Origin of the sequence: Variovorax sp. KBW07 (assembly GCF_003852515.1) — a bacterium.
Lineage (GTDB): Bacteria > Pseudomonadota > Gammaproteobacteria > Burkholderiales > Burkholderiaceae_C > Variovorax.
The window spans coordinates 1-57671 of the sequence record NZ_QAJK01000034.1; the positions used below are offsets into that span (position 1 = coordinate 1).

At 63.2% G+C, this 57671-nt stretch carries 45 protein-coding genes and 5 pseudogenes (1 of these 50 running past the window's edge); 25 read left to right on the plus strand and 25 right to left on the minus strand.

Annotated elements, in window-relative coordinates; translation table 11 throughout:
* Positions 1-14: 14 nt before the first annotated feature.
* From DBV14_RS07200 to DBV14_RS07230, 7 genes are read left to right on the plus strand one after another with little or no spacing between them, the layout of a single operon-like run.
* Positions 15-920 (plus strand): ABC transporter permease, encoded by a 906-nt coding sequence (locus DBV14_RS07200; protein ID WP_124458515.1) that lies wholly within the window; start codon positions 15-17, stop codon positions 918-920.
* Between the two features lie 5 nt (positions 921-925).
* A complete protein-coding gene (locus tag DBV14_RS07205; protein ID WP_124458516.1) occupies positions 926-1921 on the plus strand; it encodes an ABC transporter ATP-binding protein in 996 nt (331 codons plus the stop codon).
* Positions 1918-2751, plus strand: coding sequence for an ATP-binding cassette domain-containing protein (locus DBV14_RS07210; protein WP_124458517.1), 834 nt, complete (start codon positions 1918-1920; stop codon positions 2749-2751). Before DBV14_RS07205 ends, DBV14_RS07210 begins: the two co-directional genes overlap by 4 nt.
* A gap of 44 nt (positions 2752-2795) precedes the next feature.
* Entirely contained in the window at positions 2796-4289 is a 1494-nt protein-coding gene (locus DBV14_RS07215) for an ABC transporter substrate-binding protein (RefSeq protein WP_124458518.1), read from the plus strand.
* Positions 4290-4293: 4 nt separating this feature from the next.
* A complete protein-coding gene (locus DBV14_RS07220; RefSeq protein ID WP_124458519.1) occupies positions 4294-5697 on the plus strand; it encodes an amidase in 1404 nt (467 codons plus the stop codon).
* Between the two features lie 53 nt (positions 5698-5750).
* Entirely contained in the window at positions 5751-7211 is a 1461-nt protein-coding gene (locus tag DBV14_RS07225; protein WP_260396858.1) for an aldehyde dehydrogenase family protein, read from the plus strand.
* 12 nt (positions 7212-7223) lie between these two features.
* Positions 7224-8114: an NAD(P)-dependent oxidoreductase gene (locus tag DBV14_RS07230; protein WP_124458520.1), complete on the plus strand. Its 891-nt coding sequence runs from the start codon at positions 7224-7226 to the stop codon at positions 8112-8114.
* A gap of 330 nt (positions 8115-8444) precedes the next feature.
* On the opposite strand, the gene DBV14_RS07235 is transcribed toward DBV14_RS07230, so the two are convergent.
* The 5 genes from DBV14_RS07235 to DBV14_RS07255 form a co-directional block, all read right to left on the minus strand.
* The gene (locus DBV14_RS07235) at positions 8445-8930 is read right to left on the minus strand and encodes a hypothetical protein (RefSeq protein ID WP_124458521.1); all 486 of its coding nucleotides are present in this window, start codon (positions 8928-8930) and stop codon (positions 8445-8447) included.
* A gap of 320 nt (positions 8931-9250) precedes the next feature.
* Positions 9251-9760, minus strand: coding sequence for a DUF1993 family protein (locus DBV14_RS07240; RefSeq protein ID WP_124458522.1), 510 nt, complete (start codon positions 9758-9760; stop codon positions 9251-9253).
* Positions 9761-10187: 427 nt separating this feature from the next.
* Positions 10188-10514 carry an NIPSNAP family protein gene (locus DBV14_RS07245; protein WP_124458523.1) on the minus strand — a complete coding sequence of 109 codons (327 nt, stop codon included), beginning with the start codon at positions 10512-10514 and terminating at the stop codon, positions 10188-10190.
* 163 nt (positions 10515-10677) lie between these two features.
* The gene (locus DBV14_RS07250; protein ID WP_124458524.1) at positions 10678-10950 is read right to left on the minus strand and encodes a hypothetical protein; all 273 of its coding nucleotides are present in this window, start codon (positions 10948-10950) and stop codon (positions 10678-10680) included.
* A 509-nt stretch (positions 10951-11459) separates the two neighbouring features.
* Positions 11460-12347, minus strand: coding sequence for a LysR family transcriptional regulator (locus DBV14_RS07255; RefSeq protein WP_124458525.1), 888 nt, complete (start codon positions 12345-12347; stop codon positions 11460-11462).
* Positions 12348-12637: 290 nt separating this feature from the next.
* On the opposite strand from DBV14_RS07255, the gene DBV14_RS07260 reads away from it, so the two are divergent.
* Positions 12638-16171 carry an indolepyruvate ferredoxin oxidoreductase family protein gene (locus tag DBV14_RS07260; protein WP_124458526.1) on the plus strand — a complete coding sequence of 1178 codons (3534 nt, stop codon included), beginning with the start codon at positions 12638-12640 and terminating at the stop codon, positions 16169-16171.
* An 848-nt stretch (positions 16172-17019) separates the two neighbouring features.
* Here the strand turns inward: DBV14_RS07260 and DBV14_RS07265 are convergent.
* From DBV14_RS07265 to DBV14_RS07280, 4 genes and pseudogenes are all read right to left on the minus strand, one after another.
* Entirely contained in the window at positions 17020-17382 is a 363-nt protein-coding gene (locus tag DBV14_RS07265) for an Hsp20/alpha crystallin family protein (RefSeq protein ID WP_070059545.1), read from the minus strand.
* A 63-nt stretch (positions 17383-17445) separates the two neighbouring features.
* Positions 17446-17883, minus strand: coding sequence for an Hsp20/alpha crystallin family protein (locus tag DBV14_RS07270; RefSeq protein WP_124458528.1), 438 nt, complete (start codon positions 17881-17883; stop codon positions 17446-17448).
* Between the two features lie 49 nt (positions 17884-17932).
* Complete coding sequence (locus DBV14_RS07275) at positions 17933-18268, minus strand: hypothetical protein (protein ID WP_124458529.1); 336 nt, start codon at positions 18266-18268, stop codon at positions 17933-17935.
* A 260-nt stretch (positions 18269-18528) separates the two neighbouring features.
* Positions 18529-18735 (minus strand): annotated as a pseudogene (locus DBV14_RS07280) (hypothetical protein); the annotation flags it as partial.
* Positions 18736-19441: 706 nt separating this feature from the next.
* Here DBV14_RS07280 and DBV14_RS07285 point away from each other — a divergent pair.
* Positions 19442-20278, plus strand: coding sequence for an alpha/beta fold hydrolase (locus tag DBV14_RS07285; protein ID WP_124458530.1), 837 nt, complete (start codon positions 19442-19444; stop codon positions 20276-20278).
* Positions 20279-20377: 99 nt separating this feature from the next.
* Here DBV14_RS07285 and DBV14_RS07290 read toward each other — a convergent pair whose 3' ends face one another.
* The 3 genes from DBV14_RS07290 to DBV14_RS07300 are packed head-to-tail and all read right to left on the minus strand — an operon-like array spanning position 20378 to position 22902.
* Entirely contained in the window at positions 20378-21061 is a 684-nt protein-coding gene (locus DBV14_RS07290) for a type 1 glutamine amidotransferase domain-containing protein (RefSeq protein WP_124458569.1), read from the minus strand.
* A gap of 16 nt (positions 21062-21077) precedes the next feature.
* Positions 21078-22016 (minus strand): NAD-dependent epimerase/dehydratase family protein, encoded by a 939-nt coding sequence (locus tag DBV14_RS07295; protein WP_124458531.1) that lies wholly within the window; start codon positions 22014-22016, stop codon positions 21078-21080.
* 37 nt (positions 22017-22053) lie between these two features.
* Positions 22054-22902: an acetoacetate decarboxylase (ADC) gene (locus tag DBV14_RS07300; RefSeq protein ID WP_124458532.1), complete on the minus strand. Its 849-nt coding sequence runs from the start codon at positions 22900-22902 to the stop codon at positions 22054-22056.
* 222 nt (positions 22903-23124) lie between these two features.
* On the opposite strand from DBV14_RS07300, the gene DBV14_RS07305 reads away from it, so the two are divergent.
* Together DBV14_RS07305 and DBV14_RS34200 are read left to right on the plus strand one after the other, a co-directional pair.
* Positions 23125-23643 (plus strand): MerR family transcriptional regulator, encoded by a 519-nt coding sequence (locus DBV14_RS07305; RefSeq protein ID WP_124458533.1) that lies wholly within the window; start codon positions 23125-23127, stop codon positions 23641-23643.
* Between the two features lie 311 nt (positions 23644-23954).
* Positions 23955-24047, plus strand: a pseudogene (locus tag DBV14_RS34200) (transposase domain-containing protein); the annotation flags it as partial.
* A gap of 74 nt (positions 24048-24121) precedes the next feature.
* Here DBV14_RS34200 and DBV14_RS07310 read toward each other — a convergent pair.
* Positions 24122-24886, minus strand: coding sequence for an SDR family oxidoreductase (locus DBV14_RS07310; protein ID WP_124458534.1), 765 nt, complete (start codon positions 24884-24886; stop codon positions 24122-24124).
* Between the two features lie 284 nt (positions 24887-25170).
* On the opposite strand from DBV14_RS07310, the gene DBV14_RS07315 reads away from it, so the two are divergent.
* The 4 genes from DBV14_RS07315 (at position 25171) to DBV14_RS07330 (ending at position 30544) form a co-directional block, all read left to right on the plus strand.
* Entirely contained in the window at positions 25171-27351 is a 2181-nt protein-coding gene (locus DBV14_RS07315) for a PAS domain S-box protein (RefSeq protein ID WP_124458535.1), read from the plus strand.
* Complete coding sequence (locus tag DBV14_RS07320) at positions 27348-27962, plus strand: response regulator transcription factor (protein ID WP_124458536.1); 615 nt, start codon at positions 27348-27350, stop codon at positions 27960-27962. Before DBV14_RS07315 ends, DBV14_RS07320 begins: the two co-directional genes overlap by 4 nt.
* Before the next feature lie 151 nt (positions 27963-28113).
* Complete coding sequence (locus tag DBV14_RS07325; RefSeq protein WP_124458537.1) at positions 28114-29448, plus strand: MFS family transporter; 1335 nt, start codon at positions 28114-28116, stop codon at positions 29446-29448.
* 97 nt (positions 29449-29545) lie between these two features.
* Positions 29546-30544, plus strand: coding sequence for a DUF3616 domain-containing protein (locus DBV14_RS07330; protein WP_124458538.1), 999 nt, complete (start codon positions 29546-29548; stop codon positions 30542-30544).
* A gap of 43 nt (positions 30545-30587) precedes the next feature.
* On the opposite strand, the gene DBV14_RS33785 is transcribed toward DBV14_RS07330, so the two are convergent.
* From DBV14_RS33785 to DBV14_RS07340, 3 genes are all read right to left on the minus strand, one after another.
* On the minus strand, positions 30588-30713 hold the full coding sequence (locus DBV14_RS33785) for a hypothetical protein (RefSeq protein WP_260396859.1): 126 nt from the start codon (positions 30711-30713) through the stop codon (positions 30588-30590).
* A 15-nt stretch (positions 30714-30728) separates the two neighbouring features.
* Entirely contained in the window at positions 30729-31202 is a 474-nt protein-coding gene (locus tag DBV14_RS07335) for a LysE/ArgO family amino acid transporter (protein ID WP_260396860.1), read from the minus strand.
* A 119-nt stretch (positions 31203-31321) separates the two neighbouring features.
* Positions 31322-32209 (minus strand): LysR family transcriptional regulator, encoded by an 888-nt coding sequence (locus DBV14_RS07340; RefSeq protein ID WP_124458539.1) that lies wholly within the window; start codon positions 32207-32209, stop codon positions 31322-31324.
* 73 nt (positions 32210-32282) lie between these two features.
* Between DBV14_RS07340 and DBV14_RS07345 the strand changes: the two genes are divergently transcribed.
* Positions 32283-32588, plus strand: coding sequence for a hypothetical protein (locus tag DBV14_RS07345; RefSeq protein ID WP_124458540.1), 306 nt, complete (start codon positions 32283-32285; stop codon positions 32586-32588).
* Positions 32589-32784: 196 nt separating this feature from the next.
* Here DBV14_RS07345 and DBV14_RS07350 read toward each other — a convergent pair whose 3' ends face one another.
* The 5 genes and pseudogenes from DBV14_RS07350 to DBV14_RS07370 all read right to left on the minus strand — a co-directional run.
* Positions 32785-33915 (minus strand): hypothetical protein, encoded by a 1131-nt coding sequence (locus DBV14_RS07350; RefSeq protein WP_148092432.1) that lies wholly within the window; start codon positions 33913-33915, stop codon positions 32785-32787.
* Positions 33912-38828 carry a hypothetical protein gene (locus tag DBV14_RS07355; RefSeq protein WP_124458542.1) on the minus strand — a complete coding sequence of 1639 codons (4917 nt, stop codon included), beginning with the start codon at positions 38826-38828 and terminating at the stop codon, positions 33912-33914. Before DBV14_RS07355 ends, DBV14_RS07350 begins: the two co-directional genes overlap by 4 nt.
* Positions 38825-39625 (minus strand): hypothetical protein, encoded by an 801-nt coding sequence (locus DBV14_RS07360; RefSeq protein ID WP_124458543.1) that lies wholly within the window; start codon positions 39623-39625, stop codon positions 38825-38827. The genes DBV14_RS07355 and DBV14_RS07360 overlap by 4 nt, the downstream gene beginning before the upstream one ends.
* Positions 39622-40956, minus strand: coding sequence for a hypothetical protein (locus DBV14_RS07365; protein WP_124458544.1), 1335 nt, complete (start codon positions 40954-40956; stop codon positions 39622-39624). The genes DBV14_RS07360 and DBV14_RS07365 overlap by 4 nt, the downstream gene beginning before the upstream one ends.
* Before the next feature lie 148 nt (positions 40957-41104).
* Positions 41105-41320: pseudogene (locus DBV14_RS07370) on the minus strand (IS3 family transposase); the annotation flags it as partial.
* Between the two features lie 408 nt (positions 41321-41728).
* Here DBV14_RS07370 and DBV14_RS33790 point away from each other — a divergent pair.
* The 5 genes and pseudogenes from DBV14_RS33790 to DBV14_RS07395 all read left to right on the plus strand — a co-directional run.
* Positions 41729-41872, plus strand: a pseudogene (locus DBV14_RS33790) (transposase); the annotation flags it as partial.
* A 1276-nt stretch (positions 41873-43148) separates the two neighbouring features.
* Positions 43149-44453: an Eco57I restriction-modification methylase domain-containing protein gene (locus DBV14_RS07380; RefSeq protein WP_124458545.1), complete on the plus strand. Its 1305-nt coding sequence runs from the start codon at positions 43149-43151 to the stop codon at positions 44451-44453.
* A 23-nt stretch (positions 44454-44476) separates the two neighbouring features.
* The gene (locus DBV14_RS07385; RefSeq protein ID WP_124458546.1) at positions 44477-46876 is read left to right on the plus strand and encodes a sensor histidine kinase; all 2400 of its coding nucleotides are present in this window, start codon (positions 44477-44479) and stop codon (positions 46874-46876) included.
* A gap of 5 nt (positions 46877-46881) precedes the next feature.
* Complete coding sequence (locus DBV14_RS07390; protein ID WP_124458547.1) at positions 46882-47991, plus strand: hypothetical protein; 1110 nt, start codon at positions 46882-46884, stop codon at positions 47989-47991.
* Between the two features lie 5 nt (positions 47992-47996).
* On the plus strand, positions 47997-48851 hold the full coding sequence (locus DBV14_RS07395; RefSeq protein WP_124458548.1) for a hypothetical protein: 855 nt from the start codon (positions 47997-47999) through the stop codon (positions 48849-48851).
* A gap of 154 nt (positions 48852-49005) precedes the next feature.
* Here DBV14_RS07395 and DBV14_RS07400 read toward each other — a convergent pair.
* A pseudogene (locus tag DBV14_RS07400) lies at positions 49006-49164 on the minus strand (transposase domain-containing protein); the annotation flags it as partial.
* Positions 49165-49226: 62 nt separating this feature from the next.
* Here DBV14_RS07400 and DBV14_RS07405 point away from each other — a divergent pair.
* Positions 49227-52391 (plus strand): glycosyltransferase, encoded by a 3165-nt coding sequence (locus tag DBV14_RS07405; protein WP_124458549.1) that lies wholly within the window; start codon positions 49227-49229, stop codon positions 52389-52391.
* Positions 52392-52415: 24 nt separating this feature from the next.
* On the opposite strand, the gene DBV14_RS07410 is transcribed toward DBV14_RS07405, so the two are convergent.
* The 3 genes from DBV14_RS07410 to DBV14_RS07420 all read right to left on the minus strand — a co-directional run bounded on the left by DBV14_RS07410 (position 52416) and on the right by DBV14_RS07420 (position 55405).
* A complete protein-coding gene (locus DBV14_RS07410; RefSeq protein WP_124458550.1) occupies positions 52416-52769 on the minus strand; it encodes a transposase in 354 nt (117 codons plus the stop codon).
* Positions 52770-53048: 279 nt separating this feature from the next.
* Complete coding sequence (locus DBV14_RS07415) at positions 53049-53807, minus strand: hypothetical protein (RefSeq protein ID WP_124458551.1); 759 nt, start codon at positions 53805-53807, stop codon at positions 53049-53051.
* The gene (locus DBV14_RS07420; protein ID WP_124458552.1) at positions 53804-55405 is read right to left on the minus strand and encodes an RNA-directed DNA polymerase; all 1602 of its coding nucleotides are present in this window, start codon (positions 55403-55405) and stop codon (positions 53804-53806) included. The genes DBV14_RS07415 and DBV14_RS07420 overlap by 4 nt, the downstream gene beginning before the upstream one ends.
* Before the next feature lie 590 nt (positions 55406-55995).
* Between DBV14_RS07420 and DBV14_RS07425 the strand changes: the two genes are divergently transcribed.
* The 3 genes from DBV14_RS07425 to DBV14_RS07435 form a co-directional block, all read left to right on the plus strand.
* The gene (locus tag DBV14_RS07425; RefSeq protein WP_124458553.1) at positions 55996-56922 is read left to right on the plus strand and encodes a metallophosphoesterase; all 927 of its coding nucleotides are present in this window, start codon (positions 55996-55998) and stop codon (positions 56920-56922) included.
* 91 nt (positions 56923-57013) lie between these two features.
* Positions 57014-57466: an HAD domain-containing protein gene (locus DBV14_RS07430; RefSeq protein WP_124458554.1), complete on the plus strand. Its 453-nt coding sequence runs from the start codon at positions 57014-57016 to the stop codon at positions 57464-57466.
* Positions 57463-57671, plus strand: partial view of a metallophosphoesterase gene (locus tag DBV14_RS07435; protein WP_124458555.1) — the beginning only. It continues 637 nt past the right edge of the window; the window shows 209 of its 846 coding nt (coding positions 1-209); its start codon is at positions 57463-57465; the stop codon falls past the right edge of the window. Before DBV14_RS07430 ends, DBV14_RS07435 begins: the two co-directional genes overlap by 4 nt.

Here is a 57671-nt window from a genome sequence, read left to right on the forward strand (position 1 = left end):
AAGGCCAGCGACATATGAGCAGCGTCAGCAGCAGCAGCAGCAGTAGCAGCACCCTTCCGGCGCCGGGCGCCGCCGCGCTCAAGGTGCCGGGCTTCTGGCGCCGTGCCTCGCAGCACCGCAGCTTCGTCATCGGCGGCGTGCTCGCCGCCCTCCTGCTGCTCGCGGCGCTGGTGTCCTTCGTGTGGACGCCGTGGTCGCCCTATGCGATGGACATGGCCAACAAGATGCAGGCGCCCTCGGCCTCGCACTGGCTGGGCACCGATGCGTTCGGACGCGACGTGGCTTCGCTGCTGCTGGTCGGCGCGCGCGCCTCCATCCTCGTGGGCGTGATTGCAGTGGGCATCGGCCTGGTGGTCGGCACGGCGCTGGGCCTGCTGGCCGCGGCAAGACGCGGCTGGGTCGAAGAAGCGGTCATGCGCCTGTCGGACTTCACGCTGGCCTTCCCCGCAATTCTCTCGGCCATCATGATGACGGCCGTGTTCGGTGCGGGCATCGTGAACGCCATCGTGGCCATCGGCATCTACAACATCCCGACCTTCGCACGCATCACGCGCGCCTCGGCCAACGCCATCTGGTCGCGCGAATACGTGGCTGCCGCGCGTGCCTGTGGCAAGGGCCCGTTCGCGATCACCATGCAGCACGTGCTGCCGAATATCTCGGCCGTGCTGATCGTGCAGATCACCATTCGCTTCGCCATCGCCATCCTGGCTGAAGCCGCCCTCTCGTACCTCGGCCTGGGCACGCAACCACCTCAGCCTTCGTGGGGCCGCATGCTCAGCGAGGCGCAGACCCTCATGTTCCAGCAGCCGTTGCTGGCGGTGTTCCCCGGCATGGCCATCGCGTTGGCCGTGCTCGGCCTGAACCTGCTGGGCGACGGCCTGCGCGACCTGCTCGATCCACGACTGGCGAGAGCCCGCTGAAAGCCATGCCACTCCTCGAAGTCAACAACCTCCAGATCGGCCTGCAGACGCAGCGCGGCCCGGCACAGGCCGTGCGCGGCATTTCGTTTTCGCTGGAGCGCGGCGAAACGCTGGGCATCGTCGGCGAATCGGGCTGCGGCAAGTCGATCACCGTGATGTCGCTGATGGGCCTGCTGCCCTCCACCGCGAACGTGACTGGCAGCATCAAGCTCGACGGCCAGGAACTGGTCGGCCTGCCTGAAAAGCAGATGTGCCAGATCCGCGGCAACCGCATCGGCATGATTTTCCAGGAGCCGATGACGGCGCTGAACCCTGTGCACACCATCGCGCGCCAGGTCGGCGAGCCGCTGCAGCTGCACCGTGGCCTGACCAAGGCGCAGGCCCGCAAGGAGGCGCTGGGCCTGCTCGACCGCGTCGGTATTCCCGATGCGGCCTCGCGGCTCGATGCCTACCCGCACCAGTTCTCGGGCGGGCAGCGCCAGCGCATCGGCATTGCGATGGCGCTTGCCTGCGGCCCCGACCTGCTGATTGCCGACGAGCCGACCACCGCGCTCGACGTGACCATCCAGAAACAGGTGCTCGACCTCATCCAGGGCCTGGTGAAAGAGATGGGCATGGCGATGATCCTGATCTCGCACGACCTCGGCGTGATCGCCAACAGCGTGAAGCGCATGCTCGTGATGTACGGCGGCAGCGCCGTCGAGAGCGGCCCGACCGACGTGGTATTCGCCGGCCGCGCGCACCCCTACACGCGCGGCCTTTTCGCGGCCCGCCCCGCCATCGGCGCGCAGCGCGCCGGCCGGCTGCCGACGATTCGCGGCAGCGTGCCCGAGCTGGTCGACCTGCCGCGCGGCTGCGGCTTCGCGGGCCGCTGCGCCCACACCATCGACCTGTGCCAGAGCACGCGCCCGCCGGCCACCCTGCTGCCGAACGGTCACGCCGTGCGCTGCCTGCGGCTCGCCGAAATTGCATCGCTGAACGCCAAGGCGGCCATCGCATGAGCCAGCCCGCGCACACCACCATCGCCACCCCACCCGGCCAGCCGTTGCTGTCCGTGAACAACCTGTATCGTCACTACGCGCTGCCGCGCGAAAAGCTCTTCGGCCCGCCGCCGACCGTGAAGGCGCTCAACGGCGTGAGCTTCGACGTGCAGGCGGGCAAGAGCGTCGGCATCGTCGGCGAATCGGGCTCCGGCAAGTCGACCATCGCGCGCCTGGTGATGGCGCTCGACACGCCGACCTCGGGCACCGTCTCGCTCGAAGGCCGCAACCTGCATTCGCTGTCGAAGGCCGAGCTGCGCACCGCGCGGCGCGACTTCCAGATGGTATTCCAGGACCCGTACGGCTCGCTCGATCCGCGCCAGACCGTGGCCCGCATCGTTGCCGAACCGCTCGAGGCGCTGGCGGAAACCAGCCGCGCGGTTCAACGCGAGCGCGCCGCCGAGACGCTCGCCGCCGTGGGCCTGCGCACCACCGACATGGACAAGTACCCGCACGAATTTTCGGGCGGGCAGCGCCAGCGCATCGCCATTGCGCGCGCCCTGATCACGCGGCCCAAGCTGATCGTGGCCGACGAACCGGTCAGCGCGCTCGACGTGTCGGTGCAGGCCCAGGTGCTCAACCTCATGCAGGACCTGCAGCAGCAGTTCGGCATCAGCTACCTGCTCATCAGCCACGACCTGGCGGTGGTCAACCACCTGTGCGACGAAGTCTGCGTGGTCTTCAAGGGCCGCATTGTGGAGCGCGGCAAGCCCGCCGACCTGTTCGCGCACGCCCAGCACCCCTACACGCGCACGCTGTTGTCGGCCGTGCTGCACACACCGTCGCGCTGAGGCGCGGCGGCTGTCTTTCCCCCTTACTTTCCAGGAGCTATCGAATGTTGAAGCGACGCACCGTCATGACTTCCGCCATGGCCGCGGCCATCCCGGGAGTTTTCCTGCCGCAGGCCCGCGCACAGGCCGGCAAGAACACGCTGACGATCGGCATGCCGCTCGAACCGCCGGGCATGGACCCGACCACGGGCGCCGCGTCGGCCATTGCGGAAATCACGCAATACAACATCTTCGAGACGCTCACCAAGGTCAATGCCGACGGCTCGGTCACGCCGATGCTGGCCGAGAGCTGGTCGTCGTCGCCCGACATGAAGACCTTCGTCTTCAAGCTGCGCAAGGGCGTGCGCTTCGAGAACGGACAGCCCTTCAACGCGGCCGTGGTGAAGTTCTCGTTCGACCGCGCAGGCGGCGCCAAGAGCACCAACAAGGACAAGCGCTTCTTCAGCGAGATCGGCACCGTGGTGCTCGACGAATACACGGTGGGCGTCAACAGCACGCTGCCCAACCCCGACCTGCCTTTCATGCTGGGCCAGTCGACCGCCTGCCTGGTCGAGCCCAAGAGCGCCGACACCAACGCCACCGCGCCTGTGGGCACGGGCCCGTACAAGCTCAGCGCCTGGCAGCGCGGCGCCTCGTGCACGCTGGTCAAGTCGCCGACCTACCGCGACCCGAACTTCGCGAAGACGCAGCGCTTCGTGTTCCGCTTCATGTCGGACACGGCCGCGCAGACCGCCTCGCTGATGGCGAACGACATCGACATCTTCCCGCGCGCGGGCACGCGCTCGGTGGCGCAGTTCAAGGGCAACCCGCGCTTCCAGGTGATCGAGGTCGGCACGCGCGGCAAGGTGATCCTGACGATCAACAACCGCAAGAAGCCGCTGGACGACGTGCGCGTGCGCCGCGCCATCCTGGCGGCCATCGACCGCAACGCGATCATCCAGGGCGCGGCCGATGGCTTCGGCAAGCCCATCGGCAGCCACTACGCCATGGGCGCGCCGGGCTTCATCGACACCACGGCCGTGAACCCCTTCGACATCGAGAAGGCGAAGAAGCTGCTGGCCGAAGCCGGTGTGAAGACGCCGCTCGAGCTGCGCCTGCAACTGCCCCCGCCTTCGTACGCACGCCAGGGCGGCGAAATGATCGCCGCGCAGCTGGCGCAGATCGGCATCAACGTGAAGATCCAGAACGTCGAGTGGGCGCAATGGCTCAGCGGCACCTTCGGCGGCGCGCACGATTTCGACCTGACCATGGTGGCGCACGTGGAGCCCTTCGACCTGGTGAAGTACACCGAGCCCGACTACTACTGGGGCTACGACTCGAAGAAATTCCGCGACCTGTTCGTCACCATCCAGAACGAAGAAAACAAGAAGCGCCGCGCCGACCTGCTGGCCGAAGCGCAACGGCAGATCGCGACCGACGCGGTGAACGGCTTCCTGTACCAGGCGGTGTTCCCGACCATCGCGCGCAAGGAAGTGAAGGGCCTGTGGGCCAGCATGCCGATCGTGGTGAACGACCTGGCCGCGATCTCGTGGGGTTGATGCGATGACGACGAAGCCCCTTTACTCGCTGAGCGTGCAGGAGCTGCACGCGGCTTACGCGGCCAAGGAACTTTCGCCGGTCGAGGTGGCGCGCTCGGTGAACGAACGCATCGCGACGTACGAGCCCGAACTGCACGCCACCTGGTTGTTCCGCCCCGAGCTCGCGCTGGAACAGGCACGCGCCTCCGAAGCGCGCTGGCTGGCCGGCAAGCCGCGCGGCGCGCTCGACGGCGTGCCCGTAACCATCAAGGACAACCTGGCGACCGAAGGCGACCCGATGCCGCTGGGCACTGCCGCCTACGACCTGGTGCCGATGGCGCAAGACTCGCCGCCCGCCGCGCGCCTGAAGGAAGACGGCACCGTGCTGGTGGCCAAGACCACCATGCCCGACCTGGGCATGCTGTCGTCGGGCCTGTCGAGTTTTCATGAACTCTCGCGCAACCCCTGGGACCTGTCGCGCACGCCGGGCGGCTCCAGCGCGGGCGCCGGTGCGGCCGCCGCAGCAGGCTACGGCCCGCTGCACGTGGGCACCGACATCGGCGGCTCGCTGCGCCTGCCGGCCAGCTGGTGCGGCATCTACACGCTCAAGCCCAGCTTTGGCCGCATTCCACTGAGCACGCCCTACATGGGCCGCTGCGCCGGCCCGATGACGCGCACCGTGGCCGACTCGGCGCTGATGATGGCGTCGGTCGCGCAGCCTGACGACCGCGACTATTCGGAGCTGCCCGCACCCACCATCGACTGGAACGCCTTCGAGGTCGATCCGTCGTTCCTGAAGGGCAAGCGCGTGGCGCTGCACATGGACGCAGGCTGCGGCCTGCCGCTCGATCCGCAGATCGCCGAAGCCATTCGCCGCGCCGCCAGGCGCATCGAGGCCGCCGGCGCGCGCATCGAAGAAATTCCGGCCTTCATGACGCCGAAGATGCTGCAGGGCATGGACCACTTCTGGCGCATGCGCTCGTGCATCGACATCCAGGCCATGCCGGCCGAGAAACGCGCGAAGATCCTGCCGTACATCCGCGAGTGGGCCGAGAGCGCGGCCGGTTTTGCGGGCGCGCACATCTTCGACGCCTACAGCCAGTTCATCGCCACGCGCGCGGCCACGGTGGCGGCCACCAAGGCCTACGACTTCGTGATCTCGCCGGTGTCGCCGAACATGCCCGCGCCCGCGGACCATGCCTCGCCCACCAACGACCCGATGCTGCCGCTGGAGCACATCGGCTTTACCGTGCCCTACAACATGTCGGAGCAGCCTGCGGCATCGATCAACTGCGGCTACTCGGCCGAAGGCCTGCCCATCGGCCTGCAGATTGCCGGCCGCCGCTTCGACGACCTGGGCGTGCTGCAGTTCAGCCGCGCCTTCGAGCAGATCCGCGACGCACAGCGCGCCTGGCCCGAACCCCGATGACGAATGACATCGCGGCGCAACGATACGGCGCCGCGCGCAAGGAGACAGACTCAATGAGCAACGACAACGCAGCCACCCACTACATCGACGGACGCCGCGTGCCGTCCGAAGGCAACGCCACCATCGATGTGATCGACCCGAGCGATGGCCGTAAGTTCGGCGAGATCGCGCGCGGCACCGCCGCCGACATCGACACCGCCGTGCGCGCCGCGCGCCAGGCCATGGGCGAGAACTTCGACGGCCCCTGGGGCGCGATCACGGCACTGGAACGCGGACGCCTGCTCGCCAAGCTGGGCGCCGCCGTGATGCAGCACCACGAAGAACTGGCGCAGCTCGAAGCCCGCGACACCGGCAAGGCGCTGCGCGTGGCACGCAACGACGCCACCGCGCTGGCCCGCTACATGGAGTACTACGCCGGCGCCTGCGACAAGCTGCACGGCGACACCCTGCCCTACGAGCGCGGCTACACCGTGCTTACCGTGCGCATGCCGCACGGCGTCACGGGCCACATCATTCCGTGGAACTACCCGATGCAGATCGCGGGCCGCAGCGTCGGCGCCTCGCTCGCGGCGGGCAACGCCTGCGTGGTCAAGCCGGCGGAAGACGCCAGCTTGTCGCTGCTGCGCCTCGCCGAAATCGCGACCGAGGTGGGCTTTCCGGCCGGCGCGCTGAACGTGGTCACGGGCTACGGCAAGGAAGCCGGCGCCGCGCTGTGCGCGCACAAGGGCATCGACCACATCTCTTTCACCGGCTCGACCATGACCGGCCGCAGCGTCGGCGTGGCCGCGGCCGAGCGCCACTGCCCGGTGACGCTGGAGCTGGGCGGCAAGTCGCCGCAGATCGTGTTCGCCGACGCCGACCTCGACGCGGCCGAACCCGTGCTGCTGAACGCCATCATCCAGAACGCCGGCCAGACCTGTTCGGCCGGCAGCCGCGTGCTGGTCGAGCAGTCGGTGTATGAAGAAGTGGTGCAGCGCCTGGCCAAGCGTTTTTCGGCCGTGCGCGCCGGCCCGCCCGCCGACGACCTCGACATGGGCCCGCTGATCAACGAAAAGCAGTTCCGCCAGGTGCGCGACATGGTCACAGCCGCCGAAGCGCGCGGCCTGAAGGTGGCGGCTCGCGGCACGGTGTCGTCCAGCGCATCGACCAGCGGCTACTACCAGGAAGCCGTGCTGTTCCGCGACGTGCCGCACGACAGCGAGCTGGCGCAGCGCGAGGTTTTCGGGCCGGTGCTGGCCGTGATGCCCTTCGCCGACGAAGCCGAGGCCGTGCGCCTGGCCAACGGCACCGACTTCGGCCTGGTGGCCGGCGTGTGGACCCGCGACGGCGCCCGGCAACTGCGAATGGCCCACAAACTGCACTGCGGCCAGGTCTTCATCAACAATTACGGTGCGGCGGGTGGTGTAGAACTGCCGTTCGGCGGCGTGAAATCCAGCGGCTTCGGCCGCGAGAAGGGCTTCGAGGCCCTGCTCGGATTCACCACCCTGAAGACCATCGCAATCAAGCACGGATGAAGAAGACCACACATGACAACCACTGAACAACAAGCGCCGCGCAAAGTCGGCCTCGTCGGCGTCGGCCTGATGGGCCACGGCATCGCCAGTAACATCGTCAAGCACGGCCATCACCTGACCGTGCTGGAGCACGCGGGCAACCAGCCGCTCGACGCGCTGCTGAAGGCCGGTGCCACGTCGGTGGCCGACGTGGCCGCGCTGGCCGCGCAGGTCGATGTGCTGATTCTTTGCGTGACCGGCACGCCCCAGGTCGAAGCGGTGATGCTGGGCGACAAGGGTGCGTTGAGCGCGCTGCGCCCCGGCACGGTGGTGATCGACTGCTCAACGGCCGTGCCCGCATCGACCGCCAAGGTGGCCGAAGCGGTGAGCGCCAAGGGCGGCAAGTTTCTCGATGCGCCGATGACACGTACGGCCAAGGAAGCTGCAGAAGGCCGGTTGAACCTGCTCGTGGGTGGTGACGCGGAAGTGCTGGCGTCGTGCCTGCCGCTGCTGCGTTGCTTTGCCGAGAACGTCACGCACGTGGGCGGCATCGGTGCGGGCCATGCGATGAAGCTGCTGCACAACTTCGTGTCGCTGGGTACTGTCGCGTTGCTGTGCGAGGCCGCCGCATGTGCGGAGCGCGCCGGCGTGAAGCCAGAGGTGTTCGTCGATGTGCTCGCCAAGGGTGGCGGCAACGGCGTGGCGCTGGAACGCGTCAAGCCGAAGCTGCTGACGGGCAGCACCGATTCGCTGAAGTTCTCGATGGCGAATGCCAAGAAGGACCTGGGGTACTACAACGACATGGCGGAGCAATCGTCGTCGAGCCATGGCATTGCGCAGGCTGTCGATGCGCTGCTGACGCATGGGGTCGAGAAGTTCGGTGGCGACCGGATGGTTCTCGATCTGGTCGAAGCGCTGCGCTGATTTTCTTGTTGGGTTCTGTGCGCCGCTGTTGTTCGGGGCGCGTGCACNNCCCTCCGCGAATGTCCCCCGCTTCGCTCCTCCTTTATTTCGCTGCGGGGAGCACCCGATGCCCTGCGCACGATGAGCGCGGCTGTGGCGTTGACGGTTCGACCGCTGGGGCGGATTCGCGAGCGACGGTCGGCATTGGCATGACTGCATTCAACGCCCCCTTCGGACGGCAAAGCAGACATCCGTGACGGCTGGGCTTGTGGCGGCACAGGGCTCGTTGCAGTCCTTCAACCGCTCGACCTCAGCGGCACAAAGCTGTCTTTCACCCGTCGCCCCAGCTAATCATGCGTACTTGCGCAGCACTCGGATCAGCCGTCGTGCGTGCTTCTCAATCGCCGGCCAATCCCACAGGTCGGGTTCGCCCAAGCGGGGGTAGGTTTTGGCCCAGGCACGCGCGCGTTCAGCGCTGTTAACCGCGATGCGGCAGCCGACCAAGCCGGGCTGGCGGAATTCGAGTTGCAGTTGTATGAGGCCCCATCCGCCGAGGGTGTAGCGCCAGGTAGCGCCATTGGCGGCGGGATTGTTCAGATCGATGCGTTCCTGCACTGCAAGGCCGCCCGTCTCGGGATAGTGCAGCGCCAGATTGGCTGTGGGGCGGCCGGCTGCCAGTTCGGAGGCGATGAACTGCTCGAGCGCCGGCTGGTCGTCGAATTGCATCAGTTCGCAGCCGGGCACGGCATAGGCCTCCATCACCACGGGTGAGCCTTGGTAAACCGCGCCCAATACCTGGGTCAATGCCTCTCGTGGAATGCTGTCTTTGCGTTGCATGGGTTTGAGTGGTGGCCGAGCAGTCGCTGGCCTGCGCGCAAGCCGAAGTTGGTGACTGGCTGGTGGTGGCCGATAGTACCCATTCGCGCGAGCCCGGGGGATGTCGGCACTACGCTGCATCGCCGCCATCAGCAGACCAACGTCGAACGCTCGCAACGGGTCGACTGTGTAATTCACAGACTAACGCAGCAGACATTTGGTCAGCGTTGACCAGGCGCCAAAGCCTCCATCCGCAGTTAGCTGAAGTCGCGCAGCGACGGAGGCTCTGGTTGCTATCGAGCGGCAGTGGCCAGAGTGGCTGAACTCCCCTCCGTCTTGGGTTAGTAGGCACCCATGTAGTCGCGCTTACCGATCTCAACACCGTTGTGGCGCAAGATGGCATAGGTCGTGGTCACGTGGAAGAAAAACTGCGGCAGTCCATAGTGCAGAAGATATGCGCCTGCGGTCAGCTTCTTTTCCTTGGGGGTGCCGGGGCGCAATACGATCTCGCGGCTCTCGCTTGAATCAAATTGCTCGGACTTGAAGGAGCCGATATGGGCCAAAGCTTTGGCGATCAACGCTTGCAGGTCGGCGAAGCTGACCTCCGTGTCGGGCCAGGACGGCACCTCGGCACCAGCCAGGCGGGATGCAATGCCCTTGGAGAAGTCTGCGGCGATCTGTACCTGACGTACCAGCGGAAACATGTCAGGGAACAGCTGCGCCTGCAGCAGCGAATTTGGATCGATATCTTTTTGCGTCGCGTGGTCTTCGGCCTTCTTGAGCACGTCGGACAGGGCGCGCAGCATCTGCTGCATGACGGGAACGGAGGCGTTGTACAGCGGGCTGGTCATAGTGAGTTCACTTCTAAAATTGGGCGCGATGGCCGGAGTTGGCGTGGCAGAGACCCTGCCGACCATGTAAGGCTAACAGCACAGGGTGAACCGAATCGCCCCGGCTTTTGTGGCCAGCTTTTCCTTCCCGCTGGTAGTCGGAACAGCCGCGTTGAAGGGCAGTTCACTGGCAAGAAGCGGACGTCAATTGCAGACGCGCGACAGACCGCGATCGCTGCGTAGCCGTCCTCCGTATCCGCCTGCTTCAGGCTGCAAGTCGCTGATCGCGCTCCGATCCCTCGGAGACCGGTGTCCCGGTAAGCGGTCGTTGACTGGCTGTCTCTCTCAGCACGACCAAGACGGGCGAGGCTACTGGATCGGCGGCGACCACACCTTCGGATTCAACACTCTGCGCGATGGGTGGGTGCAGGCCAAGCCGCGAAAGAGACTATTTCGCGGGCGAGAAAGAGGTTGGCGCCAGGAACGAGCTGTCCATGTTCGCAACAATCGGTCCGGCTGCCTCGCTCGCCTTTCTGACCTCGACCCATTCGGGATCGACGACAAACTTGCCCCACTTGACCTCTCGATCGGCCAGGCTTTCCCAGACAAGCATGTAGGTCAGCGCGTTGCTGTCAGGTCCGATTGCAGTCGTCCAATATCCGAGTTGACGAATTCCCATCCGGTTCCAGATGCCCACGGTGTGATCGCGAAACCTGGCCAGAACATCGGGTAGCCGGCCAGGCATTGCGGTATAGACGCGCAGTTCGTAGATCATCGACATCAGTCCTGAAAAAAAGTTTCGAGTTGACGGGGTGGTGGCGTAACCGCCAGGCTCACATTGTGCTGCCAGAGGTCCGTCGCGAAGGCCTCAGCTGTCGCACCCAAAAGAACCCGTTCAACAGAGCGGGCCGCGAAACACGCAGCCCGCAGACCAGCCACTAGCTGCCGGCCTCAGGCGCTCCACGCCGCGCCTTCTCACTCAACTGAAACAACTCCCCAGCCTTGCGCGCCAGTTCCGCCGCAAGCCAAAGCAGGTTGTCCAGTTGCCGAGGCCCTTCGCCGCTGCACCAGTCGATGTCTTCCCCGTGGCAGACCCACAGCAGGGCTTCGAGTTGGGCGAGTGTGTTTTCGAGGAGATTCGCCGGGTCTTGGGCGGCGTTTCCGTCGGGGGATACCGGCGTGCGTGGCCGGGCTATAGTCTTGGTAGCCATTTTTGTGCGGTTCCTTCCAAGGTGGTTGCACGAACTTGGTTAGACGGCTGGGGTGTTGATACCACCCCGGCCGTCGCCTTTTGATACCTCGCATTTGCATCGCTGCTTTCGCACCGACAAACTGCCGCGAGGCAAGCAGCTTTTCAAACATTCAATGGCTCTGCGTGTGCAGCGCCTTCCGTGTCCTCTTGTTGGGGTTTTGATTGGCAGGGGCAACCACTGTAGGGAAGAGCGCAGTGCAGTGGCGGTTTCGCGCGGCACGAAATCTCGACGAGCGCCAACAAATGCAGCTTCCGCAATGCGCCGCGCACGAGCCTCATGCGCGCCGTGTCGGTCCGCGACTGCGACTGCGCATAGCGCTCACGTCGATGGTGTGCTNNTCCCCGCAGCGAAATAAAGGAGGAGCGAAGCGGGGGACATTCGCGGAGGGGAGCACGCCGTCGGCGTGAGCGTCGCCCTGAATGACCCCCAACAGCAGCGCAAAAATCCAGACGCTGCAACGACCAGAGCTAAGCCATCCCCCGCGCCAGCAAATGATCCACAAGCCGACGCTGCGGAAAACTCAACGCCTCCTGCCGCGTACACAAGTACATGCGCCGTGAAGCCCATGCATCGGTGAGGTTGATGAACCGCAACTTCATCTCCTTGCGATAAGTCGCCGCCGCCCCTTCGGGCAAGATGCCCACGCCCATTCCCGCTTCGATCATCCGGCACACCGCCTCGAAGCTCTTCACGCGCACCCGCAGGCGCAGCACCTTGCGCGCGCTCATCGCCGCGTCTTCCATCGTGCGCGAAATGGCCGAGTCGTCTTCGAGCCCCACGAAATCGAAGTCGAGCATTTCCTCGAACGACACCTCGCGGCCGCGCAACGGATGCTTCTGCGGCGCGATGGCCACCAGCCTGTCGGTGCGGTAAGGAATGAAGTGCAGCGCCGGGTCGGCGGCCTCGCTGGTGATCACGCCCACATCGGCCTGGCGGTCGCGAATGGCCTGCACGATGTACACGCTTCGGTGCTCTTCCACGCTCACGCGAATCTCGGGGTAGCGCTGCCGAAAGCTCGCCACGTCGTCGGGCAAGAACTGCCCCATGGCCGATGCGTTGGCATGCAGCCGCACGCGGCCGGTGGCGCCCTGCGCGTAGTCCGACAGGTCGGCGCGCATGCGGTCGACGTCGCGCAATATCTGGCGCGCATGCATGGCCAGCGACTCGCCGGCACCGGTGGGCGTTACGCCGCGCGAGCTTCGGTTCAGCAGGCCCACGCCGAGCTGGCTTTCGAGAATCGCCAGGCGCCGGCTTGCGGCCGACAGCACCATGTGGCTCTCGGCGGCGGCCTTCGACAGGCTGCCGTGCTCTATCGCGCGCAGAAAAAGCGCCAGCGAATCCAGGTCGGGTCTCATCGCGTTCTCGTTGTGGGGACGGGCACCGGGCCCGCGGGCCGACATTGTCGGGCCTGCGGGGTTTTGCGGGGTTCGCAAGGCCACCGAATTCCTTTCGGAGAAACGCCACTGCCAAAGACAAATCTTCCGGAAAGCACCACAACCCGCCCGAACGAAGAAGCACTTTCCGTGCGCAACGCGGAAGAATCGTTGCTGCCCTGCCGTCTACCCCGGCGGGGCGTTTCGCGAGCCGGCCCTCTACCGGGGCCACGCCCGCATTCCACGAGTCCTACCCGGAGTCTTTTTCAGTCATGGCATCCCACGAACTGGCCAGCGTTGCGCTGGACGACAAATACACGGCCACCGAAGGCCGGATCTACCTCAGCGGCATCCAGGCACTGGTGCGCCTCATGCTCGTGCAGAAATGGCGCGACGACGCGGCCGGCCTGAACACCGCGGGCTTCGTTTCGGGCTACCGCGGCTCGCCGCTCGGTGGCCTGGACGAAGCACTGTGGAAAGCCCAGCCGCAGCTCGAAGCCAACGCCGTCAAGTTCTTGCCCGGCGTGAACGAAGAGCTGGCCGCCACCGCCGTGTGGGGCACGCAGCAGGTGCACCTGACCGGCGAGGCGGCGGTCGATGGCGTGTTTGCCATGTGGTACGGCAAGGCGCCCGGCGTCGACCGTTGCGGCGACGTGTTCAAGCACATGAGCCACGCGGGCACATCGCCCCACGGCGGCATCCTGCTGGTGGCGGGCGACGACCACGGCGCGTCTTCTTCCACCCTGCCCAACCAGAGCGACCACCTGTTCGCGGCCTCGATGATTCCCATGCTCTATCCGCAGAGCGTGGAGGAATACATCGAGCTGGGCCTGCACGGCTTTGCGATGTCGCGCTTTGCCGGGCTGCCGGTCGGCTTCAAGGCGCTGGCGGACACGGTGGAGTCTTCGGGCTCCATCGCGGCCGGCGCGCTCGACGTGCACACGCGGCTGCCCGAGGGTTTCGTGTTTCCACCGGGCGGCGTGCATGCGCGGCTGTCGACCGACACGCTCGGCGTGCAGGCGCGCAAGCAGGAAGCGCTGATGCAGGACTACAAGATCTACGCGGCCATCGCCTATGCGCGCGCCAACCGGCTGAACCGCGTGACCATCGATTCGCCCAACGCGCGGCTGGGCATCGTGGCGTCGGGCAAGTCGTACCGCGACGTGCTCGAGGCGCTGGAAGAACTGGGCATCGACGCGGACGAGGCCGCGCGCATCGGCATCCGCCTGTTCAAGGTGTCGATGCCGTGGCCGCTGGAGCCCGATTCGATCCGCGAGTTTGCAGATGGGCTCGAAGAAATTCTGGTGGTCGAAGAGAAGCGCCAGATCGTCGAATACCAGCTCAAGGAGCACCTGTACAACTGGCGAGAAAACGTGCGCCCGCGCGTCATCGGCAAGTTCGATGAGCAAGGCGAATGGGGCGCGCATCCACGCGGCCAGTGGCTGTTGCCGGCCACGGCGGACTTTTCGGTGGCGCAGATTGCGCGCGTCATTGCGGGGCGCGTGGCGCGCTTTCACACCAGCGACCGCATCCGCATGCGGCTCGCCATCCTCGACGCGAAAGACGTGGTGCTCGGCAAGGCCGTGGCCACGCCCTCGCGCCCGGCCTGGTACTGCGCGGGCTGCCCGCACAACACCTCGACCAAGGTGCCCGAAGGCAGCCTCGCGCTCGCGGGCATCGGCTGCCACGTGATGGCCACCGCCATCTACCCCGAGCACAACAAGACCACCACGCACATGGGCGGCGAAGGCGCGCCGTGGCTGGGGCAGGCCTGGTTTTCGAAGCGCAAGCACGTGTTCGCCAACCTGGGCGACGGCACCTACTATCACTCGGGCTCGATGGCGATTCGCGCGGCGGTGGCGGCGGGCGTGCGCATCACCTACAAGATCCTCTACAACGACGCGGTGGCGATGACCGGAGGCCAGCCGGTCGACGGGCCCATCACCGTGCCGCGCATCGCACACCAGATGGCGGCCGAAGGCGTGAAGCGCCTGGCGCTGGTCGCCGAAGATCCGACGCGCTGGGCCGACCGCGGCGCGCTGCCCGCCGACCGCGAAGGCTTCGTGCTCACCGTGCACCACCGCGACGACATGGACGCGGTGCAGCGCGAGCTGCGCGAGTTCGACGGCGTGTCGGTGCTCATCTACGACCAGGTGTGCGCGGCCGAGAAGCGCCGCCGGCGCAAGAAGGGCGAGTTTCCACAAGCCGCGCGGCGCGTGTTCATCAACGAGGCCGTGTGCGAAGGCTGCGGCGATTGCGGCGAACAGTCGAACTGCACCGCGTTGCTGCCGAAGCCCACCGAACTGGGCCTGAAGCGCAGCGTGGACCAGAGCGCCTGCAATGCCGACGAGTCGTGCATCAAGGGCTTCTGCCCGAGCTTCGTGACCGTGGAAGGCGTGAAGCCGCGCAGGCAGGCGCCTGTGGCGGCCAAGGCGGCGGCGGAAGAATCGCCATTGCCGGAACCGAAGCAGCCTGCGCTCGACGGCATGCACAACATTCTCATCACCGGCATCGGCGGCACGGGCGTCATCACCATCGGCGCGCTGATCGGCATGGCGGCGCACCTCGAGGGCAAGGGCATCAGCGTGCTCGACATGACGGGCATGTCGCAGAAGAACGGCTCCGTCACTTCGCACGTGCGCATTGCACGTGACGCGGCACAACTGAAGGCGCAGCGCATTCCCACAGGAGAGGCCGATCTGATCCTGGGTTGCGACATGCTCACAGCCGGCGCGCCCGACGCCATCGCGCGCATGCGGCCGGGGCGCACCTATGCGCTGGTCAACACCTTCGAGCAGCCGACCGGGCACTTTGCGCAACAGCCCGACTGGGAATTTCCGGCGGCGCAGGTGCGCGCGCTGATCGAGGAATCGGTCGAGGGCCGCGCCGACTTCATCGACGCCACGCAGCTCGCCACGCGCCTCATGGGCGATGCGATTGCGGCCAACCTGTTCCTGTTGGGCTTTGCATTCCAGAAGGGGTTTGTGCCGCTGTCGGCCGAGGTGTTGAACAAGGCCATCGAGATCAACGGCGTGGCGGTGAAAGCGAACCAGGCGGCGTTTCTCTGGGGGCGCAAGGCCGCGCTCGATCTTGCGAGTGTGACGCGTGAAGCCACACCGTCGAAGGTCGTGGCGTTGCAGCGGCCGCAGAGTTTCGAGGCGCTGGTGGCGCACCGCGTCGAACTGCTGACTGCGTACCAGAACGCAGCGTATGCACAGCGCTATGCCGAGTTGGTGGAGCGCGTGCGTGATGCCGAACAGCGCAAGCGCGGCAGCAGCGTTCTCGCGAAGGCCGTTGCGTCAGGCCTGTTCAAGCTCATGGCCTACAAGGACGAGTACGAGGTCGCGCGGCTGTACACCGACAAGCGGTTCATGGAGAAATTGTCCGAGCAGTTCGAGGGCAAGCCGGTGCTGCGCTTTCACCTCGCGCCGCCGGTGCTGGGGCGACGCGATGCGGAAGGCCGCGCGGTGAAGACGAGCTTCGGGCCTTGGATGCTGGGCGCGTTCCGGCTGCTCGCGAAGTTTCGTGGCCTGCGCGGTACGGCGCTCGACCCGTTCGGGCGAACCGCCGAGCGCCGCATGGAGCGGCAACTGATCGAGGACTACCGCGCGATGGTAGAAGACCTGCTGGTGCGCTTGGATAGCATCGACTTTGACACCGCGCTGTCGCTGGCAAGGTTGCCCGAGCAGATTCGGGGCTTTGGGCATGTGAAGGAAGAGAGCGTGGTGTCGGCGCGGGTGCGGTGGGGGGCGCTGGTAAAGAGGCTGGAGGTGGTGCCGGAGCGACCGGTCAGCGTCGTCTCGTAACCGGCGCCGCGAAGCGGAGGCGGCGGCAACGCGCCGTTGCCCCGCCGGCATCAGGCATGGTCGGCATAGAGCCAAAGACTGCGGCCACGAGTTCAGTCAACCCGACCTCGCCATGAAGCCCAAGACAACCAGCCGTTGCAAGTCATGCCAACAACGTGAAGTGGCGACCAGTCATAGCGCCTCCTTACTTGAGGAGGACGCTGTTGAACACCCCGTTGTCGAATGGCCTTCGTCTCGCATTTCTGCTTTGCAGCGATTGCAGACATCGCCTGCGAAGCGACCGACGTCTGCTTTAAGCTCGATCGCACTCTCACGAGTCCTGTGGAAGGAGCCGCGACACCGACTACCCGGCGACAGCGCTAGAAAGACCGATCCACGCGGAATGCGGGCCCCTTTATCGCACGCGCGGCATCGCAACTGGCCGTCGGACGAGTGAGAAGAGACCGCGACTGCTTTCGCTGGATCAGTCTTTGGCATTGCGCCCGCCGCACTGTTCTCGGAGCACATCCGCGAACTCGTGCCACCATGCCACCGATACGTCAGGGTGCGGCCGGCAATCACGATAGGGCCGGAGAGCGCTCACAGGGACTGCTGCGCCTACGGGCCGACGCTGCTTCGTGCGCGGCCCGTGCGTGGACTTGGCGCGATGGCCGGCCACAAAGGAGCACAAGAATGCAGACTAGGCTCAGCGGTCTGCATGCCGCAAGAGCGGGCGTTCGTTCCCTCACCCGTGGCTGCAGCCGAACGCAACGCCCGCGCCCGCCGGCGGGCGCGGGCGCGGCACGATTTGCCGGCTGTGCGGGTTGACGTCCACTCGAGAGCGCCTTCGGGCGCCCTCGCCTTACGGTTCATCCGACTTCAACATTGATTCGCCGCGGCTTGGCGTGCTCGGCCTTGGGGATACGCAGTTTCAACACGCCCTGCGCCAGCTCGGCGGACACCTTCTCGGTGTCCAGTTCCTTGCTGAGCGTGAAGACGCGGCGAAACCGACCCAGGCCGACCTCGGTGTGGCTGGTCTTCAGGTCATCCGGCACGCTCAGGCCCGACTCCGCCTCGATGGTCAAGGTCTCCGCCTCGACATGAAGATTCAGCTTGTCGCGCGACACACCGGGCAGATCGGCGTAGAGCGTGATGCCCCCGGCGTCTTCCACCACGTCGACAGGTGGCGTGAGGGCCGCGCCCTGATAGCGTGGCGCCTGCCCACGATCCATGGGCTCCGGCTCGCTGGGCGATGCGGTCTGTACGTCATTGCTCATGATGTTCATCTCCTTGTTTCACTGGACGGCGATGCGCCGTGGCTGTGCCGAGGCCCGGCGGCGGACCGTGATGCGCAGTACACCGTCGCGCAGCCGGGCCTCGACGGCCTCCGGATCGGCATCGTCCGGCAGCGTGAGGACACGGCGAAACGGCCCCTCGAAGCGCTCGTTGATGTGCACGGCCGACTTGGCCTGCGCATCGGGAAGCAGGCTCTTGCGCTCGCCCGCGATGGTCATGAGACCACGCTCGAGGTTGATCTCCAGCGTGGCCGGGTCGACGCCGGGGGCGAACGCGAAGATCTCCAGCGCCTGCGGCGTGGCGCCCACGTTCAACGCGGGAAATCCGTTGCTGCCGTAGCCGCGAATGGTGGGTGACAGATCGAACGCCTGCTGCATGTCCCGTTGCAGGCGATCCATTTCGGCCAGCATGTCGCGCGGGAAGAAAGATCGGTACATGGGAAACCTCCTGTCAAATCAATTGAACCTGAACAGAATCGAGCTGCCCTCACTGGGGCAGGCCGTGCGTGCCCGTCGGCCGCGCAGCGCCATCGCTGTCCGCGCGGTGCCGTGCAAAGATCCGGGAGGGTCGCTGTCGCCAGCGCGCGGTGCGCGACTGCGGGTACGAGAATTTCGCCAACTCCTCGCGCCCCTTCTGCGTGATGGCCAGCACCTGGGCGGCCGAAGGGGAGCCAGACAGCGTGGGCGAGTTCGAGGGCGCGGGGATCAGGGCAACGACGAGCCCGGCGGCCCGAAGCACCCGCACCTGATCGATGTCCGCGGTGCGATAGAACGAGACAGGCAAGCGAGAGCCGGCAATTTGCTTGAGCAAGTTCATGGCCATTGAATACCTCCTTTTCGGTTGACCAATTTCCGACGCAAGCGAACATAGGAGCCTCCAAATCGATTTTCAAGAGGCGTTTTCCGACACCCGCGCGAAACGCAGGCCGACACGAAAAAAGCCCGGCCGCACGCGACCGGGCTGAGGTTTACAGCAAGTCCGCGGTGGTGCCGCGGGGACAAAAATCTACCGCGCCGCGCCGGCGCAGGCATGTCAGACAACTTCTGATCCTTGAACGCCAGCGCAATGGCCGGACCGACGCGCTAACGCGCCTGGGCGCGTCGATTCCGCAGAGCGCGTTCGAGCAACATCAGCGCGAACAACTCGCTGCGAAAGTGGATGCCGAGCCGACCGAATGCACGGTCGCGGCAGGTCTTGACCGTGGGCAACGCCAGCCCCATGTCCGCGGCGAGGCCCTTCTGCGTCATACCGAGCAGCCGCAGGCACACTTGGAGCTCCTGGGTGGTCAGCGCTAGGCACAGCCCCAGCAACCGGCCGCGCAGTTCGTCGGCAGCGTGCGCGCGAGGGCGATGTGCCATCAGCGTGCGCTCAGCGACGCGCAACTGGCAGACTTCGGCGCCGTGGGGCGCCTGCTAATGGCGCTGACCGTGCGGCAAAGCCAGAGCGTAGACACTGAAGAGGCTCTCGGGCAGCGGTTGCAAATCTTCCGCCAGCAGCGATGTGCTGCGGCCCAGAAGATAACCGGCTAGTCGCGTCAGCGGGCGCAACCTCTGGCCGAGACCGCAGAGTTCGCGTGCGCTGCGCGTAGCACCAGTCCGCCCACGGCCACGACGCCTGCGATACATCCGCCCCAGAGAACCCGGAGGGCGGATCTCGGGGGCATCCCTGCCGTTCGGCTTTTAGACGCGAGTGGCCGAGATCAGTCTGAAGCACGCATACCACGATGGGCGGGTGCGGCAGGAGGCCAGACCATGGTGTCTCAGCTGCTCGGGCGACTGCAGAGCGCTGCGTACATGTGACGATCAGTGTCTCGGAGAAATCGGGCAGGTCAGGCCCAATCTCATCTAATGTGGAATCGCGTTGACATTCAAGTCCACTTCAGGCTTATCTTTGCGGGCGACTTGGCAATCATCGCGGGTGTCCACAGACCCTCCGCTATCACCTGACCAAGTCGAAACACCCTCTCAATCTTCTGCAACGCAAGGAGCCAAGACCATGACGTACGTGACGACCAAGGACGGAGTCGAGATCTTCTACAAGGATTGGGGGCCGAAAGATGCGCAGCCCCTGGTGTTCCATCACGGCTGGCCCCTCAGTGCGGACGATTGGGACGCGCAATTGCTGTTCTTTGTCTCCAAAGGATTTCGGGTCATTGCGCACGACCGCCGCGGCCACGGCCGGTCGACGCAGGTGAGCGAAGGGCATGACATGGATCATTACGCAGCCGATGCGTCCGCCGTCGTGGAGCATCTGGATCTGAAGAACTCGGTCCATATCGGCCACTCCACCGGCGGCGGTCAGGTCGCGCGCTACGTCGCGAAGCACGGACAACCGCAGAAGCGCGTCGCCAAGGCCGTGCTGATCAGCGCGGTGCCGCCGTTGATGGTGAAAACGGGCAGCAACCCCGACGGCACGCCGGTCGAAGTGTTCGATGGCTTTCGCGCTGCGCTGGCGGCCAATCGGGCTCAGTTCTTCATCGACGTTCCAGCGGGCCCGTTCTACGGGTTCAATCGCCCGGGTGCCAAGGTCTCGCAGGGGGTCATCGACAACTGGTGGCGCCAGGGCATGATGGGCAGCACCAAGGCCCACTACGAGGGCATCAAGGCGTTCTCGGAGACCGACCAGACGGAAGACCTGAAGGCCATCGAGGTGCCGACGCTCGTCATGGCGGGCGACGACGACCAGGTCGTTCCCTACAAGACCGGCGCGCTGCTGCAAGCCAAGCTGATCAAGAACAGCGAACTCAAGATCTATCCCGGGTTCTCGCACGGCATGTGCACGGTGAACGCGGAGGTCATCAACGCCGACCTGCTGGCTTTCATCCGCGCATGAGCCTCGCTTCAACCTGAATCCGGCATCGCGGGCGTTCGCGAGGTTATGCGAGCGCCCGTGCGCACCCGCTTCAGTGCGCGCCGCAAACCTCGAAGCGGCTCAGAGCAGCGCCACGACCCTTTCGGCCGTCACCTTGGCCGACTGCGGGTTCTGGCCAGTCACCAGTCGGCCGTCCACGACTGCCTTGGGGACGAACGGCAACAGGGCTTTCTCGAACCTCGCACCGCGCCGCTTCATCTCCTCCTCGGCGTTGTAGGGCACCTGCTTCGCGACCCCGGCGAGGACTTCCTCAGTCCACGAAAAGCCCGTGAGCCTGCGCCCGGCGACCAGCAGCGAGCCGTCGGACAGCCTGGTGTTCAGCAGCCCGCAGTACCCATGACACACCGACGCGACGACACCGCCGCGCTCGTAGATGTCGCGCGTGAGGCGTTGCAGCTCCTCGTCGTCGGGGAAGTCGTACATCACCGCATGGCCGCCGGTGAAGTAGATCGCATCGAAGTCCTTGGGGTCGATCTCGTCGGGCCGGGCGGTGTTGGACAGCAGCGCCATGAAGGCCGGGTCCGCCAGCCAGCGCTTGGCAGACACATCGAGGTTGGGCCACTTGAGGGAACGCGGCTCCAGCGGCGACAGGCCACCCTTGACGCTGACGAGCCGCTGCTCATAGCCTTGCGCGGCAAAGATGTCGTAGGCGTGCGTGAGCTCCGACAGCCACAGGCCCGTAGGCTCGGCTGGGTCGTCGAAATGAGCCACGTTGGTCACGACGAGCAGGATGCGGCGGGTCATCGATGGCACCTTTCTTTCAGGCAGCTTGGCGGCGGGACTCGTTGCGGATCGACTCCAGCCCGCGTTGATACGTCGTCACTTCGAACTCGGGAAACCGGCGCTTGAACTTCGTGGAGTCGAAGAGATTGTCGCGCTCGTACCGCGGCAGCAGTTCGCGCAATTCGCGCACCTGGGTGGAGACCAGGCCCGCGGCTGTCAGCGTCCACCTGCCGAGCACCTTGTACGCGGCAGGCGTGCCGAAGACCTCCGCCGCCAGTGCAACGAACTGCCGGTAGGTGAGGCGATCGTCATCGCAGGGCAGGTGCCAGGTCTGCCCGAACGCATCAGGCGCATTGCCCAGGGCCGCCAGCGCGCGGCTGGCGTCGGGTGTCCAGATCAGCGTGCGGCGCGTGTCGTCGCGCACCGGCACTCGTGGCGCCTCGCCGGCCTTGAGCTTGTCGATGATCAGCGTGTTGGTGATGCTCTGCGTCTTGCCCGGACCGTAGAACTCGGGTGCCCGGCCGATGAGAACCGGAATGTCGCCCCGCGCCATCTCCTGCAGCACCATGGAGGCCATCTCGGCGCGCACCCGCCCCTTGCGGCCGACCGGTGCGAAGGGCGCGTCCTCGGTCAGCACGCGGTCGTCCTGCGGATACATGTAGGTGTTGTCGAAGTAGACGAACTTGGCACCTGCGGCGCGGGTGGCGGCCAGCGCGTTGCGCAGCATCAACGGGAACTGTGTCTCCCACAGCACGGTGTCGGGCGGCAGGCCAGCTGTGAAATAGACGATGCTGCTGCCTTTTACCGCCTCGGCTGCCTGCCCGGCATCGAGCAGGTCCGCGGGCGTAAGGATGTCGGTGTCGTTGACCTTTCGCGGACTGCGGCTCACGAGACGCAGGTCTCCCGCGGTCGTGCGCTGCAGTTCGCGTGCGAGTTCCACGGCGATCTGGCCGGTGGCACCCAGGATGGTTTGCATGTTGGCTCCTCTGCTCAACGGGAAGACGGCCAGCGGGTCACAACGGCTTGGGCGAGTAGAGCGCGCTCTGGAACTCCGGCACGTACTCGTACTTCACCAGCTTGCCGAGCTTCAGCGCCTTGATGTAGGTCGACAGGCTGCCTTCGGTCAGCCCGAGCCTCACCGAGTCTGCGCTGGTGCTGCTGGCATGGCTGAGTTGGCGCGAGACGGCGTAGCCGGTCGTGAGCCGCCCCTTCTGGTCGATGTTGGTGAAGCTGTTCCTGACCATGGACTCCTTGCCGGACAGCTCATCGAGCTTGCGGGTTTCAAGGGTGACGTCCAATTGCCTGGTTTGCGCATCGAAGATTTCGACGACAACCGAGTTGCCGGTCTCCTCGTAGCGGATGTCCGTCAGCCACTTGGGCAGGTTGTAGCCCACCACGCCGCGTACGCGGGCCAGTTCCGTGTTCACGGGCAGCTTGAGAACGTAGCCCCAGAAGTCGTTGGACACCGACTGGCCGAGCAGCGTGAAAGGGCCGAAGCTGGAGGAGCCCGGCTTGCTGGTGACGACGGACAGGCCGATCTCGTTGTAGCTGTCGTTGTCGCAGTAGCGGTAGCTGTAGGCCGTGAGCGCGACCAGACCTCGGCCAGGCCAGACCTGCAGTGGCTGGACCTGCGCCAGCACCTCGGCCGGCATCAGCGACTTGAGCTGGTCCAGGTCCGCCGTGAAGATGGCGGTCACGCGGCTGTTCTTGTAATAGAAGTTCGGCGAATAGGACTCGAAGCCGATGTCCACCCGTTCCTTCTGGAGCTGCTTGAACCAGCTCATGTCGACATCCGGCGCCTCTGCCTCGACGACCGACAGCGGTGGATTCGAGCGATAGCGGTCATACAGTCCGCCTTTCATCACCGGGACCGGATGTCCGGCGATATCGATGGTCGTACTTTCCGGCTGATCTGTGGACACAGCGCCGGCGGCCCAGGAGGCCCCCGTGAACAGGCTGATGGCCACACCGACCGACGCTGCAAGAGTTCTGGCATTCATGGAATTCACCCGACAGATTGACAATGCCAGAACTCTAAGGTTAAAGTTAAGTTCAATGTCAAGCGACACTTCTTGGATGTCCAGATGAAGATCGGCGAACTGGCCAAGCGCACCGGTCTGGCAGCTTCACGCATCCGCTTCTACGAGAAGAGCGGCCTGCTCAGCACAGTCGAGCGCAGGGAAAACGGCTACCGCCAGTACGGGCCGGAGGCGCTCTGGATGCTGGAAATCATTGCCAGTGCCCAGAGTGCGGGCTTCTCGCTCGACGAAATTCGGAGCCTTCTGCCTGACTCCCAGGCGACGTGGCAGCACGACGCCCTGTTGGAAAGCCTGCAGCGCAAGGTTGCCGAGATCGAGCTGTTGCAACAGCGGCTGGCGCATAACAAGGCGCAGCTGATCGTGGCCATCGAGAGCATGAAGAAACGGCCCGAAGAAATGGCCTGCGCGGACCGGCCCAATTGGGTGCTGAACCAACTTCGAGAAACTGTAGCGCCGGCGTCCCATCCTTCGTCAAGCACCGACGCAACTGCGGTAGACGAGGCCGGTCGCGGGCCAATCGCCAGCGCCAAGCGCCGACTATCTGTTGGATTTCGCCGACCCTGACCCGAGGGAGATGCGAATAGAAACTTGGGCTGATTTCTACCAGCGGTCCCAGATGCTCTCGGTATTCGGCGGAAATGCCGGGTCAGGATTCCATGGAGATCAATAACCAATTTTCAATGGCGCACCAACCAAGGTCCAGAGGCGTTCCACAGCAATGATTCCAGCATTGCCCAAAGTCGGCTGCTGTTGTTAGCTGTCGTTCACGGCAACTTCTGCGACCGACAGCATTCAGTCTGAAGCTGCCATCCAGATTGACTTGCGCTGGGCAGCCTGCGACAAGCCCTACTCCATTCCATCGACACCAGCCACCACCCCATGCGTACCTCAAGAACGTACTGCAGCGCCTGCCCACACACAGGGCCAGTCCCATTGATGAGTTGCATCCCCACGACCGGCACCCCATACGCCAATCTACACAACGGACGGCCGACTTCATGCTCGACCGTCAATTTGGTCCAACGGATTGACGACCCCGTTATCAAGTGCGATTGATCGACACCCCTCCATCAACAAGCAGCGCCGCACCAGTCATGAACGACGCAGCATCAGACGCCATATAGAGAGCCGACTTCGCCAACTCTTCCGGCGTAGCAATGCGCTTGAGCGCATGCAGCCCGGCCACATGCGCCATCGCTTCAGGCGAGTCGCTCATCTCCCGGCCCATTGGCGTATCGACGCCGCCGGGAAGAATCGCATTGACGCGAATCGCCCTCGGGCCCAATTCGGCGGCTAGCGATTGGGTCAATCCGATCAGCCCGGCCTTGCTGGCGGCGTAGGCCGCGACACCCGGAAATCCGACGGTGTAGCCAACGAAGGTCGAGGTGAAGATGATGCTTCCGGCACCACGAGCCAGCATCGCCGGTATCTGATGCTTCGCCCCAAAAAATGCGCTGGTGAGATTGGTGGCGATGGTGTCGCTCCAGCCTGCCGCCGATATGGCTGATGTAGGGCCCATTTCGCCGAGCGTCCCCGCGTTGTTGAACGCGATGTCCAAGCCGCCGAAACGGTCGATGGCCGTCTGAACGAGAGCATGCGCATGTTCTTCCTCCCGTACGTCGCCCGCGACGCAAACGGCTCTCCCGCCCTTGCCGGTGATCTCTTCCACGAGGCTTTCCAGTTCGGCCCTGCGGCGACCGGCAACGACCACTGCCGCGCCCTCGCGCGCGAAGAGCCGCGCCGTGGCGCGCCCGATTCCTGAGCTGGCGCCAGTCACGATCGCGACCTTCTTTGCAAGCACATCCATATTTCTCTAGCCCACATATTGAGTTGGTGAGCGCGCAGCATGTTCGCTGGGGCATTTCGTGTCTGGTCGTTTGTGGACATCCGATTTCGATTGAATTCGCACGACGAATGGCTGGCTCCGCTTTAGGTCGTCAGTCAAGGTGAAGCGGCTGGGCGCCTGCCTCGTTGGCACCACACAGCAAGCGCGGCCCCGCCCTGTTTGCTACGCCGCATCCGCCCCCAACAAGGGCGCTGCCGCGACCAAGGCAAAATTCCAATCGCCGCGCCGGTCGGCCCCGCTCCCCCATGCCGCCTCTCTTGCCCATCACCCCGCCCGAACCTCCCGTCGCCAGGCCCCGCCCCGGCCGGCGCACGCTCTACGCCTGGGCGGCGGCAGTCGCAGCCGCACTCCTCCTCATCGCCATCGCCGCCCAATGGTCCGCCACCCGCGAAGCAAGCTTCCAGGCCGACTCGATCCGTCGCGCCATGGAAGTCCACGTGCTCGGCCTGCGCGACGCGGCGGGCAAGTACAGCTACCTGCCCTTCACCGCCGGCATGCACCCCGAGGTGCTGGCCGTGCTGGCCCACCCGCAAGACCCGGCCACCCGGCAGCGCGCCAACCGCTACATCGAAGAAGTGAACCGCCTGGCGGGCTCCGACGACCTGTACGTGAGCGACCTGCAGGGCCTGACGCTGGCTGCGAGCAACTGGGCCACGTCGCACAGCTTCGTCGGGCAGTCGTATGCCAACCGGCCGTACTTCATCGACGCGCGGGCGGGCCGCAGCGGCATGTTCTACGGCGTGGGCCAGACGACCGGCGAGCCGGGGCTGTTCATCTCGGCGCCGGTGCGCGCGGACAGCGGCGCGGTGCTGGGGGTGGTGACGGTCAAGGTCAGCCTGCGCCAGCTGCAGGCGACCTGGGCCTTCGTGCGCGACCCGATCCTGCTGACCGACGCGCGCGGCATCGTGTTCCTCAGTTCAGTGCCGGGGTGGATGTACGAGGCCAATCGCTCCCTCTCCGAGACTGAGCTGGGCTGGGTGCAGCGCCACCAGCAATACGGCAGCCGCACGCGCTTTCCGCTGCTGCCCTGGAAGGTGGCGCAACTCGACGGGCAAGCGGGCTACCTGGTGCGCACCGACATCGACGGCAAGCCGCGCCGCTTCCTGGCGGTAGACGAAGCATTGCCCGACCTGGGCTGGACGCTGACGGTGATGGCCGACCACTCGGAAGTCACGCAGGCGCGTGAACGCACCTGGATGCTGGGCCTGCTGTTCGCCGGCGTGCTGCTGCTGGGCGGCCTGTACTGGCAACTGCGCGAGCGCCGCTTTGCCGAGCAGCGCGATGCGCGGCGCGACCTGGAGCTGCGGGTGCGCGAGCGCACCCACGCGCTCGATGAAGCCCACGCCTTTCGCAAGGCGATGGAAGACTCGCTGCTGGTCGGCATGCGCGCACGCGACCTGGAAGGCCGCATCATCTACGTCAACCCGGCCTTCTGCGAAATGACGGGCTACAGCGCCGACGAACTGCTGGGCCGCCAGCCGCCCTACCCGTACTGGCACCCCGACGACACCGCGCAGCACTGGCGCGAGTACGAAACCATGATGAGCGGGCAATCGGCGCTGTCGGGCTTCGAATCGAATGTGCGGCACCGCGACGGGCATGAGGTCATCACCATGGTCTACACGGCGCGGCTGATCGATGCCGACGGGCGCCACAGCGGGTGGATGAGCTCGGTGGTGGACATCACCGAGCAGAAGCGCGCCGAGCTTCGCCAGCGCCAGAACGACGAGCAGTTGCAGCACGCGCAACGGCTGGCCAGCCTGGGCGAGATGGCCTCGACGCTGGCGCACGAACTGAACCAGCCGTTGATGGCGTTGAGCAATTTCGCCAGCGCGGCCAAGGCTTTTGCGGAGCAGGGCAACCAGTCGTTGCTGGTCAGCAGCCTCGACGAAACCGTGGCGCAGGCGCAGCGCAGTGCCGAGATCGTGCGGCGCATCCGCGGCTTCGTGCGTCAGCGCACGGTGGGCACCGAAGACTGCGCGGTGGCCGCGCTGGTAACGAATGCGCTGGCGCTGCTGCAGGGCGAAATGCGGCTGCGGCAAGCCCGCGCCGAGGTGCGCATTCCGCCCGCGCTGCCTGCCGTGCGCGGCGACCGCGTGCTGCTGGAGCAGGTGCTGCTGAACCTGCTGTCGAACAGCCTGCAGGCCATGCAGGCGACGCCGCAGGAACAACGGGTGGTCGAGGTCGAGGCCGAAGTGCGCGATGGCCGCATGCACATCCGCGTGGCCGACCATGGGCCGGGCATCGATGCCGCGCTGGCCGAGCAGGTGTTCGCGCCCTTCTTCACGACCAAGGCCGGCGGCCTGGGGCTGGGGCTGAACATCTGCCGCACCATCGTGGAGGCCCACCGCGGCCGCCTGTCTTTTGCCGACCGGGCCGGCGGCGGCACGGTCTTTACCCTGGAACTGGAGATTTCACCGCCATGAATGCGCCTGCCAACAACCTGTGCATCGTGGACGACGACGAGGCTGTGCGCCGCTCGCTCGGCCTGCTGCTGCTGTCGCGCGGCTATGCGGTGCAGACCTTCGCCTCGGGCGAAGATTTCCTGGCCGGCGCCGACCTGCAGCGCGCGGGCTGCGCCATCCTGGACCTGCGCATGAGCGGCATGAGCGGGCTGCAGGTGTTCGATGCGCTGCGCGCGCAAGACAGCCCGCTGGTCGTGCTGTTTCTCTCGGGCCACGGCGACATTCCGATGGCGGTGGAGGCGGTGCAGAACGGCGCCTTCGGCTGGCTCGAAAAGCCCTGCAACGACGAGCGCCTGCTCGACAGCATCGCCCGCGCCCTGCGGCAGGCCGGCGAAATTGCCGTGCGCCGGCAGGCCCGCCAGGCCGCGCAGGCGCTTTGGGCCAAGCTGACCCCGCGCGAGATGCAGGTGGCCCGGCTGGTGGCCGAGGGCCTGCCCAACAAGCGCATTGCGCTCGAGCTCGCGCCGCTGGAGCTGCGCACCGTGGAAACCCACCGCGCCCACGTGTTCGCCAAGCTGGGGCTGTCGAACAGCCACGAGCTGGACCGCTTCCTGCGCGAACACGCCTTGTAAGCCTTTCTAGGTATTTACCCTTGCGTACAGGTACGTAGCCGGTCGGCGGGCGGTTACGGACGACGGCCGGGCGGCGGCCCGACAGACTCGTGGCCACGGCTTCAGGCGGCCCCGCGGCGGGTCGCGGCCGGAGACAAGGACCCCTTCCCCCATGACCGCCAACGCCACGACAGTCACCGCCGGCGCCTCCAGCCCGGCCGACTCCACCCCCTACACCTTCGAAGAAAAGCGCAAGCGCATCTTCGCGATCTTTGCCGCTTCGTCCGGCAACCTGGTGGAGTGGTTCGACTTCTACGTCTACGCCTTCTGCGCCATCTATTTCGCGCCGGCGTTCTTTCCCAAGTCGGACCCCACCGTTCAGCTGCTGAACACCGCCGGCGTGTTCGCGGCCGGCTTCCTGATGCGCCCCATCGGCGGTTGGCTGTTCGGCCGGCTGGCCGACCGCAAGGGCCGCAAGACTTCGATGGTGACCTCGGTGGTCATGATGTGCGTCGGCTCGCTGGTCATCGCCTGCCTGCCCACCTACGCGCAGATCGGTGCCGCCGCGCCGGCGCTGCTGCTGGCCGCGCGGCTGCTGCAGGGCCTGTCGGTCGGCGGCGAGTACGGCACCACCGCCACCTACATGAGCGAAGTGGCCATGCGCGGACAGCGCGGCTTCTTCTCGTCGTTCCAGTACGTCACGCTGATCGGCGGCCAGCTGCTGGCCGTGGTCGTGGTGGTGCTGCTGCAGCAGTTCCTGGACGACGGCGAGCTGCGCAGCTGGGGCTGGCGCATTCCCTTCGTGCTGGGCGCCGTGGCCGCCGTCGTGGCGCTGATGCTGCGCCGCACGCTGACGGAAACCGCCAGCACCAAGACCCTGGCCGCCAAGGGCGCCGGCACCATGGCCGAGCTGTTCAAGAACCACAAGCGCGCTTTCTTCGTGGTGCTGGGCTACACGGCTGGCGGCTCGCTCATCTTCTATACCTTCACCACGTACATGCAGAAGTACCTGGTGAACTCGGCCGGCATGTCGATCAAGACCGCCAGCAACGTCATGACGGCCTGCCTGTTCATCTACATGTGCATGCAGCCGCTGTTCGGCGCGCTGTCGGACCGCATCGGCCGGCGCAGCAACATGCTGCTGTTCGGCGCGCTCGGCGTGCTGATGACCGTGCCCGTGCTCACCAGCCTGCAGAGCGTGAGCAGCCCGCTGATGGCCGGCATCCTGATCACCCTGGCACTGGCCGTGGTGAGCTTCTACACCTCGATCAGCGGCATCGTGAAGGCCGAGATGTTCCCGCCCGAGATCCGCGCTCTGGGCGTGGGGCTGTCGTATGCGGTGGGCAATGCCATCTTCGGCGGCAGCGCGGAATATGTGGCGCTGGGCCTAAAGTCGATCGGGCACGAGTCGTACTTCTACTGGTACGTGACGGCAATGATGGCCGTGGCGTTCCTGGTGAGCCTGCTGCTGCCGAAGCAGGCGACTTACCTGCACAGCGACAAGTAAGACGCAGAGAGCACGGCGGAGGCGGCGGGCGCGCCGAGTGGGTTCGGCTTCAGGTCAAATCGGGCCTGCACGACCCCACGGAAAAGGACGGACCGCCATGCAAGCCACGCGAACTCTCATTGCCGCCCTGCTGCTTTCCTGCGCGGCCTCGTCGGCGGTGCAGGCGCAGACCACACGCTACACCGGCATCTGCGATGCCTCGGCGGCAGTCGGCATAGGCCGCGACCATTTCGTCGTGGGCGACGACGAGCGGCACGTGCTGTTCGTCTACCGCGCGGGCTCCCCCGCGGCCGTGGGCGAGGTCGATCTCGGGGCCTACCTTGGCGCCATCGACAGCAAGGGCGAAGCTGAAGAACTCGACATCGAGGGCGCCGCCCGCATCGGCGACCGCATCTACTGGATCACCTCCCACGGCGCCAACGGCAAGGGCGAGCCCCAACCCACCCGGCGCCGCTTCTTCGCGACGACCGTCGTGGACAGCGGGCCGGTGCCCACCGTGCAAGCCCTCAAGACACCGCCCTACACGAAGCTGCTGGAGAAAGCGCTCGCCGATCCCAAGCTTGCGCAGCTGTTCGAAAGCGCGTCGAAGCTCGCCCCGGAATCGGAGAAGGGCTTGAACATCGAGGGGCTGGCGGCCACGCCGGACGGCCAGTTGCTGATCGGTTTCCGCAATCCCCGCCCTGAAGGCAAGGCCCTTGTCTTGCCCCTGCGCAACCCCGCCGCGGTGCTGGACACCGGTGCCGACCCGGTGTTCGGCGAAGTGATCCGCCTCGACCTCGGCCAGCGCGGCATCCGCAGCCTGGAATGGGGCGGCACCGACTACCGGATCGTCGGCGGCCCGCACGGCGACCGCAAGGAAGACCCGAAGGCCCTGAGCTTCGAGCTCTACAAGTGGGCCGGCGCTGGTACGCAGCCTGTGCTGGTGCCGCAGAACAAGTTCGGCGACATCAACCCCGAAGCGCTTTTCAGGATGAACACAACCGGCCGCTGGTACGTGCTCAGCGACGACGGCGGCGTTGCCGTGGGCAAGCACGCGTGCAAGAAAAAGAAGGTGCCGGTCGAGAAGAAGGGCTTCCGCGGGATGTACCTCGACTGAGGCCTGGTCGCAACCTTCGGCTGCCCGGCTTCGGTTCGGGAACTCAGGGGCCGCGCATCCCCACCGCCATCCACGCGGCCATTCCCAGCATGGCCAGCGCAATGCCTGCATCGAGCAGGCGCCACGTGTGCGCCGCACCCATCCACCCGCGCGCGCGGCGTGCGCCCATCACCCACGCACAGAATCAGGCGAGCGATGCGCACACGGCACCCGTGGCGTAGCTCAGGCGAAAGCCTTCGGGCAAGGTCACGCCGACAGCGCCGATGACCAACACGGTGTCGAGCCACGCGGCGGGGTTGAAGAGAGACACGAACATCAGCGAACGCAAGCCCTTGCCATCGGGCGACAAGGACGTTCCGGCGCGATGCGCCCCGCGTGCCGCATTCCACGCGGCCAGCAGGCCATGCAGCACCAGCAGCCCGATGCCCAGCCACTGCGCGGCCTGCTGCAATGCCGGTGCCTGCTGCAGCGCCGCCGAGAGCCCAAGGATGCCGAGTGCGATCAGCACGATGTCGCTGCCCACGCCGATCCCGACCAGCGCGAGCGGCGAGCGCCCTGCCAGTGCTTCACGAAGAATGAGCACGTCTTTCGGGCCGGGGCAGATGAACATGCCGAGCCCGAGAAGAAAGCCTTGCAGCCATGCGGAGAGGTTGGTCATGGGACATGCCGACAACCTCTCAAGCTGAACCGGGAATTAGGAGTTGGCAGAAATCATAAAGGCCGTTCGTGACCGGCACCATCCCGTCGCCTGCCTGCCTGCCTGTCTGCGTGCCTGCCTCAGCGCTCCAGGAAAAGATCGGAAATGACCGACCTCAGCCACCTGTTCGAAGGGTCGTGCTGATACCGCTCGTGCCAATGCTGCTTGATGGCAAAACCCGGCAGCTTGAACGGCGGCTCGAACGCTTTCACTTCGGCGATGCGCACCAGCGTCTCGGCCACGCGCGCGGGCACGGTGATCATCAGGTCCGTCTGTGCCACCAGCGCACCGATGCCCAGGAAATCGGGCAGGTGCAGGCTGATGTTGCGCTGCACGCCGAGCCGCTCCAGTTCGCGTTCGACCAGCTCGTTGCCCGCGCCCACCGCCGACACCACCGCGTGGTGCTCCCGCTTGAACATGCCCGGCGTCAGCCGTGCGTGCACACGCGGATGGTCCTTGCGCACCACGCACCTGAAGCGCTGGTCGAACAACTTCTGTTGATAGAAGCCCGCCTCCAGCTCGGGCATGAAGCCCACGGCCAGGTCCGCGTCTCCCGATTCCAGCATCTTGGGCGTGCGGTTCGAGATGTGCGTCACTTCGACGCGGATCGAAGGCGCGACCTCGCTCAGGCGGTTCATGAGGTCGGGCAGCAGCACGAGGTGGGTGATGCCTGTCATGCACACGCGAAAGGTGCGCTCGGCCTTTGCCGCGTCGAACACCGCCTGTTGCCGCGTCACCGTGCGCAGCAATTCCAGCGCCTGCCGGATCGGACCGATCAACGACGTGGCGTGCGGCGTCGGCTGCATGCCATCCGACGTGCGAACGAAGAGCGGGTCGCCAAAGTGCCGCCGCAGCCGCGCCAGCGCAATGCTGATCGACGACTGCGCAATGCCCAGGTGCTCGCCGGCCCGCGAGACGCTGCGCGTCTTGTAGACCTCGTCGAAGATGCCCAGCAGTTTGAGATCCATTATTCAGATTCCTGCTCAAGCCTATTGAGCGCATGCCATAGTCTAAATAATGGTGCGCGCCTAGCATCGTTGCATGCTCTTGAAACTGGCCATCGCAACCACCGCCTCCCTCCTGTCGTTCGCCGCGCTCGCGGACGCTTCTCCTGCCTCCACGCCGGCCGCCCCACCCGCCGTGAGCGCCTTCTACCGGCACCCCGAACACTGCGCCTACATGGCAGGCCCGCCCGAGAACGATTCGCCGGAATTCATCGCGCGCTTCGAGGCGGACATCCAGGCGGCGGTAGCTGCGCTGCGCGCGCGCACGCCATCGCTGAGCCTGACGGGCGCGCTGTTCCATCTGAAGGCCGGATGCGACCGCGCGTTGGCGCGCGCGAAGTGACGCAAGGCAAATGCCCAAGGGGAACAAACTCGTGGCCTCCACCTGACGTAAGTTGTTGATTCAAAAAGGACAGCGTCCTCGTTCGAAAAAACAATCTCGTGGACTGTGCGATCTTGCCAAGCCTAGAGGCCTAGCGGCCGGAGGGAACAGTGTCGTGGACTACGGGTGCGTCGAAACCCCTTACATCGGGGTGTTTTTACATTCGGCCCTCGCCCAACGGCTGCGTTCCCAATCGTAGGATGCTGCTTTCTCCGACGGCCTCCTGGTCCCCTGCACGAGCAGAGCACGCGGCTTGAAGCATTGCCAGGTCCTCGTCGTCGAAACGCGACGGCGCGGCGCTGTCGTCCGGGTACCGCGAGAGCTGGCCGCTCTTGTCGAACAGCACAGCATACGGATGCGACCGCGCAGGATCCAAAAGCATCGGCACCATCTCCTCGTAGATCGCGCTCATGCGCAACTGCGGAATGGCCCCTTTGAGCGAGCGAAATATATTCATGGCGGCCAGATCCAGATCCGCCCACAGGAACACCTTCTCGGCCGCCAGAAGCTGACGCAACGGCGGCGGCGTGCCGTCGCGCACGATCAGGATCGGGCGATCATGCTGCGAGACCCCATCATCCGCCCACAGCTCGCTCCCCAAGTACGACAACCCGAACCCGAAGGTGCACACAATAGCCACCGTAACGCTCAGACCGCTGCGGATTGCGTTTTCGAAGGCGCGGGGGTTTTCGATTAGCAGCGTGGCGGCAGGCTCTGAAGGGCCTGCACAGAGGATGTACCTAGGCGACGGTGCATGAAGACGCAAGGGGAGGTCCAGCGCGTCGAGCATTGGGCGGGAGAGCCTGGACAGCACTTTGGAGCTTCCCATCAGGTGACGAGCGCTCACGTTGAAGCCCGCATCGTCAGTGGCCTCAGCGGGCTTGCCTCGAAGTGCCTCCAGGGCGCGGGCCAGCACCAGCATATCCGAAGCTCCAAGGTCCGCGAGCGCCGGCGCCAGCTGCGCAAGGATCGCGGCGGCACCCGGCTCCATTTGAGCGGCCTCTAGCGCTTGTTGCCACGCGATCTCGTGCGACGCAAGCACCACGGCGGCCGCTTGGACTCCAAGGAATCCCGATACGGGTAGTTGCTGTGCGTCAGGTTGGTAGGTCACCAATCCACAGCGATACAGCTCCCGAAGCGCCTCATTGATGCTCACGCGGGGTAGACCCAGCCTGGCGCACAGCTTCGCGATAGCGGATGACGTGCGTAGCCTCCCGCTTTCCCCAGCCATCCGGCGTAGCGTGGAAAGCACTTGTGTAGTTTCCTCCTGCAGGAACGCTTCGCTCACGTGACACTTTCGCTCGACAGGGGCTGCGTGATCGCACTCAGGAAGCCGACCGTGCCGGGTTCCCGCCCGCGCTCACGGAAGGACACCAGACCGTCGCCCTCGCGATTCACCAGCTTCTTGCCGACGTGGTAGACCGGGAATACCGTGAAATCGTTGTTCCAGGTCGGCGAATGCAGGAACCCGATGATCTGAAAATTGCCACCCAGGTCACGCAGTCCGTTGAGGGCTTCCTTGATGATGCGGCGATCGGACAGCGTGCTGAAGATCCCGTCGATCAGGATCACCCGGTTGGCCTTGGCCCGCGACCTGGCCGCCTGTTTGCTCGTCATCTCCAGCAGGCCGCGTTCGATCTCGTATTCGGCTTGGCGCACGATCCACATAAACTCCAGTGCGATCTTCTGCCCCGTGGAGAGCTTTTCCGAAACGTGGCTCTTCCGACCGCCCCAGATGCCGCCATTGACGAACTGCACCTCGGTGCTGGTGAAGACGCATTCGATGAGCTTGTCCCGCAGCATCGCCTTCAGCTGCGTGTCGCTACCGCGGCGCATGCCCCGCGATCGGCCATCCTGCTCTCGCAGGGCCTTCTCCACATCCTCCTTTAGTTCGTCGAGGATGTTCTGCACGCCCGCCTTCCCCGTGACCTGGGTCTCGAAAAAGAATCGGCCGTGCGGATAGCCGGCCATGACCTTGTTCAAGGTTTTCAGGTTGTCTGTCGCGCTTTCGATCAAGCCCGCCAGCTGCGATAGGGTGTCTTGCGCCGTCTGGCTGGCGATGTTCTTGGCTTGCTGGGCCTCGTCACGCTCCTTCGTCAGGCTGGCTTGCAGCTGCTCGAAGAGCGTTCCCAACCCCTCGATGCTGTCGGGCGTTGCCCTGGATATCTCCTCGATCTCCAGCGAGTTGAACGGCGCGTCGCGCGACTCGATGGCCAGCCGTGCGGTCTCGCAGAAAGAGGTGTTCAGATTCCTGTACTGGTGCTGCGCCGCCAGCAGACTGTTCGAAACCTCCTTGTGCCGTTTGAGGTCCTCTTGCAGGTTCATCGCCTGGATGGTCTGCGCCAGAGCGTCGACTCGCTCCACCACGGCCCCGTGCGACTGCAAGGAGGGATTGGACAGGGTTGCCAGCACGGCCATGGCCTCCCGGTAGCTGGCATGCACCTCTGGCACCGCCGCCCCCTCTTCCAGGTCCTGAGCGTGTGCCGCTGCTTCCTTGGTGCGTGCGACTCTGCTGCCCACCTCGTACGCCAGTTCGTGGATCGACCTTGCCAGTCGCAGCCAGCTGGGGATGTCTGCGTCGGCGATGCGCTGCGCCTCCTGTCGCGCGCTTGCGATGCTGACATCGAGCTCTTGCGCGGCTTGTTCTTTTTTCCCGATCTCATCGAGCAGGCCTTGGTCGCTCTTGCCATGATGGGCGCGGAACGCTGCCGCCCGCACGAAATTGACCCTGAGCGCCGTCGCCAGGCGATCAGTAGCTCGCGTGATCTCCTTGCTTTGCGCCTCGAAGTTCTGCATGAACTGCAGGTCCGTGGTGTTCTGCGCGAACTCAAGCACACGCTCGTAGCGGACTCGGGCCTGCTCTCCGCCATCCTGGTCATGCTCGCCCTGAACCTCCTGGAGCTGCTGCTGCTGCCTGGTCAGTTCTTCGAGCGCAGCCTGCGCCTCTTCGACCTGGGCCTGCGCTATCTTGACCGCCTCGCACGCCTGCTCGTGGTCGCGCTGAGCTTGAAGGCGGGTGCTGTCGCCGCCCAGCCTGCGGTGTTCCATCGCGTCATCGCGCGCCTTCAGGTTCTCATGCGACGCACGCTCCTTCGCGATCGTTTGCGCCTCGGTGGTCCGCTTGAGCTCCGCTTCCTTCCCGGAGATCTGTTCGCCGAGCTCGTCGAGCCGGGGCCGGCCGCCACGCTGCAAGAACTCCCTGGCTGCACGCAGCACTTCCAGCGACTGGGGCTGAATCTGCGCCTTCAAACGCGTCACCTGCGCTGCGAGTTGTTCGGCCTCCTTCGTGCGCGCCTCGTATCGCTGTCCCGCGCCGGCTGCCAACGCGGCCTTGGCGCTGAGCGCCAGCTTGTAGTCCTCGCTGTCGGGGACAACTTCCGACAAGGCCACCCGGGTCTGCGCGATGGCGCCCTGGCAGGCGAGCAACTCCTGCGCCACCCGCTGCAGTTCGGCTCGGGCGAATTGGGCATCGAGCAGGATGCGTACGCGGCGGGAAGTGGGCCCACCGATAAAGCCCAGCATCCGGACCTGTTCATTGCTCGTGACCCCTTTGGACAGAGCCCTGAACAGTTCGTCCTTGAGAATCAGCGGGACGGATGCCGAGCCGGCCTCCAGCAGGTCCGCCGCGATCTTCAGTTCGTCGATGGTGTCGAACACCGGCGCGGAAAGCATGCCCGACATGGCGCTCATGGCGTCGTTGCAAGCCTGCTGCGGCAAGCCGGCGGCCATCAGCGCCTGATGCAGACGCTGGGCCTTCAGGGATTCCCCGCCAAGAATCGACCACGCCGCCGCGAAGCTGCCGTCCTCCACCGAGCGCATCTGCTCGATGGCCTCGTGCTCCTTTGCGAGATTCGTCCGCAGTGCCAACTGCTGCTGCAACTCATGCTCCAGGTCGGCACGTCTGCCTTCGGCATCGTCAATCCAGGCCTGGGGCATTACCTGAGGGAATCTGTCCTCGAACAGGTCGATCGCTTCCTTTTGCGGCAGCAACGCCACCAGCTCCTGGCGCACCGTCGACAGTTCGTCGGATGTATCTGCGTGCCGCTTGACCGGGTCGTACGTCAGGGGATCCACGTTCGTGTCGAAGAGGGTTTCCAGGTTGGCGCACTGGGATTTGAGCCGCCGCAGAATGTCCTGCTCATCGATCAAGCCCTTGAAGGCCGCCTGCGATCTCGCCACCGCCTTGTCCGCCAGAACTAGGTCGCGCGCTGGATCGACCCCGGCCGGATCTACCGCACCGAACACCGTTGCGAAACGCTGCACCCCGGCAGCGAGCCGCTCGAAGGCGTCCAGCTTGCGCTGCGCGGCATTGGACTTGTCCACCAAAGGTTGGACGGCCCGCTGCAGTGTGCTGGCTGTCTTGCTTGCTTGTCCAAGCGCCGGCACGATGCGCTTGGCCTCCGACTGAATGTGCTCGTGCCTTGCCTGTAGAGCCTCGAAACGATCCCGGGCTCCCTGCAGGCCTTCCAGGCCGTGGAATTCGAGCACGGCCACATGGTCAGCCCAGACGGAGTTCAACTCGCCACGGCGCGTGTTTCGACTGGTCGCTTCCCCGTGAAGCGCATCGAGCTGTTCGTTCAGCCAGGCTCTGGCCCCCTCGGGATCGGTGCGCACAGCTTCGGGGAGCTGCGATGCGATCTTCACGAAGTCTTCCCAGGCGCCCTGGTTGTCTGCGCGATCTTTGACCTGCAGCTTGAGCTGCTCCACTTCGCCCGCCAGTTTGGATTTCGCCTCTTCCCCTTGTCTGGCTTCGCCCAGCAGCCGCAGTCTCGCGGTTTCCAGCGTGCGTACCTGACGTGAAGCAGGGTTGGTGTCGATCTGCGCTTGCGCGATGGTGAAGGCTTGGATCAAAACTTCCTTTAGGCCCGCTGTCCGGGCCCCAGCCCTGCTCACCAAAAACTCGGGCAATCGAAGTGCCGAGTCCTTCGGATACCCCTTGCGATAGTGCCCGCCCTTGATGCTTCCGCTGGTTAGATTTTCGAAATCGCAAGCAAAATCAATGACTTGCGTTCTTACCGAGAACGAGGGAATCTGCTTCCGATCGGCCACCTCTGAGAGGATGCGGACCTCCACTGCACTCAGATCGCTCAGTGCCTTGTCCAACAACAGAATCCCCTCGTCGCGGCTGATGACCATGCCCTTGAGCGCGGTCAGGATGCGTGGATCCTGTTCGCCCATCCGAGGCAGGCTGCGGGGCAGGCCTGGCAGGGTATGACGGGTGTCTTGCAACCCGAAGTGCCGCAGGAAGGCGATGTCGCTGCGCAGTTCCCTGAGCAGGGCATCGCGCTGGCGCTGCTGCTGTTGCGCGTGCCTGCCGGCAGCAAGGATGGGCTGCAGGTCGTCGATGCCTTTTTCTCGCACCGCCAGCCGGGTCTCCTTGATCAGGATTTCCTTGTCGGCCCGCACGATCTGCGTCAGGCTCTTGAGCAGCGTGTCCTCCACCGCCGACTCGTCCTCCTCGGCGAAGGAGCTCAGCAGGTTGCTCACGAGGTCGGGCGCGACCACCGCTCGGAAGAAGGCGCTGTCATAGGACTCTCCGCCCCTGGGCTTGAAATCGAAAAAGCTGGCGTTCTGATCGTCCGAGCCCTTGAGCTGGTACACCACGTTGCGGCGGATCACCTCTACCGGCAGGAACAGGCGGATATGGTCTTCCCAATCCATGCGGTTGGCAAACCGGTTCCACTTGCATCCGCGCAGGGCCTTGGTTGCGGCCACGAACTGGCCGTCCGCCACGGGCGTGATGCTCTTGCCGTCGTAGATGTAGCACGGCGAGTCTTCCAGCGTCCCGCTGTACGAGTAGAAGATCGGCGGGTCGTTGATGTCGTCGTTGAGCGCCACGCCCACCACATGCGTTTCGCCGGGAAGGTTCAGCGGGTCGACCTCCAGAAGACTAGGGGCCGAGTAGGTGTCCTCGGGGGGAGTCCTGAATTCGATGCGCGCATGGGTGTATCCCCGGTTCCTGGGGGCGACTTTTTCGCGAATCTTCTTGAGAAGCCTGGCGTCCCGGCTGAGCAGGTACAACAGGATCTCCACCAGCGAGGTCTTGCCTCCGCCATTGGTGATGTTCACCAGCGCCGACTTGCCGCCGTCCATGCGCAGGGTGATGCCCGTGAGCATCGGCTTCCAGTCCGCCGAGCGCCGATGCATGTTGATGCCCTCGGTGAGGTAGTTCGACACTTCCACGCGCGAGATCAGGCTCATTGTTCCCCTCCATCCGATGCGATTTCCTGCGCGGCGGTAAGCAAGGGGCCAGCAAGCTGCGCCATGCTCGGGCTTTGGCCGGATTGCTCTCGCGCCAGCATGAGCGGCGCCAACGACCGGTCGAAGTTCTCCTTCATCTCGACCGCGGACAGAAGAGTCTGCCGGAAGGCACCCTCCGCGCGTTCTTCAAGCAGCCCGCCCTCGCACATGATCTCCAAGAAGCGCCTGACGTAGCGCGAGACATCCGCTCCTTTTTCCGCGCACAGGACCTCGTACACCTCGCTGTTGGTAAGCTCGACAGCGTTGAGTTTGCGCACATGGTCGTTGATGTGCGTGCTCAGGGCGTCCTGCAGCATCTCCCTCGTAAAGGACGCATTGATCCACCGGCCCCGCTCCAGGGGGCTGCGATCGAGCTGGGTATAGATAAGGTCCAGGTGCAGTAACCAGATCTGCGTGAACCAGATCTTCGCGGCATTCGGGCGCTGGCCCAGGCCCATGCGTTCGACCACATGGCTGCTGTCCACAAGGCAGGAGGGCATGTCGGCGCGGCGAGCGGCCAGGTACACGCGCGAGCCCGGACCGATGCCCTCCACGTCGAAGCTGCCCAACTGCACGAAGACGAAGCCCTGACCACTCATCAAGTCCTCGAGGTCGCGCAACTCGTCGACCGACGCCTCCCTCAGAATCGCGGCAAGGTCCTTCTCGTCGCGCCGCATGCCTCGCTTGTCGGCGCGATCCTCCAGCTTGCGGTGCGCGATGAGGAATGCGCTGATGCGCCCCATGTCGTACGGTGTCATCGGTCCTTTCCGGCGGCATCGTCGCTCGCCATCTGCAATTTCAAGCTGGAGAACATCACCTGCAGGCCCGGCAAATCGAAGCGCTCCAGCTCCCGCGCGAGCTCGCCCTCAACCGGCGCCTTGACCCAGTCTTCGGCCGCGGTCAGCGCCGTCACGAGGCTGTTGAGCGTGTGGGCGTCGCCGTCATGGCCCAGACCCGCGCGCAGCGCCTCGCCCAGGGTCACGCCCTTGTGCAGCTGGCTTTCGAGGTATGAGAGGTTCTTCTGCAGCCAGTCGGTGAACTGGTCCTCGGCGGGGATGTCGAAGCCCTCGAGTTGCAGGCCCTCAGCCTGCGCTTCCTCGGCGGACCGTGCCTTGACGATTCCCGCGAAGTCCGAGCCCATTGGGGCCAACCGGGGGGCACGGCCCGGGCCCAGCATCTCCAACACCCTTGCGACCTGCGAGGGCTCGGGCGGAGTCTTCACCCACTGGCGCGCCAGTCCCGCGAAGTCAGGCGCTTGCACCGTCGAGGGCTTGCCGACCATCGACAACTCCGCCAGCCGGGTCAGCTCTCGGCCGTAACGCACAACTCCGCCGGCGAGCTCCTTGACCTTGGCGCGGATCAACCCGACAGGCACATCGTCTGCGGTCTCCACTTCCTTGCGGACGATTTCGTCGACGGCGAAGCTGGCCTCTTGCACCAGATTCACCGTGCGCCGCATCGTCTCGCGGTGCAGTTCCATCTGGGAAAGGGTCTCTTGCCGGGCTCGCCGACCACCCGCGGTTTTCTCGATCAGCGCCACGAGCTTGAGCTGCTCGCTACGCAACTGCTGCAGCAACCGCTCGACGAACCCCAGCGCCGGGCCCAGGCGTGCAGCCTGGATGGCGCGGATCAGCTTCGTGACGTCGCCCTCGATGTAGGCGATGTCCATGTGGTCCGATGCAATCACCAGTGCCAGCTTGCCCAGGCGGGAAAGCCGGTACTCCACGACGTGGGCCGCCTTCTCCACCAGGTTGGTTTCCTTGTCGCCGATAACGTAGGCCGGGCCCTCCTGCGGCGAATGCAGCAACTTCAGCTCCGACGGGCGCGAGAGCACATTCAGGACGTACTCGATGTCGATGTCCTCTGCCCCGTCGACATGTTCACACACGCCTTGCTGGATGGCCTGCAAGGATGAAAACTCGTCGCCGGTGCGAGCATCCAGCTTTTGCAGTACGTCGAGCACTGCCTGCGCCAGCGCGATGTAGCGCCCGTCGCCGAGACCTGGGCGGTCCTCTGTCTGGTACTGCGGTGACTCGCCGCTGCCTCGCCGGGAATCGTGCAGGTCCAGCAACCGGGTGGACAGCTTCAACAGCGGCGCGAGATCTATGCTTGGCATGCAAGAAACGAGGATGGCTTAGGCAGACAGTACACCGCCTGTTGTATAGCATGTCTAGCTCGGAAATTTTATCGTCTGGGCTGCTGCCGGTTTCGTGGACACCGACCTCAGCTTTTTGAGCTTGCTCGAACTGTATCGGACCGACTTGGCCGAGCGTCGAGTGACGACGCGTCGGGTTATGGAACCGCTCGATGTAGTCGGAAACGCCGGCGTGAGCCTGCTCCCCGGACCGGTACACCTTTCTGGCCGTGCGATCAGTCTTCAGTGAACTGAAGAAAATCTCCATAGCCGAGTTGTCCCAGACCTCGCCCGCGCGGCTTATGCTGCAGGTGATACCTTGCTGCTGATTGCCACCGAAAACTGCCCCCTAACCCCAGTAATTCCGTTTAAGACTGACTCACGTAAAACTCTCCCCCGCACTTTTTTAAAGCAGGGATCCTAGGAGTGATAGACGTGGCGGCATTGGGTGACTGCACTCCAAGTGGCAACGATGCAGGTATTAATGTTCTGGATTGGCCTTCCCGGGACCAGAGCGTCTAGGGACACTATGCAAAATCCGGCCCACCTCGACCAACAGCCTGCTATACGGGCAGGAGAGCGACGTGCTCGCCGATGCGGGTTACCAGGTTGCAATCAAGGGCCCAGACGCTAGAGTGGGCGCGAACTGGCGCATCGCGATGCACCCGGGCAAGCGCCGAGCGCTAGACGAGGCCAACAAGACCGACGCGTTGGTCTACACGCCAAAAAGCTTAAGGCGAGCGTGCGAGCCCAGGTCGAACACCTGCTCAGGATCATCAAGCGCCGGCTCGGCCATGTGAAGGTGCGCTGCCGTAGGTTGAAGAAGAACACCGCCCAGTTGGTCATGCTGTTTGCGCCGCCCAACCTGTGAACGGTGCGCGGCAAATTGCTGGCTGTGCCGACATGAGTGCATGCGGCGAAGAGCAGAACGGCCTGAATGCGGCGCGGAGTCGTCAGGCTGAGTTCGCAACTAGTACCATCGGCCGCTGGATCGGTGCCCGCATGGCGCCGCGCTCGCCAAATTATGGGTACTTGAATGCACAGCTGACATCGCTTTGCTCAGGGCACCTCTAGCTGCTATTGACGCGCAGCGATCAGATGCTGACGAACTCGGTCTATCCGGATCCTACCCGAAGGCAGATTGCCCGCATCCGTCAGCGTTGATGCGCGACCAGTTTGGAGCGCGACTTGATTCAGCGCATAGGCCGAATCGGCGCTAGCCAGCACGACGTAGCTTTCCCTGACAACCTTTGTCCCGAGCGTGCTCGCCTCGTCTTCGCCGTTCTGCTGCCAAGCCCTTACTAGCCGCCAGGCTGAATGAGCGCCAATTCCGTCGGACGACCGTAGACGAGTTAGCAGAGGGGTGTTCGGTTGCAGTAACTCCCGTTGCGCGCGCGGTTGCGCGAACAGGCGCGCGTGACGATAGGCCAGGATCACAGAGATCAACTCAGGTGGGCATTCTGCTGGCGCTTGTCTTCCGTCAATTTGCAGTACCCCGGTGCCGTCCTCGCGCGTGACAAGGCCCTCAGTGCGCAAGGAGGCCAGCTCTCGTGGCTTCAGGCCAGCCCAAAACGTTAGCGAGATTGCGCATCGCCGTCGAGCCGTGGCCTCATCCTCAGTTGCATCCGATTCCAACACGATGCGGCTCAGCGCGGTAGGCGCTTGGGTGACGGGTCGCTTCTCCCTGCTTGGGCACGATCTTGGAGCCGTGCTTGGCGACCATCGTAGCCACCCGCGCTGATGGCAGTAGAGAAGGAACGACCTGGTGATTCGCGCCGCTTGAAGCGCACTGGATTGGCGCAGGACATCCTTTCTTCGAGAGCCAATTGCTTGCCGCGCCGACATCAGTCCTCGCAAGTACTCGTCCCAGAGTTGCTCTGTGAAGTCAGCGACCAGCAACGCACCGCGCGTCGCGAGGTATTCGCAAAACCTATTGGCTTCGCCTCGGTAGCTCGCTTGAGTGGAATCGGAGACCTCTGAACGCTCGCGAAGCCAATCGATGGCTGCATCAACTCCTGTCGCCTGGTTAAGTTGAAGCGTTGTCATTTATCAAATTATGGGCATAATTTGGCTAAACCGCAAATGACGACTCCGTTGGTATCCGACAATGCGGATGCCGCTCGCCTCCAGAAAAGAACCAGACGCAAATGAAGATCGAGCACCTATCGCGATGCCAAGTGTCCACACCGCCAGAGATCGTTGATCTCCTTTGGAGGTTGGCGCTGGAGCGACGCCAGGGCAAAGCGTTCTCTCGGGTACTGGATCTCGGTGCAGGTGATGCACGATTTGCGCGGGCTCGGAACGCCTATGAGTCGTACACCGGAGTCGAGCTTGACAAGAAGAAGGCTCAAGCTGCTTCGCTCCCAGCAGGCGCGAAGGTGCAGGTGGCCGACGCGATGACATGGAAAGAAGCGGGCTTTGACCTCTGTATTGGCAACCCTCCATACATTCGGCACCACAACCTTGATCGCGAATGGCGCGCCAAAGCTCTGGAGAGTTTCAGCAAGCAAGCCGGCGTGAACATGAAGTCCACGGCAAACGCATTTGTCTTGTTTCTTCTGCAAGCGCTACTCAAGACCACTGACGACGGCTTGGTAGTTCAACTCGTTCCTTTTGAATGGGTCACTCGTCCCAGCGCGAAAGAACTTCGCGCCTACATCGATCAGATGGGCTGGCGTGTCAGCGTGTACCGCTTCAACGCAAAAATATTTCCGAGCGTTCTGACCACGGCTTCCATCTCGATCATCGACAAGAGCGCCAAGATGGGTGGCTGGGAGTTTGGCGAGATCGGAAGGGACGGCACCATCAAAGCGCTGGAGCATGCGTCAGGTTCTTCGAGTGCGGTGCTGCCTTACGAGAAGGGAACATCGGCGCTGTATAGCCGGCGCGGCCTCAGCCCTGGTGGACAAGATATCTTCGTGCTTACCGAGCAGGAGCGCCTTCATTTCTCACTGCAAAAGCGTCGCGACGTGGTCCCATGCGTGACGACTCTGCGCCATATCCCAGTCGAGACGAAGGAACTAGATGGCGATGTTTTCCAGGATCTCTACGTTGCAGCTGGCAAACGCTGTTGGCTCATTCGAAGTGACAAGGAAAACGTTTCCCCCGAACTGAAGACCTATCTCGATCACGTTGGTGAAAGATGGAAGAAGTACTCGACATGTACGGTGAGGTCGACGTGGTGGCGCTACCGACCGCATCCGAAGCCCACACTTCTGTTCTCCTCAGCGTTTGTCGGGAAAACCTCTAAAGTTCTGATCAACAGCGCTGGAGCGATTGCGGTCGGCACGGTTTACGGCATCATTGCGGCCAATGCAAAGTCAACGACCGCGGGCACGCTCGCCAAGCGGTTGAGGCAGTACGATTTCCAACAACGTGTGGTGAGCCACTCCAACAACCTCAAAAAGGTCGAGGTTAAGCAGCTCAACGCAGTACTGGCGGAAATCTCCTAAACAACAAAGCAAGGGAGATAGCTGTGGCGAAGCGACCGACCCAAGATGCGCCCACGGGAGGAGTCAGGCGTGAGACTGCCATCTTTTCCTTTAGCGCAGCCCATCTCGAAGAGCTCGGTGAGCGCCTGGTCAGCAAGCCAGAGGTGGCACTGGCTGAACTGATCAAGAATTCCTACGACGCGGACGCGCACACCTGCGACATTGAACTTGATGGAGAGACTATCGTTGTCCGAGACGACGGTCACGGGATGACAGAACAGCAGTTCTTGAGCAACTGGATGGTCGTCAGCACCCAAAACAAGGGCGCGCAGCGCCTATCGCGCAAGTACAAGCGGTCGATGGCAGGCTCAAAGGGCATTGGTCGATTCAGCGCTCGCTTCCTCGGTCGGCACGTAGTGCTTGAAAGTACCTGCGAGGACCTAGCCTCGGGTGTTCGAACTCTGTTGAGGGCCACCTTCAACTGGGACAAGTTCACCCAACAGCGAGCTATCGAGTCAGTAGAGATCCCATACTCGGTGCAAATCGTTGGACACGATGCCAAGGCCGGGACAACGTTGACGATTACCAAGCTTCGTCGAGAAGCCGTCGAGATCTCCGCTGCCGTAGTCAAGTCGGACATCTTGCGTTTGACGAGCCCGATTCTCGGCCTAGAGCCCGCGCCATTCCACCCGATTGAAGAGAGTACAGACGTCAATCCTGATCGCGATCCTGGATTTTCAGTCAACTTCCCCTCGAAGGAGGGCGAAGACGCTGCTACGACGTTAGCGCCGAATGTGCAAGAAACCATCATGGGTGCCTTCGTCGGACGAGTCCGGATCTATGTAGATGAGACTGGAAAGCTGGATTACCGCGTGTTCTGGCACGGCAGCAAGACGCCGATGAAGAAAGGCACCTTCAACATCGCCAAATTTTGCAGCCCTTTCACCCCAGACCGTGCGCGAGCCTCCGGTGAAGAAGAGGCTGATATTCGCGGGTTGCGCCTTGAGTTCGAAGACTTCCAGCAATTGCCGCTCGCTGAGCATGTGAACTCTCCGATTTTTATTGACCTACGGTTCTTTCCGAAGCGAAAAGGCACTTTCAGCGGCCATGGGTTGAACGGCATCGTCGCTCAACGTTGGATTCGGGATCACGCTGGCTATGCGATCGCGGACAACCGCTTTGTCATGCACGACTATGACAGCGGCAGCGACTGGTTGGGTATTGACGCAAGCAAGGCGACCAACCAACGGGACTGGCAGTCCATCTTCATGCCGATTCTCTTTCCGATGTTGGCTACGGACAAGGCGGATCCAGGGCGTAACCCCATGCTCGCACTCCCGCGAGGCACGCAGCTGATTGGTCGCGTTCACATCGCCACCCACAAGCGCCCCACACAGGACGATGAGGATAGCGAAGAGTGGCTGCAGCCGAACATGGATCGCGAGTCACTGCGAGACAACGGAGCCTATCGGACGCTGTGGCATGTCAGTCGATTCGCCGCCGAACTTATCGCACACTTCGATAGAGCTGATCGTCTCACCCAAGAAGAACAGAAGAACGAAGAAGCCGCGCAAGAGGCCAACAACGCGCTGACTCGCGCAATCTCGGAGATTCGAAGTTCCAAGGGGATCGAGCCAGAGTACCGCGCGCAGATCGTCCAGCAGTTGAAGATCGCGCAGGCACGCTACGCCGAGACGTCGGAGTACAACAAGGAAGCGCGCGAATCCCTTGAGCTGATGTCCATGATGGGCATCATGGCTGGGTTCATGACTCATGAGTTCGAGAAGGCAGTCAGCACTCTGTCAGAGGCGGCTAGAGTCATCAAAGCGCTCGCTAATCGCGATCCCAGACTCGCAGGCACAGCCACTAAGCTCAGTTCCATGGAAAGCACTCTGGCGCACTACATGGACTACATGCGCGTGTTCATTGGCCGAGCACGGCAGCCTCGAGCGCAGTCCTTCAAATCTAACGCCCAGGTGCAGTTCATCGTCAACACGCTTGACTCCATTTCGCAAACGCACAACGTCGATGTGAAGGTCGACATCGATCCCTCGCTGCCCGGGCCAGTGATTCCGATCGCTGCCTATCACGGCGTTGTGGTCAATCTCATATCGAACGCGTTGAAGGCACTCGTACCGAAGATCTCCAAAGAGCCTCGTAAGGTGCGTGTCTATGCGACCAATGAGGGGACGAAACACGTTCTTGTCTGTGCTGACAACGGCATTGGCATTCCAGACTATTTGCGCGACCGCATCTGGGATCCGCTGTACTCGACTTCAGCTGGCGCTGATGAAGATAATCCGTTGGCCTCAGGGCTAGGATTGGGACTGAGCTTGGTTCAACAAGTCGTCAAGAAGATGAAGGGAAAGATCGAACTGCTAGACGAGCCACCGCCAGGCTTCGTTACTGCATTTCGAGTGACATTCCCTCTCAACGAAGAATAGGGGAGATGTTTATGCGGATGTTAATCATTGAGGACGAGCAGGATTTCATCGAGCGCGTTGTTGCGGCCTTTAAGGAGGTCGACTCGACGGTCGATTTGATGACGCCAGGTACAACGGGCCTTAAGGAGAAGTTCGACGAGACCGGGACTGCGTCGCTGGAAGAGCAGATGTTGACCAAAGTGAGGGCGCTGCAAGAAGCCACGCCAATCGACTTGGTGCTTCTTGATACCGATTTGTCTCGGCTCGGCAATGGCGTTACGCAGTCGCTTTGCCGTCAGACGTTTCAGGAGATCGGCATTCCTGTGTGCCGCTATCGAAAACGAATGAGCACGACGAACGTCGCACGCTTGCAAGATCTACACCGACTGGCACGCGAAGGCGCGAGCGCCGTATGGGTGCCATCGGAGCTTGTTCAACCTGACAAGCTCGAGACTGCATTCGTCCCTTGGCTTTTAGCAGTTGCGCGTGGCTTCGCGGCGCTACAGAAGTCGATCACTGAGAAGCCTGACTTGCTCACCGCGCCTCTTGGCCCCGCCGGGATTCTCGAGACTATGCTCGAGCACCCGTCCCTCAAGGCCGACCTCCTCGGGTATACCGCGCAAAACTTTTTCTTCTTCGGCGCTCCCACGGGAGAGGATGGTGATGATCCGGTGAAACCCGCCAACGGAGCCGCGCAAGCTACTCGCCTTGGCTACTGGCTTATTAACTACATCTTGATGTTCCCCGGACCGCTCCTTTCGAGCAAAGCGGCCGCTGCGTATCTCAATCTCAGACTCCCTTCGTTCGAAGTCGGCGCAGTTCAAGACCTCATCGAGGACTCTCTATACCGTGGGCCGTTTTTTGATGTTGACACGTACTACTGGAGAGACAACCTCGCAGATCTTCTAGATACATTCAATGGAGATATCGCAACCGCGCCGCAGTTGAAGGACGAAAAGCTTGAGCGGGTTGACACTGAAAATGTCGGTGCTTCTGCATACCTGTGCTTGCTCACGCAAGAGCCGATCTCGGCAGACGACGCTGCTCCGAAGCCCGACTGGATACCTACCGGCGCGCAACTTGCGCGTATCAAGAGAGATCTATACGAGCAACTCGGCCCCATGTTGAGCATCTGATCGCCATGGCACCAATAGCCAAACTTCAACGCCACTGGGAGCAGTGGGGAGCCAAGCTCGAGCCACTGGTAAAAAGCAAAAGCGCAAGGCTGCATTTTCCACCTAAGCTTAAGCTTAGCGGCGACGACGACGACTTCTACCTGTACGCCCCGGAACGCCCAATCTGTATCACCAATGCACCGGTGAAGTCATCGTCCAAACGAGCACGGAGCAATCTTCAGCTTGCGATGTTCATCGACGGAGATCTGAAATTCTCCAAGGATGCGAATGATCCGTGCATCACCCATAGCTGCAATCTGACCATCTTCAAGTACACGGAGGTTCCACACAAGTCAGCACATCTCGAGATGGTTGACACGATGCATTTCGATGTGGATGCCGTTGACTCGGACGGAAGGCGCACGCCTTTTCACCCCATCTTTCACGTTCAGCGAGGCTCTAGCCACGATGATTCCGTCTACCAGGAACTCTTGGCCGACATCTGGCACCTGGACGCCGCCAGCATCACGGTGGACCAGAACAACAAGGTTGCTCTTGGAACGCCCTATCTCCGAATTCCCACACCACAACTTGACATGTTCTCCCTGTTCACGATGGTGGCCGCGGATTACTTCTGCAACCCGGGAGACGTGAAACGAGATGCCGATCACGACAAGGCGCTTAAGGACGGGACGCGACGGGTTAACGCTGCGGATAGGACGAACGTGACGGAACAGTTTGTCGCGCTTCTCGAGCTGCTCAAAGGCACGAACAACCTCGCGCGCGAAGGCAGGTCCGCGGTTGAGCTTCGCGACCGACTGCACAACGCTGCGGTGTTCAGCACTGCCTGCTGGTATCCAGAATCAGCCAAGGCTCAATAGTGGGCGTGGCATTCGAAGGCCTGCTGCTTGCGAATCCTGTACGGTCACACGGAAAAAGGGGACGTAGCGGTGCGAATCATCATCTATACGCCGAAGTTCCAACGTAAGCACACGGCGATCCCTTGTTGACCGTTGCCGGTCACTCGGCTATTGATCAGGCGCTCGCATCCAACCAACCACGCGGCAGCAACTCCCCGAGCCGGCTGGCCCTGTGCGTAGGCAGCCGGGTCAGCACATCCTCTAGATAGACACAAGGGTCATGCCCATTCGTATGCGCCGACTGCACCAGCCTCATCACCGCCACCGCCCGCTGGCTCCGAGCCCACCGGGTATGCTCGCATCCTACAAGGGGGCAGGGACACCCGGGAGCGCAACATGTACAAAACGACCTTTGGCACGCAACGACAACAGCTATTGGACTGGCTGAGAGCGACTTGGCTTCGAGATGGGCCTCCCATTTGCATCGTTGAAGGCTTCCCCGGCGTCGGCAAGACCGCCCTTGCTGGCGATCTCTGTGACGCAGCCAAGACCGTTGATCATTTGCAGATCTGCTTTGAAGAGGTCACGAACCGGCCTGCTCCGTCCCTGACAGATCTCTTTCTAGATCTAGCCTCAAACCTCACGGGGCATTGCAACCAGCCCGACATGGAGACGGCACTTCTCGGGGAAGGTGACCTGATTTTTGCTCGCGCCCTCGATCGCGCCCTCCGAAATGATGTCCTGATCGTCATTGACGATTTTCAGCGGCTGCTCAAGCCCGACAGCGGCGAGCCAATGGACGAACTGGCCAACGTCCTGCAGTCGATAGGCATGAATAGAGGCCACAAAGGCCGGCTGCTCCTTCTGAGCGATCGCCTGCTGGTGCAAGGGCGTTGGTCTGCGGACATCCCCGTCAAGAGGCTCAATGAGCTTGCGCCGGCCGAGGCCATTGCGCTACTCGAAGATCGGCTCGCTTCTGCGACGATCACTGACGCGGTATCGGAGGAGCGAAAGCTAGATCTGGTCAAGGTCCTGGGCTGCAATCCGCGGGCCATTGAGACACTAGTAGCGTCGCTCGCCTTCGATTCTCTCGACGATGTCGTCGGGCGTCACCCGGGGTTTTGGTCTGTTCTGGATCGCGACATGTCGCGGGAGTTCTTGATCCGTCTGGAACGCGACCTGCTTGAAAGATCCATCGCGCAACTCAACCCGGATCACTACAGGCGTTTGCTTCTCTTGAGTGTCCATCGCAAGAATTTCGAGCAAGGCGTCTTTCAGCTGTTGTACGACGGTAAGCGGGCGGAGAGTCGCGCTCTAGCCCATGCACTCGTCACACACTTTCTCTTGAATCACGTGGGTGGCTGGTACTCGGTGCAGCCGCTTGTCAGAGAAATTGGCTTGACGCACCTTCGCGAGCACGACGCGGATTTCAAGCAGGCGCACGCTCGTGCTGCGGAGTACTACGTACGACCGTTGAAAGCTCGGGACGCCAGCGGCTTCAACTCTCGGCTGGTGAACTCATTTGCTGAGGCGCGGTATCACCTTTACCACGCTGGCAAGAACGAGGAGCTTCGAGAGCTTGTCGTGCAGATGATCGACGTTGCTCGCGCCGAGCTAAATGCGACGTCGCCTGTTCCAAACCATCCGGAAGATCTCAACGAGCGAATCGGCATTCTCAGCATCCTGCTGGAGCGAAGTGCGCCAGGAGGACTCCACTACTACATAGCGCGATGCTTGCGGGCTCGCAAAGGACCGGGCGATCTCAAGAAGGCCGTCGAGCACGCGCGCGCCGCGACGGCTGGTCGACGCGCGCCTGCAGACGCGTGGGTGCTCCTCGCACAACTGCTAGAGCAGACCGGGGACAAGATTGGTGCCATCGAGACTATCTACAAAGCACTCGACGCTGTCCCAGATCAGGACAAGCGATTTGCTCTGTACCACTACGGGGCGACACTATTTGCCAGCGCTGGCAAGATTCCGGATGCACTAATCCTTCTGCAAGAAGGCATCCTGAACGTGCCGCCAGAGAAGTCTGCAACCCCGCTCTACATGAAGGCTGCAGAGCTGTACGCGGAAACGAATCGAGAGGATACGGCGATCGCGCTACTTCGCGACGCTGTCCAGCGCGTCCCGGCCAAGCAAGATGCTTTTGCTCTGTACCGGATGCTAGTGCAGGCGCTGGTCAAGACCGGTCGCACTCCAGAGGCCAAGGATTTGCTAACGAAGGCAATTGCCGAGGGGGCTGTTGAAGGCCCAAGTCTCGACCAAGTGCAGCGACTTCTCCGCGCTATTAGTCGAGGCAGCCGCGGGGTCAATATCCCCGAGTCCGAAGCGCCAGCAGAACCAACCACAGTCGTGCCCGCGAGCGTCGTCGCTGCATCAAACCCATCGAAGCGCATCCTCGTGATGGCCACAGAGTGGACGGCCAAGCACGGCGGCCTCTCGACATTCAATCGGGAGCTCTGCAAGTCCCTCTCATCCTTGGGTCACGACGTTGTTTGCGTGGTTCCGCGCATTGAAGCTGGCGAGGCAAACGCCGCACTTGCTGTGAATGTCCGACTCGTGGGAGCGCGCCCAGGGGGCCAGGATCCCGCCAGCGGCCTTCTTAGGCGTCTGCCTCTCCAGGGGTTCGCGCCTGATTTGATCATCGGGCATGGTCGAATTACAGGCGAAGCCGCTCGAGTCCAGCAGCAGGACTCCTATCCAACAGCCAAGCGGATCCATTTCGTCCACATGGCCCCAGGCGAGATCGAGTGGTACAAAGGCAAGGAAGACGCTGCGCAAACCGCTGACCACAGAGAGGGGCTCGAGCTCGATCTTTGCAAGGAAGCGGATCTCGTAGCCGCAGTGGGCCCGCGCCTTTATCTGGAGGTCGGCAATCTTCTGTCGGCCTTGCAAGTTCAACCCAGGCTCTTTCAGTTCATTCCCGGGTTGCGAGGAGTCGCCGAGCGAGAGCCGTCTCCTTTGCTCTTGTGCTTGGTGCTGGGGCGAGCGGAGGACATTCAGCTCAAGGGCCTTGATATTGCCGCGAAGGCGCTTGCGAAGTTGCTCGAGTCCGGATCTGAGTTCGATTCCACTCCAGAATTGGTGGTGCGAGGAGCGCCCACTGGGACTGGTACAGCGTTGAGAGAAGCGCTTCGCGACCTTGTGTACCCAAGCGATCTGTCCATTCGAGTCAAAGAGTATTCGTCGGACATCGACGCAATTGAGCAAGATCTGCGGCGAGCCTCAGTCCTGTTGATGCCATCTCGCCGCGAGGGCTTCGGCCTCGTGCCGCTCGAGGCGCTACAAGCTGGCACACCCATCCTGGTTAGCAACAAAAGTGGCTTCGCGGAGTTCTTGAAGTCGAAGATTTCCAGCTCGAACCAATTACAACAGTACGTCGTGCGCACAGTGGATGATGTCGATGAGTCCGCAACCGAATGGGCGAAGGCGCTTGAGTTTGTTCTGCGCGATCGAAAGGCCGCTTTTAGACGAACCGTCGAACTCCAAGACATCTTCACGGACCACACCTGGGACACAGCTTCTAAATCCATGCTCGCCGTCGTATTCGGCAGCTAGGCAGCAGTTCACAAGCGGCACTGATCAGGCTGCGCACGACGATGCTGATTCCACCGGACAGTGCACCACGGCGGTGGCGCTGCCTCGCTCCAGTTCGATGCGGATGTCACGGGCCGGCATCTCGGCTTTGGGCTGCACATCGAGCGTGATGAAGTCGGGCATCGGCAAGGTTGGAACGTCAGTCGCCTTCGGCGACGCAGCCCTGCGAACGTCGGCACGCCATCCGTGCACTACGTTCGCATTCAGGCTGTACAGCTTCGCGAGCGCCGCGGCAGAAGCATCCGACTGCCGGCACGCCTCAAGGACCTCCGCCTTGAACCGCGCGCTGTGCTTGCGACGGGTGGCCCGCTTAACCACACCATATTGCGTCCACATCATTCATCGCGGACACGATGCCTGCCGACCATCGGGCAATCAAGATGACTTCACCGTGCGGCTTACGTTCCAACAAGAAATCAAACGGCACGGCAACGGTGCTTTGCCCTCCCCGATCAGTTGGCAAGGCTTCGCGGTCGTCAGAAGCTAGCGACGCCTCCTTCACGAGACGAAATTCGAGGAACTCTGAGCCCGATTGCAGTGACTTGTTATCTGCGCCGTCAACGCATCAGGTGCATGCACATCTTTCCCGCTCAATGGACGATGAGTCGAGAAGTCGTTCTAGAAGGTCCGGTCGTTGACCAATTCGGTTGCCTGGACGAACTCCACTAGTTCGCCAAGAACATCGACGCGTGGCTTTCCGCCAGAGATTCGAAGTAGCAGCGAATCAACCTCGGCACAGTGAAAAGTCCCGCGCCGAGGGTTAAAGATGCCAACGTGGCTCCAGCGTTGACGCCCGGCCCCCGCATCAAGCGCGAGATAAGTTATGAGCTGTCGCAGATCTTTTCCGGCGACCTTACGCGTCGTCGTCTTGACCTCCACTAAAGTCCCGCCGATGCCAAGATCACCCTCTGCAGTATTCAGGAAGCCGCAACCTTGAAACCTCGGACCGAACTCGACGGGGGATGTTGGCTGGAAGGCACGGTAGAGCGACGCGTAGTTCTTTGCCAGCGCCAAGGCTTGATTCAATTCCGAGGGCTGCAATGACTCCATCGAGTCGGGCTTCGCACCTTCGTAGTGCTGTACTACCTCGAAAGCTCTTCGGCTTGCCTCCTGGATCATCCCTGGGTCATCGAGCAGACTTGTTGGAACTCGACCGCTGTCGCGCAGCAATCGGGCTCCCCAGAAAGCAAACTCGGCAACGATGTCAGCTCGAGTGCCAGGCGTGATCGGAACAGCTTTAAGCAGCCCCCCGGTTTCGTCGAGAAGCTCCTTCCGATAGGCCTCGTTGAAGAGACCGACGAAACGTGGTGTCAGCAGCGGCACCAGCTCCTGCCAGAACGAGGCGAAAGACTTCGCGAAGGCGCGCTCGGAAATCACAACGGTACGCTCTTGTTGGCCTGAAATCGATCAGAGAACCAGTCTCGGATCAGCAGCTCAGCTTCGGACCAACTTCCTTTGACGTGACCGCGCCAATGCTTGCCCTCGTCTCCCAAGAAGTAAGAGGCCATGATGAAGGCACGCCGCTCAAAGACAGACATCGCGCCATACTTCGTCTTTGCATCGGACAACCAGTAGTGGCATGACCACTTGGCCATTGCCAAGATGACCAAGCGGCGAATCATCGGGTTGGCGCTCTCCTCAAAGATCTTGATCAGTATCTCCTCCTTCTGCTGGGTCTGATCGCCGGCCATAGCACGAATATAGTATGAAAGATTGACCTCAACCGACAGCAACGGCGACTGCTCGGTCCACAGTTTGCAAAGGGCCTCATCGATGCGAATCCGCTCATCGGTGGCTGAGCCCGCGTATACCTCGCGCACGACGCGCATGACCGTCACAAATACTGGAGCGAGCGTCATTACGTTGTCGCCATCGAGCAGCATGCTCACTGCCTGCAGCTTTTGTGCTGGCGCGAGAACGAGGATGGCCTGAACGGCCTGCTTGGCCACGGCAGAGTCGATCGTTGTTTTGGCGATCTCGCGACCCAATATGCCGATGATGTCGATTTCCTGGATGGCCCCCTTGAGCTCTTCGTAGTCCGCCTCGGCGGTAGGTGAATAGGGGTCGAAACGCAGTGAGATGCTCAGCAGCTTCTGCTCTTCAGTGGCCAGCGCGCTCGCAGTTTCAGCGGGATCTAACAACTGAGCCGTCTCGCGGAACTCTTGCGCCGACAGAATGCGCGTCTTCTTCTTTTGAAGCACCAAGCCTTCGTTCGCCAGCTTCTCCGAAAGGAAAACCAGAGTGCGATAGGCCTCCGCCTTGTCGGCACAGAAGATGGCGTAGTCGTCCGCATAGCGGCAGAAGCGGACACCACGTCGGACGAGGAGTTTGTCAACTCCATCGAGTGAAAGCTCGGCCAGGATTCGCGAAGCTGGACCACCTACCGGCAGGCCATAAGACACGTTCTGCGAGAACTGTTTGAGCAGGTCCATCAGCCGGTTCGGCTGATCACCCACGCCAGGCAGGCGCTGCAGCGCATTTTCGATACGATGGTGATAGATACGGGGGTAAAAATCAGAAATGTCCGTCTGCACAACTACGGGGTAGACGTCACTAAGCGCCAAACACTGTCTTCTGAAGTCGATCCAAGTGCTATCTTTAAATATCTTGGCTTCGACGTCTTGCCACTGAAAACGGTAAGAGAACACCGTGTTGTCGACTTCCGGCACGCGGACGGCCTCGATCTTGTCGGCGATCGACAGCACCAGCGACAGGTAGTAGGCGTTCCAGAACGGATCAATCAACGTTGCCCATCGAAACCCGGCATAACCGACCTGTGTCAGACTTCGCATCGTCTCGGGCGGATAGACCGAAAGCCAGTGGTCGGGCTTTGAGTGGATGCTTTTGATTAGCTTGCTTGCATCCGATAGCCGATCGCGAAATAGCAGGTTCTCGAACGGGAACGTAAAGATGTCCGTGTCACCATGTTCGGCGACGTTGCGAAGTGCGGCGGTGATCGCGTCATCGAAGTGCATTGCGCCTCTTCTAGAACATGGTTTGGGTGACCCCGATGTTAAAGCGAGAATGAAGCAGCTCCAGACCTCCGCAGGATACTCATCGGCACGGTCTCGGCGTTTTCCACTCTCCCGAACCTGAAGCCTGGGAATCTGCACGTGCACGTCCTCTTCGAGACGAGTGACTTTGATCGCCCGACCATCCGGGTCAATGTGTCTTCCAAGATCGAGTGCGATGAATGGAACGCGAAGCTGGCGATCCTGCTGCAGTAGCGGCTGGCCGGTCGAATCCGGGAAGCATTAGGTCTGCTGAGCCTGCCCTCGATCAGCCGTTGAGTGTTGACGATCTCGGTTGCCCGATGTGGTAGCCATCGCTAAGATAAGCCCGACGAAAACGCTCCCTCAAGACTTGTTTCCAAACGCCATGTTGAACTTCTCAGCCGCAACCACCCAACGCGTCGCATCCGACGCGGGCGCGGCTGTTCGCCTGGCCATATGTTCGCGGACCTCGACCCGAACCTCGAACCGGATAGCAGCGGCGATATCGCCTCGCCTCATCCTCGTTCCCCAGTCCAGGAGCTGACAAATTCGGCTCCATCCAGGAGCCCAGAATGGTCAGCCAAAAGCAACTCTTTCCTCTCCCGCCTGCAAGCGCTAGCCCCGAGATCCTGATCTTCGGCGATCCGCACGGCGACTTCGCCCCTGCGATCGCCGCGGTCGAGCGCTTCCGACCGCTGGCGATCGTCCTGCTGGGCGACATCCAGGCGCGCCAGCCTCTGCACATCGAGCTGCAGCCGATCCTGGCTCTCACCGAGGTCTGGTTCATCCACGGGAACCACGACACGGACTCGGATACTGACTACGACAACCTGTGGGGATCGGAGCTCGCGGATCGCAACCTGCATGGACGGATCGTCGAGATCGCCGGATACAAGGTCGCAGGCCTGGGTGGCATCTTTCGCAGCAAGATCTGGGATCCGCGGCAGCCGGTCAAAGAGGCCGCATTCGTCTCGGCCGACGCGTTGCGCCGGTCCATGCGCCGCGAAGAGCGTTGGCGAGACGGCATTGCTCGCCGGCATCGCTCCACCATCTTCCCCGACGATTTCCAGCAGCTGCTGCGGAGCGGGCCCGCCAACATCCTGGTGACGCACGAGGCGCCGGCGGCGCATCCATACGGCTGGAGGGCGATCGACGAGCTCGCCGAGACGCTCGGTGTCCAGCTGGTGGTCCATGGCCACCATCATCAGAACATCGACTATCTCGCCGAGGGGATGCAGACCGCCGCGGCACCGTTCCGCGCCTTCGGGGTCGACATGGGCTCGCACCTGGCCTGGCCGTGGGATGAGACTGGGATGGGAAGTCCTCCACAAGACTTGCTGAATCTCGCTGCTCAGGTGTTCGGCGTAGAAGCCCAAGCCTGGCTGAACAAGCCGCACGAATTGCTCGATGGCCAAACGCCAGCAGCGTTCGCTGCCGGGGGCGGGTCTGAGAAAGTGCGATCGATGCTTAACGCGATTCAACACGGCGGTGTCGCATGAGGACCGCCGTGGCGCCGTTCTGTGCCTTTGGCGTTGGCATGGACTCGCTCCTGGCGTGGTCGCTGGATGGGAATGGTTGGGGAGGCCCGGAGTGATCCTGTTCCTCGACTTCGACGGCGTGCTCCATCCCGAAGGGGAAGAGCACATCCTCAACGGCGGTGTCGACTTCTGCCTCCTGCCGCGCCTGGAGGCGTTGTTGCGCGAGTTCCCGCACGTGAAGATCGTGATCAGTTCATCCTGGCGTGAGCAGCTTCTCTATGAGACTCTGCTGAAGCCCTTCTCCAGCGACATTCGGGATCGGATTCTTGGGGCCACGCCGCATTCGGGCTTCGGACTCCCGCCACCTTATGGACAGCGTGAAGGAGAAATCCTCGCCTGGCTCCAGCTCCACGACGCCGTCGACGAACCCTGGGTCGCGCTCGACGATGCCTATTGGCAATTCGATCACTGCAAGGACCATCTGGTGGTGTGTGGTTCGTTCGTCGGCTTTGATGACAAGGCCAGTGCCGAACTTCGCGTGCACTTTGAACGAGCGCCTCGATGAAAGTACTGATTCTTTCCGACCTTCATCTCGAGTTCGCCCCCTTCGAACCGGTGCCTGATCTCGAGTTCGATGTTGTCATCCTCGCCGGCGACATTCATTCGCCTGCGAAGCGCGCCGTCCAGTGGGCGGCGGATCGCTTTCGCGGCAAGCCGGTGATTTATCTGCTTGGAAACCACGAGTACTACGACGGGCGGTTGGACACGAC

Bases quoted from the DNA above. Each gene is read 5' to 3' on its own strand.
- DBV14_RS07200 (WP_124458515.1), top strand. From the start codon at position 15: ATGAGCAGCGTCAGCAGCAGCAGCAGCAGTAGCAGCACCCTTCCGGCG.
- DBV14_RS07205 (WP_124458516.1), top strand. From the start codon at position 926: ATGCCACTCCTCGAAGTCAACAACCTCCAGATCGGCCTGCAGACGCAG.
- DBV14_RS07210 (WP_124458517.1), top strand. From the start codon at position 1,918: ATGAGCCAGCCCGCGCACACCACCATCGCCACCCCACCCGGCCAGCCG.
- DBV14_RS07215 (WP_124458518.1), top strand. From the start codon at position 2,796: ATGTTGAAGCGACGCACCGTCATGACTTCCGCCATGGCCGCGGCCATC.
- DBV14_RS07220 (WP_124458519.1), top strand. From the start codon at position 4,294: ATGACGACGAAGCCCCTTTACTCGCTGAGCGTGCAGGAGCTGCACGCG.
- DBV14_RS07225 (WP_260396858.1), top strand. From the start codon at position 5,751: ATGAGCAACGACAACGCAGCCACCCACTACATCGACGGACGCCGCGTG.
- DBV14_RS07230 (WP_124458520.1), top strand. From the start codon at position 7,224: ATGACAACCACTGAACAACAAGCGCCGCGCAAAGTCGGCCTCGTCGGC.
- DBV14_RS07235 (WP_124458521.1), bottom strand. From the start codon at position 8,930: ATGCAACGCAAAGACAGCATTCCACGAGAGGCATTGACCCAGGTATTG.
- DBV14_RS07240 (WP_124458522.1), bottom strand. From the start codon at position 9,760: ATGACCAGCCCGCTGTACAACGCCTCCGTTCCCGTCATGCAGCAGATG.
- DBV14_RS07245 (WP_124458523.1), bottom strand. From the start codon at position 10,514: ATGATCTACGAACTGCGCGTCTATACCGCAATGCCTGGCCGGCTACCC.
- DBV14_RS07250 (WP_124458524.1), bottom strand. From the start codon at position 10,950: ATGGCTACCAAGACTATAGCCCGGCCACGCACGCCGGTATCCCCCGAC.
- DBV14_RS07255 (WP_124458525.1), bottom strand. From the start codon at position 12,347: ATGAGACCCGACCTGGATTCGCTGGCGCTTTTTCTGCGCGCGATAGAG.
- DBV14_RS07260 (WP_124458526.1), top strand. From the start codon at position 12,638: ATGGCATCCCACGAACTGGCCAGCGTTGCGCTGGACGACAAATACACG.
- DBV14_RS07265 (WP_070059545.1), bottom strand. From the start codon at position 17,382: ATGGATCGTGGGCAGGCGCCACGCTATCAGGGCGCGGCCCTCACGCCA.
- DBV14_RS07270 (WP_124458528.1), bottom strand. From the start codon at position 17,883: ATGTACCGATCTTTCTTCCCGCGCGACATGCTGGCCGAAATGGATCGC.
- DBV14_RS07275 (WP_124458529.1), bottom strand. From the start codon at position 18,268: ATGGCCATGAACTTGCTCAAGCAAATTGCCGGCTCTCGCTTGCCTGTC.
- DBV14_RS07285 (WP_124458530.1), top strand. From the start codon at position 19,442: ATGACGTACGTGACGACCAAGGACGGAGTCGAGATCTTCTACAAGGAT.
- DBV14_RS07290 (WP_124458569.1), bottom strand. From the start codon at position 21,061: ATGACCCGCCGCATCCTGCTCGTCGTGACCAACGTGGCTCATTTCGAC.
- DBV14_RS07295 (WP_124458531.1), bottom strand. From the start codon at position 22,016: ATGCAAACCATCCTGGGTGCCACCGGCCAGATCGCCGTGGAACTCGCA.
- DBV14_RS07300 (WP_124458532.1), bottom strand. From the start codon at position 22,902: ATGAAAGGCGGACTGTATGACCGCTATCGCTCGAATCCACCGCTGTCG.
- DBV14_RS07305 (WP_124458533.1), top strand. From the start codon at position 23,125: ATGAAGATCGGCGAACTGGCCAAGCGCACCGGTCTGGCAGCTTCACGC.
- DBV14_RS07310 (WP_124458534.1), bottom strand. From the start codon at position 24,886: ATGGATGTGCTTGCAAAGAAGGTCGCGATCGTGACTGGCGCCAGCTCA.
- DBV14_RS07315 (WP_124458535.1), top strand. From the start codon at position 25,171: ATGCCGCCTCTCTTGCCCATCACCCCGCCCGAACCTCCCGTCGCCAGG.
- DBV14_RS07320 (WP_124458536.1), top strand. From the start codon at position 27,348: ATGAATGCGCCTGCCAACAACCTGTGCATCGTGGACGACGACGAGGCT.
- DBV14_RS07325 (WP_124458537.1), top strand. From the start codon at position 28,114: ATGACCGCCAACGCCACGACAGTCACCGCCGGCGCCTCCAGCCCGGCC.
- DBV14_RS07330 (WP_124458538.1), top strand. From the start codon at position 29,546: ATGCAAGCCACGCGAACTCTCATTGCCGCCCTGCTGCTTTCCTGCGCG.
- DBV14_RS33785 (WP_260396859.1), bottom strand. From the start codon at position 30,713: ATGGGCGCACGCCGCGCGCGCGGGTGGATGGGTGCGGCGCACACGTGG.
- DBV14_RS07335 (WP_260396860.1), bottom strand. From the start codon at position 31,202: ATGACCAACCTCTCCGCATGGCTGCAAGGCTTTCTTCTCGGGCTCGGC.
- DBV14_RS07340 (WP_124458539.1), bottom strand. From the start codon at position 32,209: ATGGATCTCAAACTGCTGGGCATCTTCGACGAGGTCTACAAGACGCGC.
- DBV14_RS07345 (WP_124458540.1), top strand. From the start codon at position 32,283: ATGCTCTTGAAACTGGCCATCGCAACCACCGCCTCCCTCCTGTCGTTC.
- DBV14_RS07355 (WP_124458542.1), bottom strand. From the start codon at position 38,828: ATGAGCCTGATCTCGCGCGTGGAAGTGTCGAACTACCTCACCGAGGGC.
- DBV14_RS07360 (WP_124458543.1), bottom strand. From the start codon at position 39,625: ATGACACCGTACGACATGGGGCGCATCAGCGCATTCCTCATCGCGCAC.
- DBV14_RS07380 (WP_124458545.1), top strand. From the start codon at position 43,149: ATGAAGATCGAGCACCTATCGCGATGCCAAGTGTCCACACCGCCAGAG.
- DBV14_RS07390 (WP_124458547.1), top strand. From the start codon at position 46,882: ATGTTTATGCGGATGTTAATCATTGAGGACGAGCAGGATTTCATCGAG.
- DBV14_RS07395 (WP_124458548.1), top strand. From the start codon at position 47,997: ATGGCACCAATAGCCAAACTTCAACGCCACTGGGAGCAGTGGGGAGCC.
- DBV14_RS07405 (WP_124458549.1), top strand. From the start codon at position 49,227: ATGTACAAAACGACCTTTGGCACGCAACGACAACAGCTATTGGACTGG.
- DBV14_RS07410 (WP_124458550.1), bottom strand. From the start codon at position 52,769: ATGATGTGGACGCAATATGGTGTGGTTAAGCGGGCCACCCGTCGCAAG.
- DBV14_RS07420 (WP_124458552.1), bottom strand. From the start codon at position 55,405: ATGCACTTCGATGACGCGATCACCGCCGCACTTCGCAACGTCGCCGAA.
- DBV14_RS07425 (WP_124458553.1), top strand. From the start codon at position 55,996: ATGGTCAGCCAAAAGCAACTCTTTCCTCTCCCGCCTGCAAGCGCTAGC.